This is a genomic window from Liquorilactobacillus sicerae (assembly GCF_029916425.1).
Classification (GTDB): domain Bacteria; phylum Bacillota; class Bacilli; order Lactobacillales; family Lactobacillaceae; genus Liquorilactobacillus; species Liquorilactobacillus sicerae.
The window spans coordinates 1-57,671 of record NZ_JAHAVQ010000010.1; the positions used below are offsets into that span (position 1 = coordinate 1).

The following is a 57,671-nucleotide window of genomic DNA, read 5'->3' on the forward strand; positions in this document are numbered from 1 at the left end:
GGTCATTTATAGTAAGATGTTGATAGTGGCTCATAATAGAAATCCTTCCTTTTTTAAGTTATAGACAAACTTATTATATTTGGATTTCCCTTGTGAGTCCTTTATTTTGTTTTAGCGTTGCACTTAAAGTGTAAATTCATCATATTTTAAACAATTTGAAAAAATCTTATAGATATAGACCCTTTTCAACACTTTTCTGTACAATGTCTTCAACTAGTTCCCACAGTTCTTTTGATTCGTTTTTGATAAACGACTTCTTTTTCAGTACCATTTCTGAGGTCATATTCTCAGGATTGTAATTTTTATCAGAAACCACTAAATGATTTATTAGTGGAACTAAAGCATCTATTATCCTAGCATATCGCGCTTCTGGACTATTCCCTTTTTCAAACTCTTGCCATAATTTTCGTAACTCTTCAGACTGATCTATAGGTAATAATTCTGTACTCCTATTAAACGAAAGCAATTCTTTCTCGTGGGAACTTTTTTCCCCTTTTCATCATATACCCATGTATCTCCAGCGTAGACTTCTCCTAAATCATGAATGAGCAACATTTGAATTACTTTTTCCATGTCCAATTTATCTGAATAATATTCCTTAAAAACAGAAGCCATAATTGCACCTTGCCACTGATGTTCTGCATCGTTTTCAAATCTTCCATCTAAAGTTCTGTTATGTCTTGTAACCGCCTTGGATTTCTCAATCTATTCATTTTTATACTCCTTTTATGAGTCAATCGATGTCTTTACCAGTTACACTATACGATCCCCTACTTATTTCTATGGGAGTAATCTTTACAACCTCATTAATCGAACAAAGTATAAATTCAACAGATGTTATCTTTACCCACTATGCAATTACTGTAAATAAAAAATAGCGTGTTTATGATCAGAAATTGCCTTGCTCATAATTAATTTTTCTACGAACTCTTTCTTAATGCGCCCGCATAAATTAACGATTCATTAATATTATCACTAGACAATTGCATAACATCCTTTTTTACTCCGTTAATGTTTGCTTTTTGTTAGCTCTTATTTCAAAAATAGCTTAGAAAGCAATTGCTAACTAAGCTAAATTATTTACTATTCCCACTCAATCATTTACTAGATAAATTATAATTGAAATACCGATATATCAACATTTAATCACGTAATAAAAGCTTAAAATACACCTTGTTTAATAGGGATTGTTTGCAAATTGTTAGCTCCTAAAAATTAATAATTTTTTTTGAAGCATATCCAAAAACTTTATTTCTTGAACCGAATATTCTTCATAAAAATCAAAAATTGAAAAACGTTCTGGCGAATTTATTAAATCAGCAATTATATCTTCAAAACAATGTTCGTGGTCAACTATACTCCCATCTTTATAATGATATAATAGCCCTATTGTATTCTTATGAACTTTTTTTATAGGACTATTTAAAAACTCTGTAGCGATATAATTAAGATTTCCCATTTCAACAGCCCAATCCGTTGAAACAATCCATAGGTCATAATCACTCAAATAAAAAGGTACCTTTTGACTAGAGAATTTCTTCTCCAGTCTTCTGTAAACTATCCTTTGCCACATTTCTTTTAAAATCATTTATATTACTTTTCCTATCTATCACTTAATAAAATGATATTTCCTGTTCTTCAATTTTTTCCAATACTTTATCAATACTTATTGGGGCAAATCCAATTCTATCCACACCAACATTCAATGCTCTTGGACCCAAAGTACTATCAAAGTATTCTATTCTTTTATCATGAACATGCCCATAAAGCAGAATAGAATTGTTATAATATTGATCCCACTCAAGAATTGGATAATGGAACAACACTATTTCCTTTCTTTTGTAATAAAAGCTATAGTAATCTTTAATCCATTCAAAATTATTTAAATCAAACATTGAATCATCTAGATAATCTTCATGGTTTCCCCTGACTAAATATTTTTTACCTCTTAACTTTTTTAATATTTCATTTGCTCTTTTTCCAGAGCCATTAAACATAAAATCCCCTAATATATAAACTTCATCTTCTGAAGATTGTACCGTCTCATTCCAAAGCTTAATCAGTTCATTATTCATCTCTAAAACATTCTTAAATGGACGGTTACTAAATGAAATAATATCCTCATGACCAAAGTGCATGTCTGCAATAAAATATTTCATTATAAATCACTTCCTTTTAGATATTCATTTCCGTTAAATGTTTTTCTTTTTACATTCTTATTAACCTTTACACCATCAAGTATTCCAACAATTCTATCAGCGACTTCACGATTTACATTAGGATATAGGTGACTGTACACCCCCAAAGTGGTCTTGATATCGGAATGTCCGAGCCGGCTCTGAACAACCAAAGCATTTTCGCCCATAGCAATCAACATTGAAGCATGTGAATGTCTCAAAGCATGAACCTTAATTCGATGTACACCAGCCATTTCAGCATGATGTTCTATCATATGCCTTGCTGTACTCCGATTAGTTGGACTTCCATTATAACTTAATACAAAATCAATACTACCAATATTCTTTTCTTGAACCATTTTCCAATCTGCCAACATTTTAGCAGTATCATGATCAATAGCTATTGTACGAATACTAGCACTTGTTTTTGGTTCTCCAATATAATATTCATCAGCATTTTTATAATACATTGACTTATTAACGTGAACAATACAATTTTGTATATCTACGTCTTGCCACGTTAAAGCTTGAGCCTCTCCAAATCTTAAGCCAGTCATATAGAGAAAATCTATCAATACTTTTGAAAAAAAATCATAATATTGATTATCGTCAAAAGTAGCAAAAACCTTTCTAAATTCTTCAATAGTCCAAAAATCTACTTTTCTTTTTATCTTTTTCACATTTCCTACTTGCCTTGCTGGATTCTTTTGCAACATACCAAGTCTTTTTGCCAAATCTAAAACCTGCTCTAACAATCCAAAAATCAATCTTATATATCCATTGCTAAATCCTTGCTCTGAAAGATTATTCTGCCATTTTTTCAAATAAGCCAAAGAAATATCTTTTAATTTTCTATTGTTAAAGTATCTAAACTGCTTATCCATTATTAATTTTCTATTATCAAAAGTACTTCTCCTAACTGAACGCTTATAATCCGACAAAAAATAGTCTTCATAAAATACTTCAAAGCTCATTGAACTATTTTTATTTATTCCACTTTCAGAACGATTATTCATAAATTCATCATAGGCTTGCTTTGCTTCTTTTTGTGTACTAAATCCTCGCTTAAAATGTTGAATTCTTTTTCCTTTTTCGTCAAATCCAAGGTTCGCGACAAAATAAAAATTACCTGTTTTCTTATTCAAATAGACATTACTTACTCGTGGCATCAAATAATTCTCCTTTTTCATCTGCTATACATATGCCTAAGACTTCTTCTACAGCCTTAACAGGTACTCTACCGAGTCTTTTGCTTGTGTAGTATCCGAATCCCTTAGATACCATTAATCGTTTAGAACGCCTTATAATATCAGCTGATTGACTTGGTCCAAATCCAATAGCAATTAATTCCTTTTTTGTTAGTGTCAACATTTACTATTTCGCCCACTTTCAACTATCAAATTCTTTTATTTCTGTAACTCTCGTTGTTTCACGAATTGTAAAATCACTTTTTCCCAAAGGTTCTAAAATAAAAAATGCTGGCAACCCTATTCTCACGTCAAAAAATAACACCCTTATGCATTGAGAATCTTTACGTAACTTATTTTGTTCATTTTTTCTAACCATAAAAATTTCTTCTTTATCAAATTGAATTAAATATTTACTTCCTGATTCAGTACCGACTAAATACCTCCCTGACTTTATTTGCTTATTCAATTCAAGTAGATTTTGACCTATTTTTATTTTTTTTAGTGTTTCTTTTTCTAAACTACCCAATGCATCAAGAAAAGTTTCAATACGTTTTTTCCAATAAATAAGCCTATCAGTTTTTTCTACCATTCTCACAATAAACTTTTCTTCAATATGTTTATACAAAATATGTTGTGTTAAAATATCATAGGTATTTGAAGAATAACCGACTGCTCCACCATAATCACTAACAACAATAGTTCCTATCAGCAAGTGAGTACTCGTTTTAAACTCTACAACATCTCCAACAACATATTCCATTGACTCAAACATCTTAATTTTCCTCTCTATTCTTTATTTTTCGATAATGCACAGGGTTATCAATAAACTCGTGATTCACATAAACCTTAGAAGTATATTTCTGTTCATCAAGAACCATTTCAGATTCAATAACTAAAGGTTTGAAATCAGTAAATTTTTCCTCAACTGGCATTTTCAAATTACGACTTCTTAAATAACTATTTTTTCCAAAACTTTCAAGTAGGTTTTCTCCTATCCCTTTCTCGAGGTACTTTGAAACATAACGCCCCACGTTGCTGGAATCGTCAAGATTTTCAAGATGATTAATTCGAACAGCTCCCCAACCCCACAATTCTAACAATTGTTTATGTGGAACAAACGGAATATTAAAAAGGATTAAGTGTATATGAAATGCTCCTCTCTTCTGACGTTCTAATGTCCCACAATAGGCAAGTTTGCTTTTCTTCGTATGGTGTTTGTGGCAGAATGAATATACACAAGATTGCACTGCAAAAGTACACAACTTAGAAATTGTACAGGAAAGGCTTAGAAAATAAAAAAAGCCATTGCTGGCGTCCTAGGTTTCCTCTAAAGTTATAGTTACCATACTTTAACTTGGAGGTAGAAAGGCTTGCTTACAATGACCGATATTAATACTATCAGAAATTTACGAAATAATCACGATAAATCAATTAATCGCATCAGAAAAGAATTAAATATTAATTGGCGCACGGCAAAACGCTATGCTGATACAGATCTTTTTCCTAAAGAAACTCATAAGAAAAAGAGTGGCATGATGTATGTTGAAAAATGGGGTTCCATTGTTGGCCATTGGCTTTCGGAGGACTCAAGGCTTCCCAGAAAAAAGCGGCGTACCAATCTTGCTTTGTTTCAAGAATTACAGAATCTTCAGTTTCCTGGATCTTATCGAACTCTCTGTGCCTTTATTCAAGAATGGAAAGCAACACACTACAATGAATTTAAAGAAGATCAAGGCTTTGAAAGATTGGAACATCCACCAGCTGAAGCTCAGTTGGATTTTGGAACAATGGAGGTGGTTTATCAGGGAGCTTTTAAGGATATTAAAATACTAGTTTTAACATTTCCTTTTAGTAATACCGGATTTGCAGTAGCTTTACCAGCTGAGAATCAAGAATGCCTTTTAGAAGGAATGAAGATGCTATTCAAACAAGCTGGTGGAGTTCCAAGAAAAATACGAATTGATAATATGTCCACTGCTGTGGTACAACGAAAATCAAAATTCAAACCTGCGGTTTTAACTGATGGTTTTCAACAATTTGTTAATCATTATGGTTTTGAAACTCAAATTTGTAATCCTCGAAGCGGTAATGAAAAAGGAAGTGTTGAAAATAAAGTTGGTTATATTCGCTATAATTTTTTGGTAACTAGTCCAATTATGAAGGACTTTGATACTTTAAATCATGACCTTGAGATTCAATTAATTCAAGATCGTAAACGCATGCATTATGAAAAAGGCAAGAGTATCGAAGAATTGTGGATTGAGGAAAAAGGAGAATTGCTTCAATTGCCAGATGTCGATTATCCCGTTTTTAAAGAAATTGAAGTCAGTGCCAATAAATACAACGAAATTCTTTTAGATAAGACTCGTATCCATGTTCCCCATTCTCGTAATTATTCTGTTATTTATGCTGTTCTTCGATCTGAATCTTATCAATTAGTTAGTAGTGATGGCGAAATTATAGCTGAAGGTCCAAGACCCTATATGAATAAAAAAAGAATAATTGATTGGAAAGTAATTTTATCAGATTGGCGTAATAAATTATCAACTATGCACTATTCTCGCTACTGGAAATATTTACCAGAACGAATAAAGCTTTACCTAAGCCACCCTGATTTGAAAGAACAGTTTAAAAGGCTTGATCAACTGCTCAACCTTTTAACGAGTCATAATTTGATAAGTATCGACCAACATTTTTATGAATTAATTACTAAAGACAGTAAAGGCGATGACTCCTACGGAGTTGATTGGGGAAACTACGATGCTTTTTTGAAACCAACTTCTAAAAAGGAGGATCACCACGAATGAAATCTGATCAGTTAAATGAACTCTGCAAGAAATTACATCTTTCCCATTTACCTGAATCAATAAATTCAATTACTGATGACTTTTATTCAAAAGAAGAATGGTTAATTTCATTGTTGGAGAGTGAAATAAATTGTCGAAGAGAACTTAAGAAGGCACGTCTTTATAAGCAGTCTAAAATTCCGACTAAAAAATCCTTGGAAGATTATGAGTGGCATAGTCAGATTATGTTACCCAATCCAAACACCAAAGAAGAATTGACAAGTCTTTCATTTATACGTCAAAAGGAAAATGCAGTATTTGTTGGAACACCAGGCACGGGGAAAACGCATCTTGCTTGTGCACTGGGCTACATGGCTACACAAGCAGAAATTGAAACAAGATTTTGGCGTGTACCTGAACTAGTTACTAATTTAGAATACCAATGGAGGAATAATACACTAGAGACCTTTAAAAAAAGTTTCACACGAGTGAAACTTATTATATTAGATGAAATGGGATATGTTCCATTTACTAAAGAAGGAGCTGAATTATTGTTTCAACTGATTAGTGACTGGTACGAAAATAAAAGCATCATTATTACCAGTAATCTTGAATTCAGTCAATGGAATAAAGTTTTCATTGATCCACGATTAACTGCGGCTTTGGTAGACAGATTAATTCATCACGCCCATATTTTAAGCTTTACAGGTGAAAGTTTTCGCTTAAAGAATTCGCTTTCTAAAACAAAATATCAAAAATAGAACTTAGACGCAAAGTTATGTACTTTTCTTTGCCCTCTTATGTACAAAGCTCTTGCAAAATACATATGGTAAACAGAATAATTAAATCTCTTCACAAATCTTTTAAACAACGCAGTAAATTCATCTCGGTCTTGAATATTCCTTTTTGTAGTCAACGTTAGAAAAAGATGTATGATTATCAAAATTGCTGTCTATAATCCGTTGTAATCTCCATTTGGCTTCTCTTCTCTTTTTCTGCATATTCCTCAAGCGTTCAGTTTGCTCTTCTTGACTAAGTTCTTCAAAATTTCTACGCTTTATACTTTCTTTTTTTGAATTATTTTCTTCAATAAGCTCCCCTTTAGTGGGTACCGGGAACTTATAATCCCAAATTTCAGTATAGCCTGGGGTTCTGATAATTTTTCGATTGTACATGACACCACCCAAAACTATATTTTTTTACCTTTGCTATTCTAGCTTTCGCCTTTATTAGTCCTAAGAACAAGTATAGTAGAAGGAAAGTGAAACTTTCCTTCTAAAACTACTAAACATGGTCGGTTTTTCGGGTCGGCTCCGCCTGTGCTCTTGCCTCCGGCAGGCACCCCCTTTTCAAAAACCAACCATGCTAAGTAGTTCAAAGCATTTTATTTTTTAATTTATTTTTTTACAGGCTTAATGTCAGTGCAATTAAACCAGAGATTTCCATTAAATTGCCCCATGTTTAGGTCCATTAACTCAACCGGAGTCGTCTTAGCATTTTTCAGTGACTCTACTGATAGTGTAGGATTTAAAGTCTTAACTTTGACAGAAATCATTTCAAAGTAAAACGGTGAATTGATATCCTGAATTGAGATATCTAAACGATAGGCAGTCAACTCGTCAGTTTTACGATCTCTAACTTCTTCATATCCCTTCACTGCTAAAAACTGATGCCCTAATTTTTCCTTGTCTAAAAAATCTTCTAAACGCATATTGATAACCTCTTTCAAATTTTATTTTATTTTAATAATCAGCAAAATACGCTGATTTGCAACAGTTTTAGAAAGTAAGATTAAAGAACAATCTTCCTTTCAAAACCGTTTATTCTGAAAAATACTTATCTGCTGTTTTATATTTCAACAGCTCTTCAATGAAATCAAACTTTGTAGTGTCAATGAAAGGGCTTTCCCAATATTTAGCTTGACTCTCTCCAGAACCCTCAACATATATCATTCCGGAGCCCTTGACGCTTACATCAGGAAATGAATCAGTAGGCGGTGTATGAGAATTAAAAATCATACGATAGCCATCAGGACTGTTCGCGCCCAGTGCAATACGAAGTCCGAGGTTGTCACGCAGATCTGAATTCAGTGTTTCAGCACGCATTTGCTGGGCTGCTACTAAAATGAAACACCCGGCTTGTCTTCCAAGTAAAATAATCTGTTTGATATTTGCCATTGTCTCATCTACAATCTTTTTTCCCTCTTTGTCTGTAGCACTAGCTTGGAATGCTCCCATTTCGTCGAAAATTAACCATAAAGGATTGAAGCCATGGTCGACAAAATTTGAACCATATTTGAAGTTCATAGAATCATTCATTATTGAATACCGCTTTTTCATTTCTTCAACTGCCAATCTAGTAACTCTAGCGATATTATTTGGTGTTACAGCCACATGGTCATCAAGGTAATGCGAAAGATTGCCTAAGTCTGAGTTTTTCGGATCACAGATGAAAGTGGTTGCATGCCTTTTCATAAGCTCAATTAAGAAAAAACTAATAAATATCGATTTTCCTGAACCAGTTCCACCACCTATTAATACGTGTGGCGATTTCACAGGATTGTAAACAACTCCATAGCCTAAATCAATATTCATATTATTAGTGAATTCAGGCTTTTCCGTAGCGGTTACAACCAATCTTTCAAGCTTTACAAGAGTGAATAAATAATCAACGCTTTGTGTATCAATTCTTTTTTCGGGCAAAATACCAAATACACTTGCTAAAGGTTTTTCTAAGTTTTCTAACTGATTGATTAACGTAGGGTTATTACTCTTCAAAAACCTAACTAGCAACTCACTAGAATTTTCTTCATAAACAATAACAGTGCTTTCATCTAAGTCCGCTTCTTGAATAAAATTTAAAAGTTTGTAATCAGTCTCATATTCATATCTGAAAAAATGGCGTAGATTTTTAAAATATTTATACTGTTTAAGCAAAATAGGAATTCCTGTTACACAAACAAAAATTTCTGCTAGCCAGTTATTGGAAACAAATCCACAGAAAAACCAAAATAGTAGAATTACTATTAACCATGTTTGGTCAAACTTTAAGATACGCCTGTAATTAATAAAATTATTGGGCAAATATAAAGAAACAAATTTCGTGTCTCCCCTAATCCTTGCTCGTCGTTCTTTCAATAATCCCCACATAACCATTACACCTACCTAAATAAATTTTTTTATATTAACAACCAAATTAGTAAACCGTCTCTTCACAGTGTAGAAACTGCTAACAAATAGTAATACAATACCGGGAACTAAGAATATTAAAACAATAATTTCATGTTTCCTTAAAATACCAGCAACTATCAACAATACTATTGAAACCACAAACGTAATACGCTCCTTAAACCTATTTGAAGTGTGCATTTAATACCCCTCTTTTACGATCACTAAATCAAGTTTATTTTTAAAATCATCTAAGTTTTCTAGAATCCCAAAATAATCCTCAATATCAAGCGTTTCAATAAAAAGTAAGTTATTCTTTTTAATATAATTAAAGATAAAGAATTCAAGAGTATTATATGGATTAGGAATCACTAATAAATCTCCATTTGTAAAAGAAAGATTATCGAAATAAAAGAAATTAAAGCCTTCATTCATTTCAGTTATTCTATCAAGAACTTGCAACTGTTTTTTTGACATTTCCTTAGACAAATAAAACAGCTTATCATTATAAAATCTTGTAAATAACGTATCTTTAAACCAACATAAGCATTGCTCTTCTAGCATGTTATTTCCCCCTATTCTTCTGTACAAACTCAAAAAGAATTTCTGGAAGTGCAACTACTATTAAGACTAACGATAATATAAAGAAAGCCTTTATTGAGACCATTGGATAGTACGTCGTCCACCTAAAATCTTTCGGAAATTTTCCTGCTATTCCCGCAACAAAAGAAATTATTATTAAAAGTAAATAAGTCGAATTACGATAGAAATTTTTCATCTTATTATTCCCCCTATAAACTAAAGCTACTAGGCCTTTTATTAACAAAGCCTGAATCACTAGCGAGTAAGAATTCATACATTGTTTGTCCATCTCTTAAATCTTCCGCAAAAAGAGCATAAACGAATCGATCATACAACTTCTCTTCAAAAGATTTATTTATCCGACCTTGATACTCATTAATTCCTAATTTAAACGCTTGTTTCTGTTCCACTGTCACTTGCAAATATTGAGGTGCTAACTTTATCTTATTCTCAATCGTAAGAGATAAATTTCTTATTTTTTCCAAAACATTATCTTTAATCATTTTTATTCCTCCTAATTTTTCAACAATTCTTTATTAAACGAAGATACAAACCTATCAATCTTTCTTTCCAATAAATGGTGAAATTCAATTTTCCTCTCCATTGATAAAATTTTAAATCTCTGAAGAGCATCATCTACAGAATAAGCGAGCGCTAATTGCTGATTTGGAACTTTCAACAATTCTTTTTGAGTACATTCAGTTAGCAAATGCTTAAATTCTTGAGCTTCTGTAGTTTGGAAAAAGTCATCAATCAATGGCAAGAGTACAAATGACACAGCACGCACTTCTTTAATGACACTACAATTCATAAATTAAACTCCTTACTAAAATTCCCAATTCTCTTTATTAATTTCTGCCCACTCCTTTGAATCCTCAATAGCCTGCCAAACTGCTTCTTTACCTTCCTCTCTTTCAATTTCTTCTAACTCTTCTAAACTCATTATTATCAAGCCTCCTTAATATATAATATATACTATACACTATATAGTTAATAGTCAATAGAAAAAATAACTTATTTTAAACAAAGTAACCCTTTTAAATAAAAAAGCCATCCTCTTGGATGACTACTACTTTACTTAATATGCAACAATTCACTTTTGTCATTAGTTATATATATATATGTTTTCTTATCTTCTTCCAACAAGTTTCTTTCTAAAAAGCCCTTATTATACATTGACAATAAAAGTCTTGCAACATTTGGTGACGCCCAACCTAAATATACGGCAATCTCTTTTGAAGTTCTTCCCTTTTTGTAACAAAAATAAACAACGTTCATTTCAGATTTACTAAGATTATTGTTTAATGCTAAACTCTCTAGTAATTTAAGTCTGTCCACAACCATTCCTCCTTAACTTTCATAACTTAACCTTCTCACAACCTTTTTTATTCCGCTGATGTTTGCTTTTTGTTAGCTCTTTCTTTAAAAATAGCTTAGAAAGCCTTATATAAGCTAACTAAGCTAGATAATTTACTATTCCCACTCAATTGTTGCCGGCGGCTTGGAAGTTATGTCATACACTACCCGATTAACATGAGCGACCTCATCAACGATTCTAACTGAGATCTCTTGCAAAACATCCCACGGAATCTTGGCAAAATCGGCAGTCATTCCATCAATTGAGGTGACGGCTCGAATTCCAACAGTGTAATCATAAGTTCGGCCATCACCCATCACCCCAACACTGCGGATGCCCGGCAAAACCGTAAAATACTGCCAAATCTCACGTTCTAAGCCATGCTTGGCAATTTCTTCCCGCAAAATATAATCACTATCACGAACAATTTGTAATTTTTCTTCAGTAATTTCACCAATCACACGAATCCCCAAACCAGGTCCTGGGAAAGGCTGACGCCAAACTAAATTTGATGGCATCCCTAAACGTTCACCTAACTCACGGACTTCATCTTTAAATAAGGTCCGCAGAGGCTCGATTAGTTTAAACTTAATATCTTTTGGCAAGCCGCCGACATTATGATGCGATTTGATCTTTTGCGCCGTATCAGTTCCTGATTCAATGACATCAGTATACAGCGTCCCTTGAGCCAGAAAATCAATACCATCTAATTTGGAAGCTTCATCATTGAAAACTTGGATAAACTCGTTGCCAATAATTTTTCGTTTCTGCTCTGGATCAGCCACGCCAACTAATTTTTTCATGAAACGCTCATGGGCATCGATTTGAATAATATTCAAGCCAAATTTTCCCTTCAAGCTGTCCATGACTTGTTTAACTTCACCTTTGCGTAACAAACCATGATCAACAAAAATACTGGTCAGTTGCTTGCCGATCGCCTTATGTAGCAAAACACCGACCACTGAGGAATCGACCCCGCCGGATAGTCCTAACAAAACTTTTTTATCACCGACTGTCTCCCGGATCTTGTGGATCTGCAAATCAATGAAATCATCCATTGACCAATTGTCGCGTGCTTGACAAATATCAAAAGCAAAATGTCGTAAAATATCATTGCCAAATTCGGTATTGCGAACTTCGGCATGGAACTGAATGCCATAAAATTTCCGCTGATCATCAACCATCGCTGAAATTGGACAATTTTCACTTGTTGCTAGGATCTTGAAGCCATCTGGAACTTGGGTCACCAAATCGCCATGACTCATCCAAACTGTTTGTTTTTTCGGTAAATCACGGAATAATTTAGCGTGTGCATCCTTGACTTGGATAACTGCTTTGCCATATTCCTTGTTAGTTGCATTTTCAACTTTTCCACCAGCCAAATCATGAGCCATCAACTGCATGCCATAGCAAATGCCCAAAATTGGAATCCCAAGTTTGAAGATCTCCGGATCGACCTGAAAAGCATTTTGATCATAAACACTGTTTGGACCACCAGAAAAAATAATTCCCTTGGGATTCATTTGCTTGATTTCAGTAGCTGTCAATTTATGCGACAGCAATTCTGAATAGATCCCAAATTCGCGGATCCGCCGTGTGATCAATTGATTGTACTGGCTACCAAAATCCAGAACGATGATCTTATCAAAGTCCTGTATATCCATTTTAGTCAAGTATGTTCACCTCATTAGTTTTTTAAATACCAACTTAATTCTAACGATTGAAATCGGGCTGGTCAAACAGATTCTGCCAATTTCAGTATTTTCGTAAAAATAATTCGTTTACTAAGTGATTTTCCGTTTTATGCAAAATTAAATCTGCCCGATTTCGCGTCGGCAAAATATAGTTATCCAAATTAGGATGATTGACGTCCTCCCAAACTTTTTTTGCTAATTCAATTGCTGCTTGGCGATTTCCCTGAGCATACGGATAATAATAGTTAGTTGGATCCTGAAAAGCCGTATCCAGCAACATCTCAAAGCGTTGCAAATACCATTTCTTGATCAGTTTTTCTTGAGCATCAACGTAAATCGAAAAATCAAAGAAATCACTGACATATAATTGCTGATTACTCGGCAGCTGCAAGACATTGATCCCTTCAACGATCAAAATATCTGGATCATCAACTAATTCATATTTTCCCGGGATGACATCATAGATCTTATGTGAATAAACTGGTGCTTTCGCGGGTAGGCCATTTTTAACATCATTCGTAAATGACAACAAATGCGCCATATCATAGCTCTCCGGGAAACCCTTGCGCTCTAATAAATGACGTCGCTGCAACTCATCATTTGAATATAAAAAACCATCCGTCGTTAACAACTGCACCCTTTTGTCTGGATAAATGTCCTGGAGCATCAATTGCAGCAAACGGGCAATGGTACTTTTTCCAACGGCGACACTGCCGGCAATCCCTAATAAAAATGGAACATGGGCTGGCTTGATTCCTAAAAAGCCTGCTTGTTTTGCTAGAAGCTGTTTTTGAGCCGCTAACCGCAGACCTAATAAATGAACCAGTGGTGTATAAATTTCTTGCACATCAGTCAATGAAATTTGATCATTAACTGATCTGATCTGCATTAATTCTTGATTGCTTAACGGAACAATATATTCTTGATAAAAATTTTTCCACTCATCGCGTGGAATCTGGTAATAATTTAACTGATCTTTCATACAGCTAAACCTCGAATTGGATTTTTAATTATTTTTCTAAATCATACAAGCTTTGATCAACACGATCAAATAAAGGTGATAATTTTTTTTGCGCAACAATGACTAGGCGATGCATTGCTCGCGAACAAATCGTATATAATAATTGGCGCTGCTCGTCAAACTGATAATTTGCCTGATTGGCATTCCAAACGATCACATCATCAAATTCCAAGCCCTTAGCTAAAAAGGCGGGAACGACCAAGACTCCTTGTACTAACCGTTGATTTTCTGTTTTGATCAAGGTAACTTGCTGACCAGTTGCTGTTAGTCGTTGTGCAACTTGCTGACACTCAGCCAGTGTTTTCCCAATAATTGCAGTCGTTTTCGACTTGCTTTGGTTTTTTTGCAGCTGTTTAAGTACATACGTTAGCATCTGCTTGCCACTGGCAGCCAGATAAATCTGCGGCTGTTCACCCTGGCGCTCGAAAGTCTCGATCTGAGCACCATTTTCCAAGATTTGCCGTGAAAATTCAGTGATCTGTTTGGTCGAACGATAAGATTTCGTCAACTGAACGACCTTGGTCTCAGCTGGCGAAAACAACTGTCCCAGTTGATCTAAAAGACCATAACTGGCCTTTTTGGTAAAGATTGCCTGATTTAAGTCACCCAGTAAAGTAAAGCGTGCCCGCGGATACTGACGCTGCAAAAATGCCAGCTGATAAGGCGTATAATCTTGCACCTCATCAATAAAAACCTGTTTAATCTCTAAGTTGCCGCGTTTACCGATGATTAGATCATATAATTGTAAATATGGCGAAGCGTCTTCTAAGAGGATCTGATGATTTAAAGTTCGCTGCTTGAATTCTGTGATTGCCTGCTGCCAATCGCTCAAGCTTAACTGAAATTGCTTTAAATCAAGTAATTGCGGCAACCGCTTTAAAAACTGCCAATACTGCAAAGTTATATTGACAAAACTATTGCGTTGAATCTTCTTTTGGAGCTGTCGGTATTCTTTGATGATCAATTGCCGCCCTAAGAATTTCATTTCCTGTTCTGCATTTTGAAAATTACGCGGGTGATTGCCGTAAAGTTCTGCCAGTTGTCCTGGAGTCACCGTCTGCAGCTGTTTTTGGACTTCATCGGAAACTGCTGCTTGGTCAACGCGACGATTCAGTCGGCGGATCAAGCGTTCCTTGGTTGCCTCCAAGCGATTGCGTAAATGGTAATTCTGATTGAAACTGTAGTAGATTTTTTGAATCTGTTCTTGACTGAAGAAAACTTTCCCGTGAAATTTCAGATCACGGAAACAGATCCCGCTTATTTCCAATTCTTGTGCATAGGCCAGAGTTGCTTGCTGAAAGGCTAAGCTGCTTTTTAGCCGATTAATCCGCAGCTGGATCGTGGTCATTTGCCGTTCAAATCGTTGCTGCAAAGTTTCGACCTTTAATCTAGGTAAACGATGCTGCGTATATTGATAATAGGTCACCTGAATCATATTTTGCTCACCTAAGTCCGGCAAGACCTGATCAATGTAATCATTGAACAACTGGTTAGGAGAAAACAGGATCAACTGACTCGAAGTCAAATTCCCGCGATAACGATACAGCAAATAAGCTGCCCGTTGCAAAACTGCCGAGGTTTTCCCTGAACCAGCCGCCCCTTGAACGAACAAGAGTTTAGCCTGCGTATCACGAATGATCTTGTTTTGCTCTTTTTGAATCGTTGTGACAATACTCTTCATTTTAGTATCGGAGTCTTCCCCCAAGGCTTCCAACAGCAACTGATCGCCCACAGTTTGATCCGTATCGAAAACCGTCAAAATCTGGCCATTTTCGACTAAAAATTGTCGTTTTAATTTGACATCGACAACTTGGGGGCCCGCTGGCGTTTGATAACTGACTTTTCCTAGCTGCCCATCATAATAAATGCTTGAAATTGGGGCCCGCCAATCATAAATCAAAAAATTGTCTGGCCGATCAGCAAATGAACCCAGGCCAATATAAATCGTTTCTGGTTGCTGATTAGCTGACTCTTGAAAGTCCAATCGAGCAAAATACGGCTTCCGTTCCATTTTTTTTAAAATATCAAGTCGCCGGACAGCATGTTGCCAATCATTCTGTCGCTCATTCAACAATTGCTGCTGCTGACGGACAGTTAAAGCTGTTTCAAACATTCCAGAATAGGTTTCGGTTTTAATCCGCAAGTTATTGGGAAAATCTGCCTGAAGTTGCTGCTCATCAGCTTTCGTTTGCTTAATTTTTGCTTGATTCTTGGCTTCTGCATTCTTGACTTTAGCAATTACTTGATCCATATGCTGTTGTTCAATTTGTTTGATCTTATCTGCTGTCACTGCTTGTCCTCACTTTCCTCTGCAATAACTGGATATATAATTTTAACACCAAACAGCGACCGCCTCAATTATTGTAAATTTTTGGCCCCAAGAACTTAAATTTAGTAAAAAATTGTTAAATAATCGGCTAAATACTGGAAGTCAGTTGAAATATCTTTTAAAATAATTGATAAACAAACAAAGGAAGTGACATCTTGATTAGTCAAATTTGGTTTTTTCTTTCACATATTTATCTCTACCTCAATCCACTGATCGGGATGTTTGGTAACTGGATTTATATTACCCTCTTCATTTTGATCTTTATGGAAACTGGTTTGGTCGTCTTTGCTTTTTTGCCGGGAGAGTCTTTGATCTTTTTCTCCAGCACTTTAGCAGCGATTACTGGTTCAGCTCTTGATATCCGAATCTTGATCCCAGTTTTTTTCTTTGCTGCTTTGATCGGTGATACAGTTAACTATGAAATTGGCCGAAATCTTCACCGTTTCAAGTTCTTCCAGCGTTTTATGCAGACTAAGCGCTTCAGTCAGGCGCATGTTTTTTTTGAAAAGCATGGTGGCAAAACTGTCACATTTGGTCGCTTTGTTCCGTTGATTAGAACTTTTATTCCGTTGATTTCTGGCAGTGCCGGCATGAAATATCAGCAATTTTGTTTTTATAACTTTCTTGGAGTCTTGCTTTGGGTGGCAGTTGGTTCATCACTGGGTTATTTCTTCGGCCAATTAGATTTTGTGCAAGAACACTTTTCACTAGTCTTTTTAGTTGTTTTGGGATTTGGCTTGATTTCAAGCATCTTGATGACAATTTACCGGTTGCTTCGTAAAAAAGCCTTTGCAAATTAAAATTTGATATTATCCGCTCTGTCAGCTAAGTGCCGCACAGGGCGTTTTATTTTGCTTAAAAATTGCGGCTGTTATAATGAAACTAATCAACCTTTACTGTAGGAATTTTAATAAGGAGCTTATCATGAACCTTTCATTGATTATCGTTATTTTTGCGGCCTTAGCCACCCCTTTATTGCTGGCTCGACTAAAAATTTCAACTCTACCGACTGCTGTAGCTGAGATCGCAGTTGGAATCATTTTGGGGAAGAGCTTGCTAAATGTCGTTAAAAGCGGCGTCTTTTTGAACTTTTTAGCTACTTTAGGCGTGATCCTCTTGATTTTTTTAAGTGGGATGGAAATTGACTTTAGTCTCTTTAAAAAAGGAAATCAGCCCCAAACTCCGCTGGCAAAAAAACAAGCATCCCAAACAAATAATTATTCACCATTAAAACTGGCAATCCAAGCTTATGGTGCCGTCATCATTTCCGCAATTGGTTTGGCGCTGCTTTTTAAATGGAGCGGCTTATATCAAAACTTTTGGTTGGCAGCGATCCTCTTTGCGACAATTGCTTTAGGCGTCGTCATTGCAGCCTTAAAAGAAAAAGAATTGCTCAATAATCGTTTTGGTCAAACATTATTATTGATTGCCGTCTTAGGTGAAGTTATTCCCATGCTGGCTTTAACGGCTTTTGCTTCGATCTATGCTGGACACGCTCAGCATCTTTGGCTGATTCTGTTGCTCTTTATCGCGGCAGCTTTTTTATTTCGCCGTTTTCGAGCATTTTTTGATTTCTTTCAGAAAATCAACAAAGCGACGACACAATTAGATATTCGGATGGCTTTTTTTATAATTCTGACTTTAGTTTTGCTAGCAGAAAAAGTTGGCGCCGAAAATATTCTCGGTGCTTTCGTAGCTGGAATCGTTATCAAGCTGCTTGAGCCGGAAGAATCTACGCGCGAAAAACTTGACGCGATCGGTTATGGCTTTTTGATCCCGATCTTCTTCATTATGACCGGTGTTGAGCTTGACTTGCCAGCTTTGTTGCATGATCGTCAAGTACTGATCTTGATCCCATTGTTTTTCTTAGCTTTTATCTTAAGCAAGTCGTTGATTTTCTTCGTGCTGCGGCGCTTTTTCAAGCAGCTAAACGCGTTGGCTGGCAGTTTGCTCTCAGCAACGACCATCACCTTAGTTTTAGCAGTTTTGCAAGTTGCCAAAGAAGTTCATGCCATTTCAACTCGTCAATCCGGTGCCTTCTTAATTGCTGCTATTTTGACTTGTTTAGTAGGTCCGTTAATTTTTAACAAGTTGTTCGTTGCCGAAGCTGAAGATACCAAAAAAATTCAAGCTCATTTTATTGGTGCTAATTTATTGACCGTTTCAGCGGCAAAACAGTTAGATCGCTGGTATGATGTTCATTTATATACTGATCGGGAAGATAATTATCAAACTTACAAATCTGAAATTAAGGTCACCTTGCTGTCACAGTTGACGGCTGATTTTTTGATCAAACATAATGTTTTTGATACCGACATTTTAGTTTTGGGCTACGCTGACTATCAGTTAAATTATCAGTTAGCTTTAGCAGCCAAAAAATACGGCGTGCAACGGGTGATTACGCGTTTTGAAAGCCGTGATATCATGAATGATCTGGATGCTAAAATGGCGGCAGCCAAAATTGAGTACTTCAATCCAACCGATGTCAATGTCAGCATTTTGCGCTCTTTGATCGAAAGCCCATCCACCTTAGAGATCCTAACTGCTAATAAGTCGCGGATCTTCGAAGTAATCGTTCATAATCGCCGTTTTGTCCGTAAACAAATCAAGGATCTGCCGTTTATTGATCGAGTTACGATCAGCCAGATTCTTCGCAATCATCAACCGATTTCACCGCACGGCAATACACGACTTGAATTAAACGACCATATTATCTTCATTGGCAAATCAGCTGATGTTCCGACGATTCGTGATGCAATTGAAAAAATGAATGAATAACCGCCTCTCATTTTTTTACAACGTATGGCAGACCATTTATCCTTTGACTCGACTCTACTTATGAGATGAATGATCTGCCATACGTTACGAGTGGTTAGTTTCGCGTTGATTTTTGTGCTTGATTTCCAATACTGATACAAATTTTGAACAATACTCTAATATTAATATGATTAATCTGGTAAGACATTAATTCTTGTTGACGCTAATTACACACATTTGCTCCAATTGCAGCAAAAAAATTATTAATTTGATAACTTAAGGCAAAATCAATGGTTAGGGGGCTAGCTTTATTAAAATAGACACGTTCTATGAGTTAGCTCTTTGGTATATCAAAATACCATGCTAAACGCTGCACGATGTTTTTATAAAACCACCAATTTTAGTCGATGCATAGTTCATTTCGGGTTATACTTATTTTAGAGAATTCTTTAGGAGGAAAATTATGTCATTTACTGTCTATTTCGTTCGTCATGGTCAAACACTGTTGAATAAATTTCGCCGAATGCAAGGTTGGTGTGATTCCCCACTAACTGAAAAAGGTATCAATGATGCGATTTCAGCTGGCAAGCATTTGCAAAATCTCAAATTTACAAACATTTACCGTAGTGATATGACGAGAACTGCCCGAACCTGCAAATATATCATTCAAGCCAGTCAACATCAGTTACCGCAGCCAAAAGTTTTGCAAAATTTTCGTGAACAAGGTTATGGTTACTTCGAAGGTAACGATTCTGGACAAACTTGGTTTATGGTCGGTGCCCCGTATAATTGTCAAAGTTATCGCCAATTAATCAGCAAATATTCGATTAAGGCTTCACGTGATTTGATGAAGGAAGCTGATCCATTTAAGGTTGCGGAAAATGATCAAGAATTCTGGCAACGAATCAATGGTGGCTTTGAAGCTTTGCGGCAAAACCAGCAAAATGGCGACCAAGTACTGGTCGTCAGCCATGGAACGACGATTCGCAGTTTAGTTGAACGATTTGCCCCCCAAATCAACGTAATTGATGAATCCCCGGAAAATGGCTCGGTGACGAAAATGATCATTGATGAGAATCAAGTTAACGTTGTTTATTATAATCACTATCTTGATGAACAAGAATATTAATTTTTAGAAGTTGATAATGTGATTGAAAATCTTTTGGCCAATTCTTTAAGCTCCAAACATGTTGACGTCACCGCTATTAAAGTCAAAGGTGCTGAACATGGCAGTTGGCAATGGTCGCAACCGATTATTGCTCAGCAAATTATTAAGTAGTTAAACAAATAAATTGATTAAAAATACCGACTACTCAATTAATTAGATTGAATAGTCGGTATTTTTTTTAACTAACAGAGCTTAATTAAGGGTAGTTAATAATTGTTAGCTCCTTGTTTTTGAGCTGCCAAAGCCCGTTGCCGGTACTTGGGGATCTCTGCTTCGGAACAACGGACAAATCTGCCAGGTACGATTTCTCGTAATTTGCGTGGCTGGTCAGGAAGATCCTTTTCCTGACTAGGATCATAGACGATTTGTTTCCGCTGACGCTCATATTCGGGATCAGGAACAGGCACGGCAGAAATCAAGCTCGCAGTATAATCATGCAGTGGATGTTCATAAACATCATCGGCTGGCCCAACTTCCAGCAATTTACCATAATGCATAACCCCGATTCGATCAGAAATATATTTGACCATTGATAAATCATGAGCAATAAACAAATAGGTCAGACCATGCTTTTCCTGCAATTCCTTTAATAAATTAACTACTTGAGCTTGAATTGAAACATCCAGCGCTGAAATTGGTTCGTCAGCAATGATAAATTTAGGCTGTACTGCCAAGGCGCGGGCAATCCCAATTCGCTGCCTTTGACCACCGGAAAATTCGTGCGGATAGCGGCTCGAATGGTCACGATTCAAACCAACTGTTTCCAAAAGATCTTCAACGATTTGACTACGTTCCTGATTATTTTTAGCTAAATGATGGATATCAAGCCCCTCAGCAACAATATCTTTGATTTTCATGCGCGGATTTAATGAGGCATATGGATCCTGAAAAATCATCTGCATTTTGCGTCGAAAAGCTAAAAATTCCTTACGCGTCTTTAACTTGCTGATATCTTGACCATCAAAAATGATTTTGCCAGCGGTCGGTTGATACAAATGAATAATACTGCGTCCAGTTGTTGTTTTACCTGAACCGGACTCACCAACTAATCCGAAAGTCTCACCTTCATAAATATCAAAACTGACATCATCGACCGCTCGGACTTCGTTAGCTTTTCCCACATTAAAATACTGTTTTAGATGCTTAACTTCTAAAAGCTTTTTACGATTCTCTGTCATGAATATTCCCCTCGGTCTTTATTTGGCTTTGTCTTTCATCATTTCAGCATAAATCTTCCAGCGTCGTTGGATTTCTTCTGGCGGAGTAATTTTGGGCGCATCAGGATGCAAAAGCCAAGTTGCCGCATAATGTGTATCAGTCAGCTTGAAAAATGGCGGCTTTTGTTCCGCATCAATTTTCATTGCATATGGATTACGCGCTGCAAATGGATCTCCCTTGGGTGGATCCAGCAGATCCGGCGGCGTGCCCGGAATAGCTTCCAGTTTTGTACTAGAAAGTGTCGGCATTGAATTCAATAGTCCCCAGGTATAAGGATGCTGGGGATCAAAGAAAATTTCATCAACCGTCCCATATTCAATAATTTCTCCAGCATACATGACCGCCACGCGATTCGCCATTCCCGCGACAACACCTAAGTCATGGGTAATAAAGATAATCGAAGTTTCAATTTTGGACTGCAATTCCTTCATCAAATCCAAGATCTGTGCTTGAATCGTTACATCTAAAGCCGTTGTTGGCTCATCAGCAATCAAAATTTCTGGATAACAAACCAACGCAATCGCAATCACGATTCGCTGACGCATCCCACCAGAAAACTGATGCGGATAATTATTGATCCGTTGCTCAGCATCTTGAATGCCAACCAGTTTCATGATTTCTAGCGCCTGTTGCCAAGCCTTCTTTTTATCCATATGCTTATGTTTGATCAACGGTTCAGCGATCTGTTGACCAATTTTCATCGTCGGATCCAGTGAAGTCATTGGATCCTGAAAAATCATCGCAATATCTTTACCGCGAATATTCTGCATTTCTTTTTCAGTCTTTTTCAGTAAGTCTTGCCCATGGTACATGATTGACCCGCCAATTACGCGCGCATTATTAGCCAATAAACCCATAATGCTCTTGGTAGTTACCGACTTGCCGGAACCAGACTCACCGACAATGGCTAAAGTTTCACCTTTATTCAAATGAAAACTAACATCACGAATTGCTTTGACTTCTCCGGCATAAGTATGAAAGTCAATTTTTAAATTTTTAACGTCTAGAATTCTCTCTACCATGCTGCCACCTACCTTCTCGTCTTCGGATCAAATGCATCACGCAGGCCATCGCCTAGCAGGTTAAAGGCAATCATCAAAACACATAAGACAATTGCTGGATACCACATTTGATATGGTAAAAACTGGAAGTTTTTTTGACCGTCGTTTAACAGCACACCTAAAGACGTCTGTGGTGAGCTGATCCCAATTCCAATGAAACTTAAGAAAGCCTCAAAGAAGATGGCAGTTGGGATCGTATACATCGTTTGAATAATAATGATGCTTGAGAGATTCGGGACCAAATGCTTTATCGCAATCTTGACCGGTGATTCACCTAACGTTCGCGCCGCCAAAACGTATTCTTGCGATTTTAGCGACAACGTTTCGGCTCGAATCATTCGCGCCATTGTTGTCCAACTGGAAATGGCAATCGCACAAATGATCGAGGTCATCCCAGGCTTGAGCACCAGCAGCATTAAAACAACAATTACCAAGTTAGGAACTGAAGAAATAATTTCAATGATCCGTTGCATGACATTATCGACTCGCCCGCCTTTCCAGCCGGATATAATGCCATAAGCGACCCCAATCGTCAAATCAAAGAAAGTCGCTACAAAAGCAACAATTAAGGAAATTTTGGTTCCATAAATAATTCGCTGAGCTAAGGAACGACCCAGATAATCAGTTCCTAGATAGAAATATTTATCACTTGGAACATGATTTTGTTTGTATTCATCGACCCATTGACCGCTAACCTTTAGCTTACCATTAAAACCGTTGATATTGACCCCCGGAATTTTAGCTGGTAAATTAGCATATTTGGGCGCTGACTTGACTAGCGAATCATGATCGATAAATGGTGTTGAGCCAAAGGCAATTACCACCATTACTATAACTATCCATAATGAAATTACTGCTCCTTTGTTCTTTTTGAGACGCAGCCAAGCATCTTGCAAAAAAGTCAATGATGGGGCAGCGATCTTTTCATTATCAAGCGACTCGCTTTTTGATAACGGCTGAAAACTATCTGCGCTTAATTTGATTTTTTCTTCCATGCTTAATCCCCATTTCCGCTTAATCGAATCCGTGGGTCAATGATCCCATAAACAATATCTGTTATTAAAATTACTGCAACTAATCCCGCTGAAAAGAGCATAGTCACACCCATGATCGTTGGATAGTCATTAACCAAAATTGATTTAACAAATTGTTCACCAATCCCAGGAATTGAAAAGATATTCTCAATCACCATTGAGCCGGTCATTAAAGCAACTGTATACGGTCCAATTAGCGTCACTAATGGGATCAAACTATTACGCAAGGCATGATGATAAACGATCCCAAACTTGCTCATACCTTTCGCCCGGGCCAATTCAATATAATCTGAGTTCAAAACATCGACCATCCCCGTGCGGACAAACCGGGCCGTTTCAGCCAGCGGACCAACACCCAGGGCAATTGTCGGCAAAACAGTATAACTGAAGCTGCCCCAATCAGCAATCGGAAACCAGCCAAGCTTTAAGGCAATGTAATATTGTAATAAGACTGCCAAAACAAAGTTAGGAACTGATTTGCCAATAATCGAAACGATCGTCGCTGTCGTATCGACCCAAGTATTACGATTGATAGCAGCAATTGAACCAATGATGATTCCAAAGAATACTCCAAAAATCATAGCTTGAGCACCTAATTGAGCTGAAGGCCCAATTCGACTAGCAATCAAATAGGATACTGGTTGATTACTGAATTGGAAAGATGTTCCCAAATCGCCATGCAACATTCCAAAAATATAAATCAAGTACTGTTGCCAAACTGGTTTATTCAAACCATACTGTTCGTTCATGATTTGAATCTGTTGTGGCGTCATTTTCTGCTGATTTGAATATGGTGTCCCCGGCATCAACTTCATTAAGAAAAAGGTGATTGTTGCTACCAGGAAGAGTGTCAAAATCATGTAGAAAACACGCTTGATAAGATACTTTCGCATATTTTCCCCTCACATTCTCTAATATGCATCTTCAAATAATTTATTTGACTGCTTAAATCTAAGAATTGGGGGACAACTATAGATTCAGTTGATCCCCCAATCATTGTATCATTATTTAAACAATTTATTTAGCAATATAGGCATCTTTAAAGTTATAGTTGACACCCGCTGGATTGTAAATTACACCTTTAACTTTTGACTTAACCAAAGTTGCATTAGCCTGCTGATAGATTGGAGAAATTCCTTGTTCTTTCATCAAAATCTTTTCAGCTTTGACCAAATCATTCCAACGTTTGTTAGCATTGCCAGCATCAGTTGTCTTGGAAGCTTGGATCAACTTATCATATTCAGTATTCTTCCATTTACCATTGTTATATGAGTTATCTGAGGTAAATAAGTCTAAGAAGCTGATTGGATCAGAGAAATCAGCACCCCAGCCAGAAACAACAACATCAAACTGTCCATTCTCTGACCGTGACAAACGAGTCTTGAAAGGTACATTTTCTACTGAAACTTTAGCGCCCTTCAAATTTTCTTCAATTGCACTTTGCAAGAACTGAGTAGTATTGTTGCCAGCATCAGTATCATCACTCAAAATTGAGAAGCTCAAGTTGCTAACGCCAAGTTCTTTCAAACCTTCAGCCCATAATTTCTTAGCTTTAGCAATATTGGACTCGGTTCCTGATTTGACATAAGCTGCTGTGGTAAAGTCAACACCATTGTGCTTAGCCAAGCCAGTTGAAACATAACCCTTAGCAACTGTTGAACCATCACCTAAAACTTTGTTAACAAATTGTTTCCGGTTGATGACCAGGGAAATTGCCTGACGGATCTTTTTATTCTGGAATTCCTTTTTAGTCTGATTGAATTCAAGATAGAAAGTTGAAGCTCCACGCCGAACAACGTAATTCTTGGATCCTTTCAGCTGTTTAGCTTGTTCAGCACCGAGGTTAGTTTCATCGAGCTTGCCTGATTGATACAAGTTGTAAGCAGTTGTATTACTCTTATTGACTTTGAAGTTGATTGCTGATAACTTAACATCCTTCTTATCCCAGTAATCGTTGTTCTTCTTCAAAGTCCAACTCAAGTTTGAACCGGTCCATTTTGTCATCTTGAATGGTCCATCATAAACCATGTACTTCGAAGCTGTTCCGTATTTGCTGCCATATTTCTTAACAACTTTTTGATTTTGTGGGAAGAAGACTGGAAAGCCCATCAATAGTTTGAAGTAAGGTAATTTCTTTTCTAAAGTAACCGTCAATTTATAATTGCCATCTGCTTTAATCCCCAAGGTTGAAACAGACTTTTTACCAGCCATAATTGCATCAGCATTTTTGATCCCACTAAATAAGTAAGCATACTGAGAAGCTGTTTTCGGATTAACTGTTCGCTGCCAAGAATAAACAAAATCCTTAGCAGTGACTTTATCACCATTGCTCCACTTAGCGTTCTTACGTAAAGTGAAAACATACTTCATGCCACCATTTGAAACCTGCGTTTTGGTTGCTAAGCCTGCTTCAATTTTACTGTCCTTACCTAAACGATAAATACCTTCCATTGAGTTATTCAACATATCGAAACTCACAACATCCGTCGCTTTGGAAAGATCCATTGTCGGCAATTCTGCATTTTCATTCCAATTTAAAACTTGGTTAGAAGATGTGCTGCTCGACTTTGAACCACAGGCGGCTAAAGCAACTGCTGAAAAAGCAACTACTGCTGCAAGCTTTGCCAACTTGTTCAATTTCATTTACAACTACCCCTTTTTTGTTTCAGCAGAGAAACATTATTTTGTAATGTCTCTGATTTTACTCGATATAAAGATTAAATTCAAGTAAAAAACTTATATTGTTCTTAATAAAAAATCATTCATTCAAATTTCTTTTAAATCCAAATCCCTTTAATCGCTATAAACAAAGCGATTTTAAATTATTTGAATTTTCATAAATCTTGAATTGAATTTAATTTTTTTAAGTTAGAACATAGTTTTATTACTAAAATCCGCCCTTTTTCTTTAAAAAAATAAGTTATTTCCTCATAAAAGTCAGCTTTCTTAATTAGGCTGGCTTTAAAACCTCAATTTTTAATAAAAGATGCTACAATTAAAATAATCAGGAGGAAATTATGACAAAAATTATCATTACCGGTTTAAATTTAACAAACGAAAATTTTGAATACTCGATGCAAGAATTCACCAATTTAGCGCAAGCTGCTGAAATGGATGTTTGCCAGCAATTGACCCAAGCAGCAGATCATCCTAATGCTGGAACTTATTTAGGTAGTGGTAAAGTTGTTGAATTAGCAACTGCTATTCAAGCCAATCAAGCTGAGGCATTATTAGTCAATGCTCAGCTATCACCAACCCAGTTAAGAAACATTGAATCCCTAGTCAAAGTCCCCGTTATTGATCGAACTGAATTGATTCTAGAAATTTTCTCTCGGCGAGCGCAAACCAAACGTGCTCAGTTGCAAGTCGAAATCGCTCGCTTAAAATATCAATTGCCGCGCTTGCGGGTCTCCGGTTTTAATAAACTTGATCAACAAAGTAGCGGAGGTCAAGGAGCTAACCGTGGAGCCGGTGAAACACAGCATGAGTTGACCAAGCGGATTCTGCAAAAAAGGATCACGCAATTGACTCATCAATTACAGGAACTTGCCACTGAGCAAACTACTCAAAGTCGAGCTCGCAAGCGATCTGGTTTGCCATTGGTTGCTTTGGTTGGTTACACTAATGCCGGTAAGTCGACTACCTTTAATGGCTTATTGAAACTTTTTGGTGAAAAAACTGCCCACCAAGTTTTGGTCAAAGATCAACTTTTTGCAACCTTAGACACCTCGATTAGAAGACTGACTTTCCCCGATCAAAAATCATTACTGCTCAGCGATACCGTCGGCTTCATCAGCCAATTACCAGCTGATCTGCTGGAAGCTTTTAAAACTACATTGGAAACCGTCTTAGAAGCTGATCTCTTAGTCCAAGTTGTTGATTGCAGCCATCCAGAACATGAAAAAATGATTGCTGCTACGAATGAAACACTTCATGAAATTGGAGCCGATACGATTCCAATGATTTACGCTTATAACCAAGCTGACAAATTAGAAATTGCTTATCCCGTCATTGAAGGGCAGCAAATTACTTACTCCGCAATTGATTCAAAATCTTTGAAGATGCTGGCTGATCTTTTAAAACAGCAATTGTTCAAGGGCTATCAAAAACTTGATTATTTGATACCTTACACTGCGGGAAGATATGTTGAAGAACTCAATCAGCAAGCTCATGTTTTAAATACCAGCTACACTGAAGAAGGAACTTTACTGCATGCTGAAGTCTCACCTGTTCAAGCTCAAAAATATGCTCGTTTCCAAAAACACTAATCAAAAAGACCTGATAATCAAAACAAGTTTGTTTTGATTATCAGGTCTTGGTTTTTATTTAGGCCGATACGCTAACTCAACCTTAAGTTTAAACATTTTTTCTTCTTTCATAACACTTGAACGTCCAGTAAACTTGATTGGACCGCCATAAATAGCTGCTGCAGCAACAAACAATTGATATTTTTCAGCTGCTTGTTCAGCCGGCATCAAACCAACTGTTTTAATTTGACCAAGTTCTTTTTTTTCAATTTGATTGACACCACCAACTAAAAATAACTTTTTACCTCGCTGTTGCAGTTCAAAATACGGCAGTGCAATTGGTTCTGGTAAAATTGCAACTGTCTCGCCCGGCTTTTTAGCTCGTAAAATATCACTATCACTTAAACCGCCATAATCTAATTGTAAGTAATTCTGCGCAGCTAACTGCTTAACAATTTGATTTAAGCTGTTCTTCTCCGCAACTGAGAACACTAATTCAGCTGGTAAGACCTGTTCATTAGTAAATAGGCCATTGGTTTGTACATAACCTGGCCGTAGACGACTAACCGTCTTAGGCTCTGATCGCGGCTGTAAATGTAATTTTGCTTCTATCCATGGGGTAAAGTCTAAACGTGAATTTTTTTTGGTAAGGTAGTAAATAACATTCAGATATGCTAAATATGCCAACCCCAAGAAGGCCAGAATAAATAACAGCCCACGAAACCAAAATCCATTGGCAAAGAAACGTGAGGCTACATATAGTAAATAAAAATCGCCAATTGATCCCAATGCCGTATAAACCTGATTTTTCAACCGGACATTCATATTGATATAGCCGAGATAACTGCTGATCATCCCAATAAAACTAAACACACTGCTTCCCTCCTATTACTGGTCTTGACTAGGTGTTTTAGCATTTGAAGAACTGGAAGTACTTGCCTGTTGCTGATCCGTCGGTTGACTGCTAGATGTTGACGAAGGCTGACTGCTGCTGGACTCTTCTTTTGGAGTTGAACTGCTTTGTTCATTTTGATTTTCGGTTTCATTTTGCTGACTTGACGATTCTTGAGCTGAGCTTTTAGCTGATGTTTGACTAGTCTCCTGACTTGATTGATCTCTAATAGAAGAAGTTTCTGATGTATCGCTTGAACTTGATTTGCTTCCGTCATCTTTGACTGAACTAGCTGAACTTGATGATTCAGGCGCACTACTGCTAGTAACTGAAGAAACTCGAGCAGATCGTCCTTCAGAAGTATGAGTAGCCGTATTAACTACAACGTTTGTTGCACCTAAAGCCAAAACAATCGACATAATAGCAAAAGGCGTAATAAATGGTGGCGTTGAACTAGCCATCTAAATCGCTCCATTTCTAATAAATTCCATTACTGAATAAATTAAGACATTTCTTTTGAGAATGCAAGGTTATTTTTTTGAATTTTTTGCTAAGTTTACACATTTGGCACATAAACCGTACAATTCAAAATGGTGACCATCAATTTGACAGCCTGGCAACTGTTCCGCGAAAAAATCCATTGGACACATTTTGAGTTCTTGAACTTGACCACATCGACGACAAATAAAATGATGATGATGCTGATGAACAAAATCACATTGATATTTAACCATCGTGCTGCCGTTTTTAGTCCGTTGTTCCACGATTCCCATTTCATCAAATTCTTTAAGGTTACGATAAATTGTATTGTGACTCATTCCAGGATACAGTTGGTGTAAATATTCATCAACCGTTGTAATATCAACATATTGGTTGCGAAATCCGCTTAAATATTTTAATAAGCTTTGACGCTGTTTAGTAATTCGATAACCATTTTTTTGCAGAATTTTTATTGCTACATCGACCAATGCTTTCATGCTCCTCTTTAAAAGATAACAATTACTATTAGCTTAAGTATACCACAGGCCAATTTAGTTGTCTGAATGCACGTTTGCTTGGGCTAACAGCTGTGTAATCAATTTGAGCGTTTTTTCCCACTTGTTATTTTCTAATAGCCAGCATTTACCTTGCAATCCCGCTGGCAATTTTGAGTCACGTTGCCCCTCGCGACTTAGCAAATGTGAACGGCCATCAACTCCACGTTGCAGCAATCGCTGATTTAACTGCCATGATGAACTAATTATATACCAGCAGATTGCTTGACGACCGAGCTTCTGTAAATAAGTTTCCGCTCCCTTGGTATCAAGGATGATCACTGCCTGATCAGCAGTCGCCCAAACAGCATTCAAGGCTTCCAGCGAGGAACCATACCAATGATGATCGTACTTAACGTATTCCAAGAGCTGATGAGTGAAAAATGATTTCTCGGTTTCAAAATAATAATCCCGCCCAGTCTGTTCGTTAGGACGAGGAACTCTAGTCGTGTGGGTAATGACCCGTTTAAAACCATAGGCTTGCACTAAATAGTTAGCAATTGTTGTTTTCCCGACTCCTGGTGGTCCACAAAGAATCAATATTTTTTTCATTAACCTGACTCCTATGCAAAAAATTTGAAAAAATCTCCACTCCGTCCTAAGTTGAAGTTGTGGTAGTCGATCCTTAAATAGATTGTACTACCATTATTAATATTTTTAGGAGGGAGTCCGATGAATTTTTGGAAAAAGAATCACAGATGGTATTCTTTAGCCTTAGATACCAAAAAACAAGTTTTTATTGCTCAAGCAAATGCTGACCCGCAGTTAAAAGTTGAAGCTTCAACAATTGAGAGCGCCTTAGATCAATTAAAGCAATTAACAAAAGATACTCATGAATAAATTCAAAGTTGCTTTGATCAGCGGTTTTTTGTTCAAGCCATCACCTTGATTTTACAATTAGGGGGTGGCTTTTTAATTGTTTTCTTAGCTAAACTTAACTTTAAAAATACATTTGACATTTTACTTTAATTATGGGTAATATCATTGAGTATAACATTTTATTCTTAATTAAAGAGGGGATTCTAGTTGAGTCTTAAGGAGCGGATTTTCAGAAAAGAAAGTTTGACTCGCTATCTGGATAAAGATGGGCGTTTAGCAAAATCAATGGGTGCTGGTGATTTAATCGCACTAGGGATCGGTGCAGTAATTGGTACCGGGATCTTCATTCTTCCGGGAACAGTAGCAGCTTTACATAGTGGCCCAGGAATTATTCTTTCCTTTGTAATTGCGGCGATTGTTTGTTCAACGGCTGCTATGTGCTATGCAGAATTTTCTTCGGCTTTGCCAATTGCGGGAAGTGCTTACTCATTTGGCAATGTAGTTTTTGGAGAAATTATCGGCTGGTTTTTAGGTTGGGCTTTGATTCTTGAATACATGCTGGCGGTCGCAGCTGTTTCTACTGGCTGGGCAGCTTATTTTAACTCATTTCTCGCTGGTTTTGGGATCAAGCTTCCCCAAGCTATCAGTGGTTATTTTGATCCGGCTCATGGGTCATATGTTAATTTAGTTGCCATTTTAATTGTCTTATTGATTTCATTTATTTTATCCCAAGGAGTCAAGACTTCAGTTCATATCAATAATTTAATTGTTTTGATCAAAATCGCAATTATTATCATTTTCTTGCTGGTTGGAATGTTTTATATTAAACCAGCTAACTGGCATCCTTTCTTGCCATTTGGAATCAACGGTGTCTTCACTGGTGCCAGCCTGGTTTTCTTTGCTTATTTAGGTTTTGATGCCGTTTCAGCCTCTGCTGCTGAAGTTAAAAATCCTAAGAGGAATATGCCAATTGGAATCTTGGGAACTTTGGTCATTTGTACAATTCTTTACATTTTGGTTTCGATCGTCTTAACTGGGATGGTCTCTTACAAGAAATTAAATGTTGCTAACCCCGTTTCTTTTGCTTTGCAATACGTCAATCAAAATTGGGCCGCTGGAATTATTTCCTTGGGTGCTTTAGCCGGAATGTTTACCATGATGGTCACCATGATTTTCAGCAGTTCTCGGTTGATTTATTCCATTGGTCGTGATGGCTTATTGCCAAAATTTCTTGGTGAAGTCAGCCCTAAACACCATATCCCTAGCAATGCGATGTTGATCGTTACGATTGTGATTAGCTTGATGGGCGGCTTTGTTTCTTTGGACCAACTAACTAATTTGGTTAATATTGGAACTTTAATTGCCTTCACTTTTGTTTCAATCGGCATCATTCCACTACGTAAACGTCAGGATATTCCTAACGAAGATGGTTTCAAAGTCCCACTTTATCCGATCTTACCAATTATTTCCGCTTTGTTATGTATCTTAATGATGACTAAATTATCAATTGAAACTTGGGTCGCTTCGATCATCTGGTTTATTATTGGCATGATTATTTACTTTAGCTATGGTATTCGCCACAGTCAATTAGCCAAAAAAGATTAATGCCAAATATTAGCTGTCGCTTAGTTTAAAACTAGGTGACAGTTTTTTTGCTATAATGATGCTAATAAATGGATTCCTTGGAGGCTTATTATGTACAATAATCAATTTGCTCGTTTAAAATTATCATTACTCGCTAAAATTGCTGAGCTGAAAAAAATTAACTTTTTAGATGATCAGCTGCTGACCTTGCATGATCCCACTGAACTTTGGCAACAATTCATTGGCAAAGCTTTCCCACAAGCAAAATCTTTAGCAGCTAAGCAAGCCAAGCTCGCCTCTTTAGCTGCTACTGCGGATGAGAACTTATTGACTTATTTAAAAAAAGGTCAACGCGTCACTGCCACTAGTTTTTATAATGTTGCTTTACAGTTGCTTGGGTTTTTGCCAGTAACCGATTTTGAACTTGATCAGCCGTTAAAAATGATGCGTCAAACCAATCTGCCCTATAGCGAAACGCTAAAAACGGTCCAAGATGTAATTGCTGCTTGGTATGATCTATTGACTACTTCAACTAAACTAGGCCAAACTTGGTTAGACAAACTAGCTGGCAGTGGTTATTTTGCTAAGTGGCAAAATGTCACCCAACCGCTTTTCTTCAACGGCAAAGCGCAGCCAATTTTTGCAACTTCAAAATTGCTTTACGAAACGGTGTATGTCGAAACTGATTTAGATACTGATGAAGATGGTCAGGCTGATTTAGTCAAAGTTGATCTGATCCGGCCCAGCGAAACGCAAACTGGTTTGCAGGTACCAGTCCTCTTCACAGCCAGTCCATACAATCAAGGGACCAATGATGAAGCTGCTGATAAATTGATGCATAAAATGAACGTTCCGCTGACCCATAAAAAGCCTGGCAGTGAAGACTTAACACCTCCAAAGTTCCCAGCAGCCGCTCCCACAAAGCGAACCGTCAGTGAGGTAACGCCAACTGCGCAAGAAACCTTTAGTGATGAGTTTGGCTACAGCTTAAATGACTATTTTTTAGCTCGTGGTTTTGCCGTTGTTTATTCGGCTGGCATCGGAACTAAAGATTCTGACGGTTTGCGAACTTGCGGTACAGCCGCTGAAACGCAAGCGGCCAAAGCCGTCGTCGAATGGCTGCATGGCGATCGTGTTGCTTTTGTCAGTCGCTCTTCTCAGCAAGCAATCAAAGCCTGGTGGTCAAATGGTCAAGTTGCGATGACCGGGAAATCATATTTGGGGACTTTGGCTACTGCAGTCGCTACGACCGGGGTTAAAGGATTGAAAACGGTAATTGCTGAAGCCGCTATTTCCAGCTGGTATGATTATTACCGTGATGGCGGCTTGGTTGTCGCTCCTGGTGGGTTTCCTGGTGAAGATGCTGATGTTTTAGCTTTAGAATGTCAAAGTCGCCAACAAGTTTATGGTGATTTTTTGCGTGTTAAACAAACAGCTGCCCAAAAGCTGAGTGCCATCTCCACTGGTCAAGATCGCTCTAGTGGCAATTACAACGCATTTTGGGATCAGCGCAATTACTTGAAGGACTTTTCAAAAATCAAAGCCGATGTCGTGTTAGTTCATGGTTTAAATGATTGGAATGTCAAGTTGCGTAATGCCTATCAAGCTTGGGAAGAACTGCAGAAATTACCGATCAGTCAAAAATTAATTTTGCATCAAGGCAAACATATCTATATCAATCATTTGCGGTCACTGGATTTTACCGATTTGATGAATCTTTGGCTGTCATACGAATTATATGGGGTCGCTAATCAGGCACCACAGATTATCCCCCAAGTTTTGGTTCAGGATAACACGCAAGTCGAAAAATGGCAAGCTTATGCGAACTGGTCCGCAGCTAAAACCACTAAGCTCTATTTGCAGCCAGCCCAATTAACTACTGACCGGGCTGCTCAACAAGTCGTCAGCTTCAAGGATCAATTACCAGCTGAAAAGTTTGCTTTTTATCAACAGCAGTCAACTGTCTGGAAACACGATCTGCTTGAACCTAAGTCAGCTTCGCCGTTGCAGAATCATAAGTTGATCTTTACCAGTCAGCCGTTACCGCAAGATGTTTTATTACGCGGGGTACCACACGTCAAACTGAAAGTCGCGGTCAATAGTGATCACGGCTTACTAAGCTTGATGCTGGTCGATTATGGTCAAGCTAAGCGACTCCGCTCAGAGACCAGTGTTCTGTCAATGGATCGATTACAACTGGGATACCATTGGCAAACCGCCAGCCCAGTTGATTTTCGGTTAGAAAAAAATCCCAGCCCTTGGAAAATGCTCACCAAGGGTCATCTAAATTTACAAAATCGCCAGCATCCTTGGCAAGTTGATGAATTAAAAGCCAATACTTTCTACTCACTTCAAGTCGATCTGCAACCAATGTTTTATCATTTGCCAGCTGGACGCCAATTAGGTTTGATTGTTTATGCGACCGACTTTGGCATGACAGTTTGCGGTAATCAAGAGCTGACATATTCATTACAACTGGCAGATTGTCAATTAGAACTGCCGGTAAGTAAACTTTGATCTTTGTTTGCAAATTAAAATCTATGCTATGATTGATTTAAACTTACTAGGAATCAGGTGGAAAAAATGAAACAGGGAACTACAATTTTAACTTTAAATAATGGCTACCATCTCTGGACTCATACTGAAGGCCAGGGCAAAATCAATTTACTTTGCCTGCATGGCGGCCCAGGTGGCAATCATGAATACTACGAGAACTTTGCTGACCAGCTGAAAGATCTCGGAGTTCAAGTAACCATGTATGATCAATTGGGATCATGGTATTCTGATCAACCAGATTTTTCCAAGCAGGAAAACGTTGATAAGTTTTTAAATATGGATTATTTCATCAATGAGGTCGAAGAGGTTCGTCAAAAACTCGGACTTGATCAATTTTATCTGATCGGCCAATCTTGGGGGGGAATTTTAACTCAAGAATATGCCTTGCGTTATCAAGAACACCTTAAAGGGATCATTATTTCCAGTATGACAGATAATATTGCTGAATATGTGACCAATATCAACGCAATCCGCGAAAAAGAATTTTCGACGGCCGATCTAGCTTTCATGAAGGAATGCGAAACAAAGAACAATTATGATAATCAGCGTTATCAAAACCTGATTGACGAGCTGAATCGTGGTTACGTTGATCGTAAACAACCGCCGGCCATTTCACATTTGACTAATACAATGGCAACCAAAGTCTACAATTACTTCCAAGGCGACAATGAGTTCGTCATTACTGGCAAATTAAAAGGCTGGGATCGGCGCAACGAGATCCATAACATCCAAGTTCCAACGTTATTAACCTTTGGTGAACATGAAACAATGCCGCTAGCAACCGCTCGACGAATGGCTCAAGCGTTGCCACACGCCCGCTTGGTAACAACTCCTAACGGCGGTCATCATCATATGATCGACAATGCACCAGTTTATTTTGATCATTTAAAGCAATTCTTACGTGATGTGGAAAGTGGAAATTTTACTGATTGATCATGAGGCATCGAGTTCAAATACTCGGTGCTTTTTGATTAGCTGGTTGGGTCTGATTAGCTCAATCAGCGGATTTTTGTTATAATAATTTTCAAAATGTGAAGACAAAATCGCCGGGTTTTGTAAAAAAATAACGTTGGCAGTTGACAGGCGATCCTCGGATAGAGACTGACAACAAATTGGGAGGTTATTTTTTTTGCAACAGCCATCATTATTGCGTGAGAGCACTGGATATATTTTACGAAATATTGCTGCTTCACTGGGAATTTCACTTTATGTGATTATTGATACTTTATTTATTGCGACTGTTGCCGGCTCAATGGGCTTGGCAGCCTTAAATATCGTTTTACCGGTGTTTAATTTTATTAGCTCAATTGGTTTGCTGTTAGGAATTGGCGGTTCAACGATCTATTCCATGAATAAACTACGCCAACCCCAAAAAGTTGCCAGTCTTTATGGTCAGTTACTGATCTTCGGCGTGATTTTGGGAATTGGTTTTACTTTGATTTGCAACCTAGCCACCCGGCCGTTATTATTGCTGTTAGGTGCTAACCAGCAAACCCTGCCACTGGCGAGCAGTTACTTGCGTATCATTTCATTAAGTGCCACTTTTTATATCATTAATTATCTTTCAGTTAATTTTGTCCGAAATGATGGCAATCCCCGGTTAACAATGCTGGCAACTTTATCAGAAGCCAGTCTAGTGATCATTTTGGATTATTTGTTTGTGTTTGTTTTTGGATGGGGAATGAATGGTGCTGCTTGGGCCACTTTATTTTCGCCAATGATCAGTTTATTGATTTTGACGCGCCACCGAAAATTTTCGAGCCGCCAGCTGCAACTCATTTTGACTTGGCCACGCTTAAATAATCTCTGGCGAACAGCTAAATTGGGCTTCCCTTCTTTTTTGACCGAAATGAGTACGGGAATCAGCATTTTAGTTTTTAATCTGGTACTAGGAAAATTAGCTGGCAATTATGCAATTGCAGCTTATGGAGTGATTGCCAATACTGCTTTAGTACTTTTAGCTTTCTTTAATGGAGTGGCCATGGGGATTCAGCCACTGATGGCGCGCGAATTTGGTCAAAGACATTGGCTACAGATCAAAGCGATCCTGAAAGAAGGAATTATAATTTGCCTTTTGATTGCTTGTTTAGGCTATTTAATTCTTTTAATATTTAAATATCCAATCATTGCTTTATTTGATCAAAGTCACCAGACTCGTTTGATCAGTTATGCTGCAGCTGGAATCCCGCTTTATTTTATCAGCACCTTCTTCACAGGAATCAATCTCTGCTTGATGATTTTCTTGATTGCGATCAATCAGCCAAAATATTCCTTTTTCTTATCGCTAAATCGTGGCTATTTGATTTTATTACCAATGATCCTGCTAGCGGGAAAGCTGGCTGGCTTGCAAGGGGTCTGGCTAAGTCTGCCACTCACAGAACTGATTGTCCTACTTCTTGGTAGCCTATTTGTCCGTAACTTTTTGAAAAATCCACCACTAAATTAAGGAGTTCTAACTAATGAAAATCAAACGTATTGATCATCTGGTTTTAACAGTTACTAACATTGCTAAAGCCATTCGTTTCTACCATGAAGTTTTTGATATGCCAATCATTAATTTTAACGGCCAAAGCGAGCCAAATTGCGTTCGTTGTGGTCATCAATTATTAGAGTTTCAAACCACTAACCAGTTGCAAAAATTAACTGCAGCTCAGCCAACCAGTAGCAGTGCCGCAATTTGCATTGTTAGCGGTGACAAGCTTGAGGACATTTGTAATCACCTTAAAAGCTACTACATTCCAATCATCGCTGGCCCAGTGGAACAAGTTGGCTCCGAAGGCAAAATGACTGCAATTTATATTCATGATTGTGATCAAAACTTGATTGAGATCGCCAGTTACAAAGATCGTTAATTAATCACCCTTCTGCAGATTTTAAAATCAACAAATAAAAAACCAGTCTCAGATTGACAAACTGGTCTTTTGCTAATTAAAATTATCTTTCAACATTCTGGTCACTTATTTTTCAAGCCAACCACCATCAATAGGCAAAACAACCCCATGAATATAATCAGCTGCTTGGCTGGCTAAAAAGAGCGTTGCCGCAGCAACTTCACTCGGCTGAGCCCAGCGTTGGGCCGGTGTTTGTCGCGCAACGGCTTTAGCCATGACTTGCTCACCAGCAAAATCAGCTTGATTCATTGGTGTTTGAATTGCTCCGGGAGCTAAACAGTTAGCTCGAATTCCAGCGGCCGCGTAATCATAGTCTAATTGCTTAGTATAACCAATGATTGCATGTTTAGCAGCTGTATAAGCTGCTCCCCCACCGCCAGCAACTAAGCCGGCGATCGAAGCCATGTTGATGATCACTCCCTGTTTTTGATCGAGCATTGCCGGTAAAAATTGATTGGTCAAGCGAAAAACGCTTTTCAGATCCGTGTCCAAGATCTGATCCCACAATTGTTCTGTTGTCTCCAACGTTGGCCGATAAGCATCCAAGATTCCTGCTGTATTCAGTAAAATTCTGACTGCTCCATCAGCAAGAATTTCTTTAGCCGCTGCTTTGATAGTGGTCGCTTGACTGACATCACAGTTTAGGAAATGGAATTGTTGCGGATAGTTTTTTTGAAACGCCTTAACCAAGGCACTTGATTTTTGATCTAAGCCCCAAACTATCGCTTGCCGCTTCAAGAATGCCTGGGTTTGAGCCGCCCCAATTCCAGAGGCGACGCCCGTGATGACGATCCTTTGACCTTTAAATTCCGAAAATTGACTCATTGTTCATCAACTTCGATCCAATCAGTTGCCAATAGATCACAAGTTGTCGGCTGAAACATTGACCAAGCCGGTTTTTCTGCCGTTTTGATCAAAAAGTACGGATTAACTGCCTGACTGGCAAATTTTGGCTGAGTTACTAACAATATATACTCTTCAGAACCTTGCCAATTTTGACGAACCAACTTCTTGCCTTGTCTTAAAAGCGGCAATGCCTGTTCAAATGTCATTTTTTCACCTACTTACTTGGTTAAATCGATTTTAGTACTGATGATTCCAATTAAAATTGCACCGAGGATCATTGACCCTAATTCACCAAGGGCAACGCTTAAATAAGTTACCCAAAATGGTGCTTGACTAACTAGATGTAGTTCTAAAGCCACACTCCAGACTGAAATTGTACAAATTATAACAGCAATTGCTAATTTTTGCCATTTCTTATCTACAAATTTACTTAGAAAGTAACTAATTGCTGTCATTACTAATGTTCCTAGTGAGCCGAAAATGACATCGACCGCCCCTAAACTCGACCAGAGATTAGCGATCACACAGCCCAAAGTCAAAGCCCAAATATAGCGTTTATTAAAGACAGCTAAGTTATTCAGCATTTCTGATAAACGAAATTGCACCGGACCGTAGCTGAACATAATTAAAGCGACAGTTAAAACAACGTAAATGGCAGCTACTAAAGCTGCTTTGATCAAACCAACCAATTTTTGATGTGAATTATCCAATTTGATTCCCCCTAGTTTTTTTTAATGGTGGGATGGTTTCGAACCACCAGGACGCTTAAGACGCCGATGAAAATTATACCAAAATAAGTTGAAAAGATAAAGTTGACCGCCAATCAATCGTTTTTAGCCTGCCAAATAATAAAAATCATGAAATCAGTGCTTGACTTTTTGATTCAAGCCTTGATTTCATGATTTTTAAAACAACGCAAATTAAATTTTCACAGGACAAATTTTTTAATTGCTTCCGCAACGGCCCCGTGATTATTATCAGCTTGAGTAATATATCCTGCGACTTGTTTAACAAACTTCTTGCCGTTAGCAACACAAACACCCAGACCGGCTTGTTCGATCATTGGCAGATCGTTGCCATTATCACCGATCGCCATGATTTCTTCCGGTTTAATTCCCAGCTTTCTTCCCAATTTGAGCACTGCTTGACCTTTATCAGCCGTAATTGAATTAAACTCAATATAACGATCCGATGAAAATGTAATATTCATTGGATAAGCAAAACTGGCTTGAACTTGTTGACGCATTCGTTTTCGTTGCTCTTCAGCAGGAAGCAAAAAAATTATTTTCATCAATTTAGCCGATTTCAAAAAATCCATTGTTGGCCGATGGCACTCGCTCCAAGTATTAACCCTGCCAGTAATGTATGAAATTTCAGCTGCGTTGATGTTCCAAATGTATAAACGATCTAACGTATAAACATGCACGCAGCACCCATAGCTGATCCCAAGCTCAAAAAGTTGCTTAACCACTTCAAAAGGCATTGGTTGCGTCTGCAAAATCTGATTTAGATAATTTTCAACGATTGCCCCACCATTATAGGAAATTACAAATTCATTTTTTTGCTGGAACAAACCTAATTGTTCCAAATTATGCTGCACCGTCAGGAAACTGCGCCCAGTGTTTGGCACAAAATGAACCCCCTGAGCAACTGCTGCTTTGATAGCCTGCTGATTATCAAACGTGATTTGTTTATTATCTGTCAGCAACGTCTCATCTAAATCACACGCAATTAATTTATACATTATAAAACTCTCCAATCCCGCTTATTGTCGTAAACGACTGATGATCACCGTAACAATAATTGCTCCAAAAACAATGGCCGCAAAAATTCCGGCTGGGATTTCAATATCGATCATTGGAATTGATAAAAACAACTTAACCGCAATCACGGCAATCAAACCGTATGCCATGACTTCGAGTTCTGGAATGACCTTCATTAGTTTGATGATCACCTCAGCAACTCCACGCATGCATAAAATCCCAATTATCCCGCCAATCAACACGATCACAGGGTTGCTCGAAATTGCCAACGATGCTAAAACAGAATCGATTGAAAAAACAATATCCATCATCTCAATTGAAATCACAACTGACCAAAAAAGTGATAAACCGCGCTTTTTGCTGGTTTTCTGTTCTTTTGATTGTGGTTGATGCGGATGAAAACGCCGATAAAAATGATTGAGTGATAAATACATTAAGTAGCCCGCACCTAAAATTTTTATTTCCCAGAAATTGATCAAATACGTTCCAATTCCGATAATCAAAAAACGGAAAAGATAAGCTCCCCATAGGCCATAAAACAATGACTTTTCCTGTTGAACTTTAGTTGGCAACACTTGGGTCTGAGCTGCCAAGACGATAGCATTATCAACTGACAGCAAACACTCGATCAAAACCAGCGATAAGATAATCAACCAATCTTCACCTGATTCGATCACTGTTGACCAATTCCCCAAATCAAAAAATGGCCCATAAAGTTTTGTAATAATTTCCAACAAAGGTCTCCTTCTCTATATCTAAGCTAATTAAGTGGCAAAGTCAAGTCACTCTGGTCGGCAGCTGCCTGTTTTTTGGTTTTGATCGGATGCCGTCCGCGCAAGTAACTTTTGATCAAGCCATAGACTTCTTGACGCTCCTTAGCTGATAATAAATTACCTTCTAATGTTAACTGCGTATTCATCGCAAAAATATCAGCCAAATCAAGTTCTTGATAAGCCCGACCAACTAAAAAATCAACTGACACGCTAAAAAAGCACGCCAATTTTAAGACCTCCAGATAAGATGGCGTATTGATCCCTCGCTCCCAGCTGCCAATTTGTGGCCCAGAATTTGGCTTGCTGCTGACTGAAAAATCCATTGCATTTAATTGCTTGGCCAGTTCATTCAAAGTCAAGCTGCGACCCCTCCGTAATGCTTTTAATCTCTCAGGAAACATGGCGTCACTCCTTTCTTTTAAGCATAACACCATCACGACAAAGCTGACCTGCAAATAGCTAACTAAAGTTCGACTAATTGATCGGCGGCCAGTAAATACAGATACTTATGATCGACTGATCGGTGCAAAATTTTTTCTAGCGCTTGGCTGTACAAATTCAGTTGTCCTCGATAACGCTCACAGATTTGCTGTTGCTTGGTTTGATCATGTGGCAAAACAAAATCTGTTTTATAATCAAACAGCAATACCTGGGCGGCTGTTGGCAAGAAGCCATCAATGATCCCGTGAACCAAGATATCAGCAGAATTTTTAGCAACTGGCAGCAATAACGAAAATGGAACTTCCCGTTCAACTTGTTGCGGATGAGCTAACAGCTGCCGTCCTAAAGAACTGGCAAAAAAATTCAAAATTTGCTGACGATCAATCTGAGCAGCAATCGGCGGCTCGATCAGCCCTTGATTGGTCAACTGCTGAATCAAGGTTTCAAGCGACTCTTTAGTTGGCAACTGACTTAAAGAAATTTTTTGCAAAACTAAATGAACTGCTGTCCCAATTTGTGTTGCCGCTGGCTGCTTGGCAGTCGCCATAAATTGTGGCAATCGCAAATCATTTGAAACCAGCCGACGAGCTTGCGCAGGTGGTGTCGGCCGATCGACCTCCATAAAATCTAATTCCTTTTCATCAGGATCATTAAATAATCGTTTAATTTCCGAAACCGACTGATAAGCTGTTGTTCGGGTCAGTTGCCAATCAGGATAAACGTAATTCAATTGTCGCTTAATTGTGCTTAATTGTTGCTGATCCGCTGGGGAAATAGGCGATGCTGATCGGTCGGGTCGCTGATCAGGCTCAATTGCTGCTTGATCTGAGTCGATCCATTTCAACAAAAAGCTAGTTTTAAATTCCGTTAATTGTGGCAGCTGCACGGTTAATGGCTGATCAGTCGTCAAGGTCTTAAAATCTGGATGGCGAATCAAACTGGCCCCGATCCAATCCATTAAGGAACTAGGTTTTTGCCTCATGCTATCTGGCAAAAGCAGCTTAGAACTGGCTTGAGCTGCGGTCCAATTACTGATTGCCTGTTGAGGATCAGCATAAGCACCAGTGATGATCAACTTTTGTTTGGCTCGCGTTAAGGCAACGTACAGCAGCCGCATCTGCTCGGCGGCTAGTTTAATTTGAGCTTGATCATCAAACAATAATTTTGGCAGTGTTGGAACCTTAACTCGCGTCTTGGGATCCAACCAAGTGATACCAATTCCACCAGTTTGATTGAGCTGATAGCTACGGCGCAAATCTTGCTGATTGATTTGATGAGTTGCATTGATCAAGAAAACGACCGGGAATTCCAAACCTTTGCTGCCATGGATCGTCATCACTTGAACCGCATCTAGGGTTGCTTGGGCTGGAGCAGCAGCTAAATCATGCTGTTGCTTTTGCATTCGTAAAATAAAGCGAATAAATTGAAATAATCCCTGATAACTCATTTTCTCATAGGCACTGGCCCGCTGATACAGCGCATGTAAATTGGCTTGGCGCTGGATTCCTCCTGGCATACCACCAACGTAATCCAAAAAGCCAGTTTTATCATAGATCCGCCAGATCAAAGCTGCCAATTCGTTACGCCGAGCAAAGGTCCGCAAGTCTTGTAATAACTTGATAAACCAGTCAACTTTTTGATACAAGCGCTGACTAAAACCATTGGCCTGCTCTGGATCAAAGCTTTTCCAAAAGTGCAAAACCGAAGTGTAATAATCATCGGTCCGATCATTGATTCGCAAATAAGCTAACTCATTTTCCTTCAAGCCAACGATCGGTGAACGTAAAACGCTGACGAGCGGAATGTCTTGGTATGGATTATCAATGATCTGCAAGAAAGAAACCATAATTTGGATTTCAATGGTCTGAAAGTAATTTTGAGCATCTTTGATTATAACGGGAATTCCTAATCGTTGAAATTCATCGAGAATCATTAAATTATTATTTCTAGTTGGCACCAACAGCGCAATGTCTTGATACTCAATTGGGCGAACAGTAGTTTTCCCTGCGACAACTGTCTTGATTTGCAAAGGTTGCTGCTTTAATTCCAAGATTCGTTTGCCAATGAGTTGGATCTCACCTTGAGTTAAACTCTTAGCCGAAAAATCTGACTGGTAAGGTTCCATAGTTGGTGCTGGTTGAGCTGACATTGCTCGCGTTTGATCAGTATACAACAATATCTCAACTGGATCTGCTGGCAGATCATCATAATACTTGGCTCCGTATTTCAGTTGCGCAGTTTGATAGTAATCGATCCCACCAATTTTTTCATCCATTAACTGTGAAAAAATCAAATTATTGAATTCGTCGATCGTTTCACTGGAACGGAAATTGTCCGGTAAAGTAATCAACTGACCCAAGGCTGGTGTTTGCTGATAACTGTGAAACTTGTGCAAGAACATGGTTGGGTCAGCCTGGCGGAACCCATAAATTGACTGCTTAGCATCACCGACCATAAAAAGATTGCCGGGCTGGCTTTGCGCAATGGCTTGCAGAATTGCTTCTTGCAGCTGATTAGTATCTTGATATTCATCGATCATAATTGCTTGATAATGCTGCTGCAAATCAGCTCTGACTTGCTGACCGATCGGCGTTGAAGTCGTTAGAATCTGATAAGCTAGATGCTCAATGTCACTAAAATCAAGGAGCTGACGCCGCTGCTTAGCTTGTCGAAACGCTGTCATAAAATCTAAGACCGTTTGACTTAGTTCAGCCACCAGTTGCTGAGCATGATGTGCAACTTGCTGTAATTGGGTTTCATTTTGGCTGAAAAAGCCAGTCTTTAATTCCTCAAACTCTTTTTTTAAAGCTTGCCGCTGTTTAGTCAATTGCATCTTTACCGGCTTTTGTTCATCAGTTAATTTTTGCGTTGCCAAGCGGGTCGGCTTGAAGGCCCAAACAGCCGCCTGCAGATTATCCCAGTTGGCCGTTGTCAGCTGCATTTTCAACTCCATTACTTGCTGCTGATCAGTCGTAACTGCGGCCCCAAATTTTTCTAAACCATTTTCAGTTGCCCGCTGTTTTAGTAAACCAAGCTGCGTTTCAATCATCGTTAGCTTAGTTTGTAGTAGTGGTGCTAATTGCTTTTGATAAAAACTGCTTTGTTTAAAATCGCCATTTTGCGGCCAAGCATAAGCTGCTGGCAATTTTTTGACCCAAGTAACTGGCTGGGGCTGGGCATTGGCATATTCAAAAACTTTCATCACAACTGCGCTCAAGCCATCATCGCTGCGATCATTCGAAAAGTTCTGCGTCAACTGTTCAAAAGCTGACCGTTGCTGACCATATTTTTTTTCGCGTACCTGTGCCCAAACGTCTTCTGCCAGCATCTGCCGTTCAGTTTCATCCGTTAACTGTCGAAAAACCGGGTCTAAATGGATCACGTAATAATATTGTTGGACTAAATGCAAACAAAAAGCATCAATCGTACTGATAGCGGCTGTTTTTAACTTTAAACGCTGCTGTAATAACCATTGTTTGCGTTGGGCATCTTTAGCTGTCAACTGAGCCAATTCCACCTGCAAGGCTTGTTCAATCCGTTCTTTCATTTCCGCAGCAGCCGCTTTCGTGAAAGTCACCACTAATAACTGATCGATTCCGACTTGCTGTTGAAGTAAATTTAAAACCCGCTCAACTAAGACTTTGGTTTTCCCCGAGCCAGCTGACGCGGCAACTAGAATGTTTTTCCCACCCGTTTTGATTGCTGCTTGCTGCTGGGGAGTATAATTGATTTTTTCAGGCAAAGATTATTTGCTCCTTTCAGCTTGAATTCTTTCTAAGACCTCGGCGGCTGACATTTTGTTGAGCTGATGATAATTATTTTCCGCCAGCATTGCATCAAATTGCATGATAGCTTTGAAAGGTGAATATTGCATAGCTGACCGCTTATCCGGCCATAAAACTGGATCGATCACTAAATCACCGCTAAAAATCTTAGCCGCTGCTTGTTGGATCAACAATTCATTATGCCACAGCAATAATTTCAGCTGCGATTTAGTAATCAGCTGCGGATCATTCTTGCCGGTTGCTGCGTAACTGCCGTCTTTTTTCCGGCGAAAAGGATAAACCAGCGAAGCCCCAGACTTATCTTGGGTCAACTCTTGATCTAACAGCTCGAGCAGTTTGGTTTCGGCCAATAAAAGCCCCTCATATTTATTTTTCTTCAACCAGGCCTGCTCAAAAGGCGTTTGCAAGACATCTTTTAAATCCAGTTTAGGATCTTGTAAATGTAAATAAACTGCCCCAGCCGGTTTTGGTTGAGTTTTTGGCAACAACAAATCAAAATTATTGATCAAAGCATCCAAATACGTCAACATCTGCAAAGAAACACCATAATACGCATCCCGAAAATTAAACTTATGCTGACTCGACTTATAATCCACGATCCCCAAATATGTCTGCTGTTCCTTTTGTAGCAGATCAATTCGATCAATCTTGCCGCGCACCTTGACTGCATGCTGCTGCGGAAGCTGGAACTCTAAAGGCCGCAAGCCTTCTTGACTGCCAACTTGACCGAATAAGACCTCGGTTTTAAAAGGCCGTAGTTGTGAACGTTGCAGTTGCTGGTGAATTGTCCAACTGACCTGCCGGATCGTTTTGGCTAGCTGCCGGCTTAGATACTGCATTCGATTGGAACTGTTCAAGATTTGAAACTGTGGCAGCTGCAACAACTCCTTGGTAATGGAGTAAATCTGCTGTTGTAACTGCTGAGAAGAGATTTCGGCAATACTCAAGTGCTCGGCTGCTAAATTACGATGCAAGCTGTCTAAGGCTGCATGGAAGAACTCACCCGTGTTGGCTGGCGAAAGTTCAAAGACGTCCCTTTCTTGCAATCGTAAACCATATTTTAAGAAATAAGCATACTGATTAGTATAAAATTCCTCCAGCTTAGAAATCGACGTATTGATCGTTTTTCCATATAAACCATCCACGATTTTTGGCTGGAGCTTTTCCGGGACATTGCGATAACTCAAGCTGGCAAAGACTTGCTCGGCCAACTTGCCGACTTGAGAATCTTGCCTCAACCACTTGGCTATCGGCTGAAAGTTGGCCGGCAGCTGCTTTTGATTTTTACGTGCCAAGCTTAGCAACTGACTAATCGTAATCCGGGGGTTGCCCACAAAAAAGCGACTAAAATCTGCTACCGAAATCTCAGCTGGTGGCTCAGTAGCAATCAAGGGGCAATCCAAAGCAAAGTGAGTCGCCAATTGTTTCAGATACGGCGATGCTTTTAATTCCTGACCATCACTTTCCTGTTGCGGATAAGATAAGATCAAACGCTTTTTAGGCAGCATAAATGCCAGGTAAGCCAGGTAGCTTTCACCAGCTAATTGGACATTGCTGGTTTGTGCTAAATCAGCTTGTTCAGCCGGCAAATAATCAGCCAGCTGTAGCCGATCATTGTCTGACAATAAAGCAGGCTGGGTTGTTTGATCCGGCATAACTGCACTCGTTGCTCCAATCAAAAAAACTGTCTCAGCATTTTGCAGCTGTGCCATCCCAGTTTCAGTGATCATAACCTGATCAAGCGTGGATGGTACTTGACTATACTGAGCACCAGCAAAGCCATTTAAGAGAAGTTCTTTAAATAATTCCAATTCAAACGGCCGATCGCCAAAAATTAGCACATATTCATCAAGCATTTGGACAAAGGTGTTCCAAACTTCTTCTGGACGGCTGGCCGCAGCCAAATTTCCCGCAGCAATCGCCTGATCACGCCAAGTCAGCAGTTGTCGGGCAACTCCAGTTTCAACTAGAAAGTTGACCAAAATCTTAGCTGCCTGGCGTCCAGTTTGAGCTTGCGTTAATTTTTTAAAAAATGGCGGCAGAATTGCTCGCACAAAATGGCGGATCAAATTGACTTGCTGAGTCTGTTTTTCTTGTTGGCTGGTCAAAACTTGGTCCGCATCGGTCGTTTCAAAACGAAAAACCTGCCAATCAGCTGAACGCAACCAAGCTGCTCCATTTAAACCGGTTTTTAAAATCAAATTTTCAGTCAGATCCAAGCAGTCCCGAAACTCTCCCAGATCGATCGGTTGCCCAGTCGCTGTTTGCGGCAATAACAGTTCGGTCTTTAATAAACGCATCACATCATCATATTGATAATGATTTTCTTGGACATCAAATAAAGCACTGATCAATTCAACTAGCGGATGCGAACTCATCTCATGCTGAAGATCAATAAAAAATGGGATTCCAGCTTGTTGGAAAATTGGTTCAATGATATTTCGATATAAATCCAAATGTCTGGTCATAACGACAAAATCACGGTAATGTCCCCGTTCTTGCTGCAAGAGTTGCCGCAGCTTAATTGCGACTTGACGCACTTCAGTTTGCCGATCAGCAGTTTTAAAAAGTTGCAGTGAATCAGTAGACTGGGCAGCTGCTGTTGGAACAAACTCCAAACGTGAATTACGAACCCAATAATCCTCCAGATCCAATAGTAAGGCTGACTTAGTTTTTAGAGTGTCGGTAATCGGTAACAGCTTAGCCGAGGCTTGGGAGCGAGTTAAAGCTTGATAAAGACAACTAGAACGATAAAATAGTGAATTTGGATCTTGCTTAGTCAAAAAGCTTTCTCGATCACCGACTAAAGTTAGATTGACTTCAGCGGCTTTTTTAATCAAGACTTCGACCAATTGTCTTTCCTGCTGGTTAAAATGTGAAAAACCGGCGATATAAAAATAATCATGACTTAAATCACGCTGTTGCAGATTTTCAGCCAATAAATTCAAAATTCCTTCATTCCCGATGAACTGCTGTCGACTTTCTTGCTGATACTCCTGATAAACCAGCGTTAGATCATGCAGCTTAGCCTGCAAATTAGCTGATAGCGGCGATTCAGCTAATTGGGCTAATTCCGCTGGCGTTACCAAATTTTGCTGTAGTTCATTTAACTGAGCGGCTAATTGACTGACAAAACCGATTTGCACTTGGTTAGCCTTAAAAATCGTCAGCTCAGCCTGTTTGTCTTGTAGGATCGCAGCTACCAGCATTTGATTCCCAGCTTTGGACAAGCGTGGAATCTTAAAAATCGGCGTGTCTTTTAAAAAGTACCAGGCTAAGCGAGTGAAGGAAAAGGTCTGGACATTTTTTTGCGCATAAAGCCCTTGGTCACCGAACGCTTGCCGCAATTGTTTCAAAACTTTAACTTCAGCGGCAAATTTAATATGGTTCGGTACTAGATAAAAGAAACGTCCTTGCGGATCGGCGCGGCTTTTTTGAGCTAAACGATCAATCAAAAAGCGATGATGATCACAGGAAGCTTTCCCAAAATAAAAATTTACGCTCATCTTGCATTCTCCTTTACTGTTTTTATTTTATCATCAATCAATTCTTTTCACTTGCTTGAACCTACAAAAAAAGCAGCTGAAATCATCAACTGCTCCACCGAACGCTTAAGCCAAAGAATCCCATGGTGCCAAATCAAGCGGTGTCTGTTGCCAGATTGCTAACTCTTTAGGCTGCAGAAATTCTTTTTTCACGATCACTTCATAAACAAAATCATCAAACCAGCGATCGCTCATTACAAAGTATCCTTGCTGACCGTTTTTTTCTCCCCAGTTGTTTTCTACCTTCCATTTAGTTGATCGACCAGCAACCAGATCAACGCCGACTAGAGTCATTGCATGTGAAACAGCGGCCTCGCGACTTCTCAGCCGGTCCGCTTTGGAGAGCTCTAAATCAGCTCCAAATAACGCACCACGCTGGTAAAACTCTGGTGCCAAGATCCCCTGCTGACGATCAGAAGCTTTTAAAACATCATTACCAAACCAAACCGTCAAACCAGCTTCTAATTGAGCAATTGCTGCTTGTTTCAAAGCCGTAATTTCAGTATTAACAAAAGCAATTTTTTGGCCGTTGAAAATATAATCCTCACTCGGCAGACCATAAACTTGGCCCAGCTGATGATCAGGTGCATTCGTCAAACAAACATAATCATCAAAGTCCCAAGTGAAATATTTTTGAAAGAACTGCTGGGGGGTCAGCTTTTGATCATGATGATATTCTTTTTGATCATTCCGGTATTCAAAATCAAATTCAGCGGGTGGCTCGCCAAAGGCAAACACCAGCATTCGATAAACAACACTCAAATATTCCATTTTTAACTGCCGGAGTTTTTCAGCAGTCTGACCACTCTTTTTGGCATCCCTTAAAGCTAGGCCATCTTTACGTAGCTTTAAATTCAAAACATCATTAATTTCAGCGGTATTGCTGCTATTGTAAGTTTCCGGCATAATATCTTGCGGTACCACTCCGTATTTGCTGATCAAAGCAGCCGCATTAGACCATTGACCACCATCACTATTTGGTCCGTCAAACAAGTCCATTACCCGTCGACTGCCTAAGGGCAATGCAGCTGTTTCAAGCACACTTTCGTAAAACTTGTTAGCTTTTTCCAAACGATCATAAAATGAATTGTAATTTTGGGACAATTGAAAATCCTTAACTTGGTATTTTTCAGCAAATTGATGTCGCAAAGTGTTGAGTGTTGAAAATAACCAGCAACGACCACTTTTTTTCTGATTGGTAACTTTACCAGTCTTGACTTCAACTGAAAAAACCGGGTTCAAGTCTTGACGAACAGCGTAATTCTCACTAGCAGCGGCAATCCCATTTTTTTGGCTTGTCCGCGCAAAAATCCGAGCTTGCTTTTGAGCTGCAAACTTCTTTTTCAGCTGTGCTAAATCGGTTGGTAGAATGTCTTTTCCCATTAAAATACCTTCATTCATCTTAGATTAGGTTCAGTATACAAAATAATTGGCCGCGACGATAGTGACTGAACTTGGCGAGCATTATCTTGCAAAAATTGCTGACGCAACTGCTGCAGCTGAAATTTAGCTGCCGACAATGGTTGTTGGAAGACCCACCACTCAACTCCACGTGTCAGTGGCGGAGTAGTTAACGATCCTAGATAATTAAAAACCGCTGCTGAATGTTGTTTTTGAATTTCAGGCAACATCAATTTTGCTGGCAGCAATCGTTTTTGTCCCTCACTAAAAGAAAACTGTTGATAAAAAGGGGCCATCGCTTGATCAATTGGACCTTCTTTGACCCAAAAAGCGACAACTGCCTGCTGTCCAAGCTCATTTTGATGAACAAAATGCCACTCTAATGGATAGCGCTTGCCGTTTAACAAATGTTCAGCCGGAAAATGGAAATGTAACTGTTGAAAGTCAAAAACTCGGTCATTTAGCTGAGCTTGCCCTTGACCGTTGAATTGTAAATTGTTTCCATGGTGTTCAACAGTAGTGAATTGATATGATGTTAAAAAAGAAACTGCCGAATGCTTCGGAGTTTCTTTTTTACTGACTGCTTGTTCAATATCAATTGGAGATTGCCATGGCTGCAGCTGGCTTTGCCAAGCTGATTGGTGCAGATAATCAAGCATGTTCTGATCTCCTTTTAATTTTTCATTAAAGATTTTGTTTAGTGAATAAAGAATCAACTGACTGATTATGGTAAATTAAATCAATGGCCTTAGCAAAGGTCTTTGAAACAGAAAGAATCTTTAACTTAGCAAATTGCTTTTCTTCAGGAATTTGAATCGTATCACTCACAACAACTTGCGTATATTCCGAATTTTGCAAGCGTTCAACTGCACCTTTTGAAAAAATTGGATGGGTTGCACAAGCATAAATGTCAGTTGCTCCAGCAGCTTTAAGTGACCGCGCAGCCAAGGTCATTTTGCGACCAGTATCGATCATATCATCAAACACGATACACCGGCGGCCCTTAACATCACCAATAATTGTGACTTGATCATCGAGAATTGACTGGTCTTCATCACCGCGTTTGTCAACGATGGCAATTGGCGCTTTTAACAGGGTCGCTAAGTTACGAGCAGCTTTGACACCATTATGATCGGGAGCAACGACCACCACATCATCCTTAATACCGGCTTGATTAAAGTAATTAACCTGAACAAAAATTCCTAACAAGTGATCGACCGGAATATTAAAGAAACCTTGCAGTTGACCAGCATGCAGATCCATTGTCACTACTCGATCGGCTCCCACCATTTGCAAGAAATTAGCGATTAATTTAGCAGTGATCGGCTCACGCGGTCGCGCCTTGCGATCAGCACGAGCATAACCATAATAAGGAATTACAATATTAATGGTTCCAGCACTTGATCTTCTTAAAGCATCGATCATGATCATTAATTCCATAAAGTTTTCATTGACTGGGTCGGAAATTGATTGAATCACAAAAACATCTGATCCGCGAATGCTTTCATTGATACTGATTTGAATCTCACCATCACTAAAATGCTTAACTGTTGCCTGACATAAAGCTACATGCAATTCATCGGCAATTTTTTGTGCCAATGGTAAATTTGAATTCAAAGCGAATAGTTTTAAGGCCGATCCCGCCTGTTTTCTGCTCATGACTGCCTCCAAAAAATAATTTATTTACTATAATTATAATCAAATCAAAAGGTAAATTCTATCTTTTTTATTGGTCTACTGACGAATCTGCCCCGCACCGCGAACTTGATACTTAGTCGTCGTTAATTCAACCAACCCCATTGGCCCTCGGGCATGCAGTTTTTGCGTTGAAATGCCAATTTCAGCTCCAAAGCCAAATTCAAAACCATCAGTAAAGCGTGTTGAGGCGTTGACGTAAACCACGGCCGCATCAACTTTAGCTAAAAATTCTTGACTTCTTTGATAATCATTAGTAATGATCGTCTCAGAATGTTTAGTTCCATGCTGATTGATATGATCAATTGCGGCTGTCAGCGACGGAACGATTTTGATTGCTAAGATCAAATCATTATATTCTGTATCCCAATCACTGGCAGTTGCTGGAATCACTTGTTGGCCCAAAAGTTGCTGTACTTGATCATCCCCGCGCAATTCAACTCCGGCAGCTGTCAATTTAGCAGCTATTTGTGGTAAAAACTCAGCCGCCACTTTTTCGTGAACCAGCAATTTTTCCATTGCATTGCAAACTGATGGGCGCTGACATTTGGCATTTAAAATAATTTTTTCAGCCATCGTAAAATCAGCAGTTTGATCAACAAACACATGACAATTGCCAGCACCCGTTTCAATTACTGGGACTTTCGCCTGTTGAACCACGGCTTGAATCAGCCGAGAACTGCCACGCGGAATTAAAACATCAATATACTTTGTTAATTGCATCAGCTGATTAGCTGTTTCATGCGAAGTATCTTCAATTACTTGAATAGCAGCCACTGGCAAAGCTAATTTTTGCAAAGCTGCTCGTAAGATTTTACCAATTTGCAGATTAGTCCGAATTGCTTCTTTGCCACCACGTAAAATAACTGCATTCCCTGACTTAAAACATAAAGCTGCAGCATCAGCAGTCACATTTGGCCGAGCTTCATAAATAATCCCCACAACGCCTAACGGGACCCGCTTTTGGACAATTTGCAAACCAGCATGATTTACCCATCCACGCGTAACTTCGCCAATTGGATCAGGCAATTGGGTAACTTGCTCGATTCCCACTGCCATTTGTTCAATTCGCTCGGGAGTTAAGCGTAAACGATCAAGAAACTTAGCTGGTAATTTTTGCACACTCTGCAGGTCAGTTTCATTGGCAGTTATAATTGATGCTACTTGTGCTCTTAACTCCTGCGCAAGTACTAACAAAGCTTGATTTTTCTGAACAGTCGTTAACTGACCCAAAATATAAGCTGCTCGTGCTGCTTGTGAACCAATTTTTTCTAAATCACAAACTACCATTGATTTCCTCCTTAACTAAGCCTGAAAAAGAGTCCCTAATTCTTGACCTGCAACTAATTTAAAAATAATCGATGGATTCGCACCACTCGCTAAAATTACTGCCCCTCCGGCAGCCATCATCAATTGAGCAGCCTTTAGCTTGGTGACCATGCCACCAGTTCCTAGTTTGGTTCCATGACCGCTTGCTTGAGCGAAAGTCGCCTCATTAATCTGACTAACTCGTTTGATCAATCTAGCATCAACATATTTACGTGGATTTTTATCAAAAAAGCCATCAATATCTGATAACATGATCAAAAGGTCAGCACCGATCATCTTGGCAACAATCGCTGAAAGCTGATCATTATCACCAAAACGGGTATGATGATCCAATTCATCGACCGCGACAGCATCATTTTCATTAACAATTGGAATAATTTTATTTTTTAATAAGTTTTCAAAGGTATTCAAGACATTTTGCCGACTTTTAGGATAATCGACGACATCATGCGTCAGTAAAACTTGTCCGATTTTTTGACCATAAACTGCAAAACGCTGTTGATAAACGGTCATCAGTTGCGTTTGCCCAACCGCAGCTACGGCCTGCTGCTCAGGGATCGCAACCGGACGTTTCTTTAGCCCTAATAATCCTAAACCCGCACCGATTGCGCCAGAAGAAACTAAAACTATTTGTTTATCCTCGTTGACCAAACCGCTTAAGGTATAGCATAATTGATCGATTGCTTTTAAGTTAAGTTTGCCATTTTGATGAATCAAGGTACTGGTCCCGATTTTAACAACGATTCGTTTGCCAACTAAATCTCGCATAGTCCTAACTACTCTCCTTTGAAACTTGATCATTATTTTGAGGTGTATCTTTATTTTCTTCAACATGCCGGCGAACTTCCAGCCAATCAATATAATTTCGGTTAAAATCAGTGATTTTTAAATCAAATTGACCCAGCGTGATCACCATGTCCTGCTTAACTTGGTAATTTTCTAATAGATAACCAGCAATTGTGACACTATCTGATTCATCAAAGCTACGATTTTTAGCACGGAAAAAGCGTTCAAAATCATATAAAGTGGTTTTACCAGAAACCTTATACGAACCATCTTGATTTTTAATAATATACTCACTCGAGACATCATCTATTTCGTCTTTAACGACCCCAAATAATTCTTCATAAATATCCTTGTCAGTGACAATTCCACTTGTCCCACCGTATTCATCTAAAACAACGACGATCGGTGTTTTTTTATTAATCATCTGCTGCAAAAGTTTTTGAATCGGCGTCACTTCGGGAACAGTAATAATCGTTCGCAACAACTTGCTGACACGAACATTAGCATCGACTTGTGCCTGACGAATTAAATCATAAATATAGACATAACCTAAGATCCGATCCTTGTCATTATTAGCAACCACTGGAAAACGACTAAAGCCCTTGCGCAAATAATAATTGATCACCGTTTTGACAGTATCAGTGATATCAACGACTTCCAAGCTAGTCCGGTCGACCATGATATCTTTAGCAACTTTATCATTAAAATCAAAGGCTCGTTGCATATAAAGCAAATCATTTTTGTCAAGCTGACCTCCACTAACCGCATTCCTGGATAACCGTAAAATTTCAGCTTGTGATAAAACATCATCACTTTCATCCGCCGGCTTGAGCCCCATCAAATGGATGATCACTCCAGCTGAGGCATTCAATAATCTAACAAACGGATAGAAAATAATATGGAAATAATGTAGTGGATTAACGACCCGCATCATCATTTTCATTGGCATATCAATGCTCAAATTTTTAGGAACGATTTCCGTCAAAACGACTTCTAAATAAGTCAGCAGCAAAACCCCTAAGACAGCCCCAATAATGCTTAGACCGCTACGTTGAACCGGCGTTACTTTTAATAAATTAACAATCAGTAATTCAATTGTTTCTTCACCGATCCAACCGAGAATGATTCCCGAAAGCGTCACTCCAACTTGAGTTGTTGACAAGTACTCATTTAAGTTCTGCACCATTTTTAATGCTCGCAAAAGTTTACGCCGGTTACCTTTACCAGCCTCCAAGACACTTTCCAATGCACTTTTTCTAGTTTGAACTAAAGCAAATTCCGCCGCCACAAAAAAAGCAGCAAAGATAAACACGATTAGGATAATAAGCAAGTTAATTGCCAGCTGACCATCCGTCAAATTTTCATTCCCCATTTCATCAAGATTACAATAATATCATAACATTTTTTCAACAATCTTTGATAGCTTTTAAAGCAAATTACGACGATCCTAAAAACTTTGTTGGTTTTGTTAAAAAAAGTAACGTTGTATTTCAAACAACGTTACTTTTTACTTTCTAATCAACTAATTTTCAGTTTCCAGACTGTTCTCAAGTATTTGCTGCAAATTTGTTTCCAAAGTCGCAGCAATTTTCTGAACTAATGATTGTTGATTTTGTTTAACTTCACTAACTAAGCCACAACTGTCGATTCTTAGACCTGAAGCATTAATTTTATCAGCAATAACAATCAAATTAATTATCACATCTGTTTGACTTTCCAGCTCAAAAAAGTTGTCAATGTGATTGACATTCGCAAATGGCAAATTAATGATTCCTGTTTCAAGCAGGATCGAAACTGTTTGTCCATTCAGATCCAGTGGCTGTTCAAGTCGGCTCAATCTTTGTTTCGCCAGCATTTTTTCAAATTGCTCGACTAGTTTTTGGGTGAGTTGTAAAACAACTGACCGCTCAGCTGTCTTCGTCATTTTTATTTGTGACAACACCTTTTCTTGGTAATCCTCATTTTCCACCTGATGGATAAAATCAGCGACCTTGATTTTCATATATTCACATCCAAACTGCTTTTATAATATCAACTTAGTCCTATTTATCTTAAAAGCTAGTTTACATATTGTCAAACCTTCTTGATAATTAGTCGGCTATCAAGTTGTCGCTTCTTTTTGCAAAAGCTGACTTCTGCCCCCTAATAGGACATTTTTGACTTCAAGGGCAAACTGCTGACGGGAAAGTGGCTGCCATTTTGTTAGGTGTCGGCCAATCAACGGCAAGTGCTGACCAAACAATAGCAGCTGAGCTAATATCCAGGTACTTTGGCGCTGAGGATGATAAATTAGGCTGGGGTAAAGAAAGACTGCCCTTGTTTTTAGTTGCGACCTCAACAACTTTTCTGTCTCACGTTTAGTAACTAAATAATTTTTTAGCAATCTTGGGGCAGTTTTAGCTGACACAAACAGCATTTTTACTGATTGATTTTCCTTAATCGCTGCTATTAATGGCAAAATTGGCTTGATTGTCAATTGCTGATACACCTGCTGATTTTTAGCGACCAGCACCCCTAACAAATCAACTACCCAATCTTGGTCAGCGATGATCTCAGCCCACTTGGGCGTTTTTTTTTGCAAATCAATTTTTAGCCAGTTGACTTGCGGAAATTTTTCTTTTAATTGTAAGCTTCCACCTGAACGAGAAATACTCGTGATTTTAAATTGTGGATCCTTAGCCAGCTGGTCCAATATTCCTTGTCCAACAAAGCCTGATCCTCCCAGTAAAACTATTTTAATTGTCATTTTCCCACCACCAATTTTAATTATCATACCAATTTTAAGACCTTGAATTGTCTAATTAAGTGTAAATGCATCACAAAAATAAAATAACAGATTCCGTCATAACGAAACCTGTTATTCCAACTAAGGTTTATTTTTAGAAGAATTGCCGCATAATATCTTTCAGCGGTGGCAATTCGGGAATCTTCCAATAATTTTCAAGATACTCCTGACCAAATTTCATGTAGCCTTTAGCCTCATCCATGACGATCTTGCCTGGCAATGGAGCATTATCTTGAACATAAGCATTGATCAAAACCGGCTTATCAGTCACTTTGTAGGCCTTATCAAGAGCCTGTTTAAATTCGGCATTGCTTTTGACGTTAAAACCAATGCCGCCACAAGCTTCAGCAAATTTAGCGTAATCCAGATCAGCCAAATCAATTTGGTAATTCAATTGGCCAGCTGACTGCTGTTCATATTCAATAAATGCTAATTTTTGATTATTCAAAACCACACAGATAATGGGCAGTTTGTATTTAACAGCCGTTACAAAGTCCTGCATCACCATTGCAAAAGCACCATCACCATTAAGAGTCAAGACTTGACGATCGGGATAAGCGACTTGAGCAGCAATTGCTCCTGGCAAGCCGCAGCCCATAGTACCAAGCCAAGCAGAGATTGCAAACTGCTGATCTTTTTTAACATGCAGATAACGAGCACTCCAAGATGTTGAAGTCCCGACATCAATTGAATAAACCATGTTATCAGGAGCTGTTTCATCAATATAAGCAACTAAACTTTCTGGTGAAGCCGGCGCTGTATCCATTTCACGTTTAGCCTGCATCCATTTGTTCCAGTTGCTCATATTCTTTTGACAAGCATCCAAGAACTTTTCATCTGAACGCAACTGGCCTTTTTGATTTAATTGGGTAATAACTTTAGTAACATCACCTTGAATCGCCACATCAACACTATAACGTTTACCAAGATTTTCCGCTTTGACATCAACTTGGATGCA

Annotated in this window: 55 protein-coding genes, 1 pseudogene and 1 riboswitch (1 of these 57 running past the window's edge); of the genes and pseudogenes, 13 read left to right on the top strand and 43 right to left on the bottom strand. The window is 38.6% G+C overall.

The features are described from left to right. Window positions 1-166: 166 nt before the first annotated feature. From KH893_RS07435 to KH893_RS07465, 7 genes and pseudogenes are all read right to left on the bottom strand, one after another. A pseudogene (locus KH893_RS07435) lies at window positions 167-705 on the bottom strand (HD domain-containing protein). A 496-nt stretch (window positions 706-1,201) separates the two neighbouring features. After that, on the bottom strand, window positions 1,202-1,588 hold the full coding sequence (locus KH893_RS07440; RefSeq protein ID WP_281165520.1) for a hypothetical protein: 387 nt from the start codon (window positions 1,586-1,588) through the stop codon (window positions 1,202-1,204). Window positions 1,589-1,613: 25 nt separating this feature from the next. Then, window positions 1,614-2,159 (bottom strand): metallophosphoesterase, encoded by a 546-nt coding sequence (locus KH893_RS07445; RefSeq protein ID WP_281165521.1) that lies wholly within the window; start codon window positions 2,157-2,159, stop codon window positions 1,614-1,616. Next, on the bottom strand, window positions 2,159-3,346 hold the full coding sequence (locus KH893_RS07450; RefSeq protein WP_281165522.1) for a site-specific integrase: 1,188 nt from the start codon (window positions 3,344-3,346) through the stop codon (window positions 2,159-2,161). Before KH893_RS07450 ends, KH893_RS07445 begins: the two co-directional genes overlap by 1 nt. Next, window positions 3,330-3,548 carry a DUF3173 domain-containing protein gene (locus KH893_RS07455; protein ID WP_281165523.1) on the bottom strand — a complete coding sequence of 73 codons (219 nt, stop codon included), beginning with the start codon at window positions 3,546-3,548 and terminating at the stop codon, window positions 3,330-3,332. The genes KH893_RS07450 and KH893_RS07455 overlap by 17 nt, the downstream gene beginning before the upstream one ends. A gap of 18 nt (window positions 3,549-3,566) precedes the next feature. Next, the gene (locus KH893_RS07460; protein ID WP_281165524.1) at window positions 3,567-4,139 is read right to left on the bottom strand and encodes a hypothetical protein; all 573 of its coding nucleotides are present in this window, start codon (window positions 4,137-4,139) and stop codon (window positions 3,567-3,569) included. A 1-nt stretch (window position 4,140) separates the two neighbouring features. Continuing rightward, window positions 4,141-4,614 (bottom strand): rolling circle replication-associated protein, encoded by a 474-nt coding sequence (locus KH893_RS07465; RefSeq protein WP_281165525.1) that lies wholly within the window; start codon window positions 4,612-4,614, stop codon window positions 4,141-4,143. A 132-nt stretch (window positions 4,615-4,746) separates the two neighbouring features. Here KH893_RS07465 and istA point away from each other — a divergent pair, with 132 nt between their 5' ends. Next, the gene (istA, locus tag KH893_RS07470) at window positions 4,747-6,174 is read left to right on the top strand and encodes an IS21 family transposase (protein ID WP_281165526.1); all 1,428 of its coding nucleotides are present in this window, start codon (window positions 4,747-4,749) and stop codon (window positions 6,172-6,174) included. Then, window positions 6,171-6,914 carry an IS21-like element helper ATPase IstB gene (istB, locus tag KH893_RS07475; RefSeq protein ID WP_281165527.1) on the top strand — a complete coding sequence of 248 codons (744 nt, stop codon included), beginning with the start codon at window positions 6,171-6,173 and terminating at the stop codon, window positions 6,912-6,914. The genes istA and istB overlap by 4 nt, the downstream gene beginning before the upstream one ends. A gap of 120 nt (window positions 6,915-7,034) precedes the next feature. Here istB and KH893_RS07480 read toward each other — a convergent pair whose 3' ends face one another. From KH893_RS07480 to helD, 10 genes are all read right to left on the bottom strand, one after another. Then, entirely contained in the window at window positions 7,035-7,328 is a 294-nt protein-coding gene (locus tag KH893_RS07480) for a hypothetical protein (RefSeq protein ID WP_281165528.1), read from the bottom strand. 221 nt (window positions 7,329-7,549) lie between these two features. Next, window positions 7,550-7,864 carry a hypothetical protein gene (locus KH893_RS07485; protein ID WP_281165529.1) on the bottom strand — a complete coding sequence of 105 codons (315 nt, stop codon included), beginning with the start codon at window positions 7,862-7,864 and terminating at the stop codon, window positions 7,550-7,552. Window positions 7,865-7,973: 109 nt separating this feature from the next. Further along, window positions 7,974-9,302: an FtsK/SpoIIIE domain-containing protein gene (locus tag KH893_RS07490; RefSeq protein ID WP_281165530.1), complete on the bottom strand. Its 1,329-nt coding sequence runs from the start codon at window positions 9,300-9,302 to the stop codon at window positions 7,974-7,976. Window positions 9,303-9,521: 219 nt separating this feature from the next. Then, complete coding sequence (locus KH893_RS07495) at window positions 9,522-9,884, bottom strand: hypothetical protein (protein ID WP_281165531.1); 363 nt, start codon at window positions 9,882-9,884, stop codon at window positions 9,522-9,524. Between the two features lie 227 nt (window positions 9,885-10,111). Further along, window positions 10,112-10,405, bottom strand: coding sequence for a hypothetical protein (locus KH893_RS07500; protein WP_281165532.1), 294 nt, complete (start codon window positions 10,403-10,405; stop codon window positions 10,112-10,114). 11 nt (window positions 10,406-10,416) lie between these two features. Next, on the bottom strand, window positions 10,417-10,713 hold the full coding sequence (locus KH893_RS07505) for a hypothetical protein (protein ID WP_281165533.1): 297 nt from the start codon (window positions 10,711-10,713) through the stop codon (window positions 10,417-10,419). A gap of 263 nt (window positions 10,714-10,976) precedes the next feature. Then, entirely contained in the window at window positions 10,977-11,240 is a 264-nt protein-coding gene (locus KH893_RS07510) for a MarR family transcriptional regulator (RefSeq protein ID WP_281165534.1), read from the bottom strand. A gap of 135 nt (window positions 11,241-11,375) precedes the next feature. Then, window positions 11,376-12,923: a glutamine-hydrolyzing GMP synthase gene (guaA, locus tag KH893_RS07515; protein WP_281165600.1), complete on the bottom strand. Its 1,548-nt coding sequence runs from the start codon at window positions 12,921-12,923 to the stop codon at window positions 11,376-11,378. A gap of 91 nt (window positions 12,924-13,014) precedes the next feature. Beyond that, entirely contained in the window at window positions 13,015-13,935 is a 921-nt protein-coding gene (gene coaA / locus KH893_RS07520; protein ID WP_281165535.1) for a type I pantothenate kinase, read from the bottom strand. A gap of 28 nt (window positions 13,936-13,963) precedes the next feature. Continuing rightward, window positions 13,964-16,264 (bottom strand): RNA polymerase recycling motor HelD, encoded by a 2,301-nt coding sequence (helD, locus tag KH893_RS07525; protein WP_281165536.1) that lies wholly within the window; start codon window positions 16,262-16,264, stop codon window positions 13,964-13,966. 194 nt (window positions 16,265-16,458) lie between these two features. Between helD and KH893_RS07530 the strand changes: the two genes are divergently transcribed. The 4 genes from KH893_RS07530 to KH893_RS07545 all read left to right on the top strand — a co-directional run bounded on the left by KH893_RS07530 (window position 16,459) and on the right by KH893_RS07545 (window position 20,339). Further along, window positions 16,459-17,103, top strand: coding sequence for a VTT domain-containing protein (locus tag KH893_RS07530; protein WP_281165537.1), 645 nt, complete (start codon window positions 16,459-16,461; stop codon window positions 17,101-17,103). A gap of 124 nt (window positions 17,104-17,227) precedes the next feature. Further along, window positions 17,228-19,081 (top strand): cation:proton antiporter domain-containing protein, encoded by a 1,854-nt coding sequence (locus KH893_RS07535; protein WP_281165538.1) that lies wholly within the window; start codon window positions 17,228-17,230, stop codon window positions 19,079-19,081. A 442-nt stretch (window positions 19,082-19,523) separates the two neighbouring features. Beyond that, the gene (locus KH893_RS07540) at window positions 19,524-20,189 is read left to right on the top strand and encodes a histidine phosphatase family protein (protein ID WP_281165539.1); all 666 of its coding nucleotides are present in this window, start codon (window positions 19,524-19,526) and stop codon (window positions 20,187-20,189) included. 18 nt (window positions 20,190-20,207) lie between these two features. After that, a complete protein-coding gene (locus KH893_RS07545; RefSeq protein ID WP_281165540.1) occupies window positions 20,208-20,339 on the top strand; it encodes a hypothetical protein in 132 nt (43 codons plus the stop codon). Window positions 20,340-20,434: 95 nt separating this feature from the next. Here the strand turns inward: KH893_RS07545 and KH893_RS07550 are convergent, their stop codons facing one another. The 5 genes from KH893_RS07550 to KH893_RS07570 all read right to left on the bottom strand — a co-directional run bounded on the left by KH893_RS07550 (window position 20,435) and on the right by KH893_RS07570 (window position 26,184). Next, the gene (locus KH893_RS07550) at window positions 20,435-21,406 is read right to left on the bottom strand and encodes an ABC transporter ATP-binding protein (RefSeq protein ID WP_281165541.1); all 972 of its coding nucleotides are present in this window, start codon (window positions 21,404-21,406) and stop codon (window positions 20,435-20,437) included. Between the two features lie 18 nt (window positions 21,407-21,424). Continuing rightward, complete coding sequence (locus KH893_RS07555; RefSeq protein WP_281165542.1) at window positions 21,425-22,468, bottom strand: ABC transporter ATP-binding protein; 1,044 nt, start codon at window positions 22,466-22,468, stop codon at window positions 21,425-21,427. Between the two features lie 8 nt (window positions 22,469-22,476). Beyond that, entirely contained in the window at window positions 22,477-23,502 is a 1,026-nt protein-coding gene (locus KH893_RS07560; RefSeq protein ID WP_281165543.1) for an ABC transporter permease, read from the bottom strand. 2 nt (window positions 23,503-23,504) lie between these two features. Further along, the gene (gene opp3b, locus KH893_RS07565; protein ID WP_281165544.1) at window positions 23,505-24,434 is read right to left on the bottom strand and encodes an oligopeptide ABC transporter permease; all 930 of its coding nucleotides are present in this window, start codon (window positions 24,432-24,434) and stop codon (window positions 23,505-23,507) included. Window positions 24,435-24,558: 124 nt separating this feature from the next. Further along, entirely contained in the window at window positions 24,559-26,184 is a 1,626-nt protein-coding gene (locus KH893_RS07570; protein ID WP_281165545.1) for a peptide ABC transporter substrate-binding protein, read from the bottom strand. 374 nt (window positions 26,185-26,558) lie between these two features. Between KH893_RS07570 and hflX the strand changes: the two genes are divergently transcribed. After that, window positions 26,559-27,809, top strand: a complete 1,251-nt coding sequence (gene hflX / locus KH893_RS07575) for a GTPase HflX (RefSeq protein WP_281165546.1) — start codon at window positions 26,559-26,561, stop codon at window positions 27,807-27,809. 54 nt (window positions 27,810-27,863) lie between these two features. On the opposite strand, the gene KH893_RS07580 is transcribed toward hflX, so the two are convergent. The 4 genes from KH893_RS07580 to KH893_RS07595 all read right to left on the bottom strand — a co-directional run bounded on the left by KH893_RS07580 (window position 27,864) and on the right by KH893_RS07595 (window position 30,266). Further along, window positions 27,864-28,661, bottom strand: coding sequence for a DUF6681 family protein (locus KH893_RS07580; protein WP_281165547.1), 798 nt, complete (start codon window positions 28,659-28,661; stop codon window positions 27,864-27,866). 15 nt (window positions 28,662-28,676) lie between these two features. Beyond that, complete coding sequence (locus KH893_RS07585) at window positions 28,677-29,141, bottom strand: hypothetical protein (protein WP_281165548.1); 465 nt, start codon at window positions 29,139-29,141, stop codon at window positions 28,677-28,679. 69 nt (window positions 29,142-29,210) lie between these two features. Beyond that, window positions 29,211-29,648 (bottom strand): Fur family transcriptional regulator, encoded by a 438-nt coding sequence (locus KH893_RS07590; RefSeq protein WP_281165601.1) that lies wholly within the window; start codon window positions 29,646-29,648, stop codon window positions 29,211-29,213. 63 nt (window positions 29,649-29,711) lie between these two features. Further along, window positions 29,712-30,266, bottom strand: a complete 555-nt coding sequence (locus tag KH893_RS07595; protein ID WP_281165549.1) for a guanylate kinase — start codon at window positions 30,264-30,266, stop codon at window positions 29,712-29,714. Window positions 30,267-30,386: 120 nt separating this feature from the next. Here KH893_RS07595 and KH893_RS07600 point away from each other — a divergent pair, with 120 nt between their 5' ends. From KH893_RS07600 to KH893_RS07625, 6 genes are all read left to right on the top strand, one after another. Then, a complete protein-coding gene (locus KH893_RS07600; RefSeq protein ID WP_281165550.1) occupies window positions 30,387-30,554 on the top strand; it encodes a hypothetical protein in 168 nt (55 codons plus the stop codon). A gap of 186 nt (window positions 30,555-30,740) precedes the next feature. After that, entirely contained in the window at window positions 30,741-32,138 is a 1,398-nt protein-coding gene (locus KH893_RS07605; RefSeq protein WP_281165551.1) for an APC family permease, read from the top strand. Window positions 32,139-32,228: 90 nt separating this feature from the next. After that, on the top strand, window positions 32,229-34,634 hold the full coding sequence (locus tag KH893_RS07610; RefSeq protein WP_281165552.1) for a Xaa-Pro dipeptidyl-peptidase: 2,406 nt from the start codon (window positions 32,229-32,231) through the stop codon (window positions 34,632-34,634). A 66-nt stretch (window positions 34,635-34,700) separates the two neighbouring features. Then, on the top strand, window positions 34,701-35,606 hold the full coding sequence (locus KH893_RS07615) for a proline-specific peptidase family protein (RefSeq protein ID WP_281165553.1): 906 nt from the start codon (window positions 34,701-34,703) through the stop codon (window positions 35,604-35,606). A 196-nt stretch (window positions 35,607-35,802) separates the two neighbouring features. Beyond that, a complete protein-coding gene (locus KH893_RS07620; RefSeq protein ID WP_281165554.1) occupies window positions 35,803-37,119 on the top strand; it encodes an MATE family efflux transporter in 1,317 nt (438 codons plus the stop codon). A 13-nt stretch (window positions 37,120-37,132) separates the two neighbouring features. Continuing rightward, window positions 37,133-37,525, top strand: a complete 393-nt coding sequence (locus KH893_RS07625; protein WP_281165555.1) for a VOC family protein — start codon at window positions 37,133-37,135, stop codon at window positions 37,523-37,525. 105 nt (window positions 37,526-37,630) lie between these two features. On the opposite strand, the gene KH893_RS07630 is transcribed toward KH893_RS07625, so the two are convergent. The 17 genes from KH893_RS07630 to KH893_RS07710 form a co-directional block, all read right to left on the bottom strand. Next, window positions 37,631-38,389, bottom strand: coding sequence for a 3-oxoacyl-ACP reductase (locus KH893_RS07630; protein WP_281165556.1), 759 nt, complete (start codon window positions 38,387-38,389; stop codon window positions 37,631-37,633). Continuing rightward, complete coding sequence (locus KH893_RS07635) at window positions 38,386-38,616, bottom strand: DUF2829 domain-containing protein (protein WP_281165557.1); 231 nt, start codon at window positions 38,614-38,616, stop codon at window positions 38,386-38,388. Before KH893_RS07635 ends, KH893_RS07630 begins: the two co-directional genes overlap by 4 nt. Window positions 38,617-38,628: 12 nt before the next feature. After that, window positions 38,629-39,120, bottom strand: a complete 492-nt coding sequence (locus KH893_RS07640) for a QueT transporter family protein (RefSeq protein ID WP_281165558.1) — start codon at window positions 39,118-39,120, stop codon at window positions 38,629-38,631. 5 nt (window positions 39,121-39,125) lie between these two features. Beyond that, a riboswitch (PreQ1 riboswitch) is annotated at window positions 39,126-39,173 on the bottom strand. A gap of 165 nt (window positions 39,174-39,338) precedes the next feature. After that, complete coding sequence (locus KH893_RS07645; RefSeq protein ID WP_281165559.1) at window positions 39,339-40,154, bottom strand: Cof-type HAD-IIB family hydrolase; 816 nt, start codon at window positions 40,152-40,154, stop codon at window positions 39,339-39,341. Window positions 40,155-40,175: 21 nt separating this feature from the next. Beyond that, entirely contained in the window at window positions 40,176-40,907 is a 732-nt protein-coding gene (locus KH893_RS07650; RefSeq protein WP_281165560.1) for a TerC family protein, read from the bottom strand. 26 nt (window positions 40,908-40,933) lie between these two features. Continuing rightward, window positions 40,934-41,305, bottom strand: a complete 372-nt coding sequence (locus tag KH893_RS07655; RefSeq protein WP_345803729.1) for a helix-turn-helix domain-containing protein — start codon at window positions 41,303-41,305, stop codon at window positions 40,934-40,936. A gap of 104 nt (window positions 41,306-41,409) precedes the next feature. Next, window positions 41,410-45,129 (bottom strand): helicase-exonuclease AddAB subunit AddA, encoded by a 3,720-nt coding sequence (gene addA / locus KH893_RS07660; RefSeq protein ID WP_281165562.1) that lies wholly within the window; start codon window positions 45,127-45,129, stop codon window positions 41,410-41,412. A gap of 3 nt (window positions 45,130-45,132) precedes the next feature. Then, on the bottom strand, window positions 45,133-48,678 hold the full coding sequence (locus tag KH893_RS07665) for a PD-(D/E)XK nuclease family protein (protein WP_281165563.1): 3,546 nt from the start codon (window positions 48,676-48,678) through the stop codon (window positions 45,133-45,135). Between the two features lie 105 nt (window positions 48,679-48,783). After that, window positions 48,784-50,100 (bottom strand): C1 family peptidase, encoded by a 1,317-nt coding sequence (locus KH893_RS07670; protein WP_281165564.1) that lies wholly within the window; start codon window positions 50,098-50,100, stop codon window positions 48,784-48,786. A 14-nt stretch (window positions 50,101-50,114) separates the two neighbouring features. Next, window positions 50,115-50,777, bottom strand: a complete 663-nt coding sequence (locus KH893_RS07675; protein ID WP_281165565.1) for a carbonic anhydrase family protein — start codon at window positions 50,775-50,777, stop codon at window positions 50,115-50,117. Between the two features lie 25 nt (window positions 50,778-50,802). Next, complete coding sequence (locus tag KH893_RS07680; RefSeq protein WP_281165566.1) at window positions 50,803-51,777, bottom strand: ribose-phosphate diphosphokinase; 975 nt, start codon at window positions 51,775-51,777, stop codon at window positions 50,803-50,805. Window positions 51,778-51,852: 75 nt separating this feature from the next. Then, window positions 51,853-53,103, bottom strand: coding sequence for a glutamate-5-semialdehyde dehydrogenase (locus tag KH893_RS07685; protein WP_281165567.1), 1,251 nt, complete (start codon window positions 53,101-53,103; stop codon window positions 51,853-51,855). A gap of 15 nt (window positions 53,104-53,118) precedes the next feature. Beyond that, a complete protein-coding gene (proB, locus tag KH893_RS07690; protein ID WP_281165568.1) occupies window positions 53,119-53,910 on the bottom strand; it encodes a glutamate 5-kinase in 792 nt (263 codons plus the stop codon). A 4-nt stretch (window positions 53,911-53,914) separates the two neighbouring features. After that, a complete protein-coding gene (locus KH893_RS07695) occupies window positions 53,915-55,285 on the bottom strand; it encodes a hemolysin family protein (RefSeq protein ID WP_281165569.1) in 1,371 nt (456 codons plus the stop codon). A gap of 165 nt (window positions 55,286-55,450) precedes the next feature. Continuing rightward, the gene (locus tag KH893_RS07700; protein WP_281165570.1) at window positions 55,451-55,930 is read right to left on the bottom strand and encodes a hypothetical protein; all 480 of its coding nucleotides are present in this window, start codon (window positions 55,928-55,930) and stop codon (window positions 55,451-55,453) included. Between the two features lie 99 nt (window positions 55,931-56,029). Continuing rightward, window positions 56,030-56,674 (bottom strand): NAD(P)H-binding protein, encoded by a 645-nt coding sequence (locus KH893_RS07705; RefSeq protein WP_281165571.1) that lies wholly within the window; start codon window positions 56,672-56,674, stop codon window positions 56,030-56,032. 133 nt (window positions 56,675-56,807) lie between these two features. Continuing rightward, window positions 56,808-57,671 carry the final stretch of a pyruvate oxidase gene (locus tag KH893_RS07710; RefSeq protein WP_281165572.1) on the bottom strand. It continues 879 nt past the right edge of the window, so only the last 864 of its 1,743 coding nucleotides appear in the window; the start codon falls outside the window, past its right edge; its stop codon occupies window positions 56,808-56,810.

Coding starts and splice junctions, on each gene's coding strand:
- KH893_RS07440 (WP_281165520.1), bottom strand. CDS start 1,588: ATGATTTTAAAAGAAATGTGGCAAAGGATAGTTTACAGAAGACTGGAG.
- KH893_RS07445 (WP_281165521.1), bottom strand. CDS start 2,159: ATGAAATATTTTATTGCAGACATGCACTTTGGTCATGAGGATATTATT.
- KH893_RS07450 (WP_281165522.1), bottom strand. CDS start 3,346: ATGCCACGAGTAAGTAATGTCTATTTGAATAAGAAAACAGGTAATTTT.
- KH893_RS07455 (WP_281165523.1), bottom strand. CDS start 3,548: ATGTTGACACTAACAAAAAAGGAATTAATTGCTATTGGATTTGGACCA.
- KH893_RS07460 (WP_281165524.1), bottom strand. CDS start 4,139: ATGTTTGAGTCAATGGAATATGTTGTTGGAGATGTTGTAGAGTTTAAA.
- istA (WP_281165526.1), top strand. CDS start 4,747: ATGACCGATATTAATACTATCAGAAATTTACGAAATAATCACGATAAA.
- istB (WP_281165527.1), top strand. CDS start 6,171: ATGAAATCTGATCAGTTAAATGAACTCTGCAAGAAATTACATCTTTCC.
- KH893_RS07480 (WP_281165528.1), bottom strand. CDS start 7,328: ATGTACAATCGAAAAATTATCAGAACCCCAGGCTATACTGAAATTTGG.
- KH893_RS07485 (WP_281165529.1), bottom strand. CDS start 7,864: ATGCGTTTAGAAGATTTTTTAGACAAGGAAAAATTAGGGCATCAGTTT.
- KH893_RS07490 (WP_281165530.1), bottom strand. CDS start 9,302: ATGTGGGGATTATTGAAAGAACGACGAGCAAGGATTAGGGGAGACACG.
- KH893_RS07495 (WP_281165531.1), bottom strand. CDS start 9,884: ATGCTAGAAGAGCAATGCTTATGTTGGTTTAAAGATACGTTATTTACA.
- KH893_RS07500 (WP_281165532.1), bottom strand. CDS start 10,405: ATGATTAAAGATAATGTTTTGGAAAAAATAAGAAATTTATCTCTTACG.
- KH893_RS07505 (WP_281165533.1), bottom strand. CDS start 10,713: ATGAATTGTAGTGTCATTAAAGAAGTGCGTGCTGTGTCATTTGTACTC.
- guaA (WP_281165600.1), bottom strand. CDS start 12,923: ATGGATATACAGGACTTTGATAAGATCATCGTTCTGGATTTTGGTAGC.
- coaA (WP_281165535.1), bottom strand. CDS start 13,935: ATGAAAGATCAGTTAAATTATTACCAGATTCCACGCGATGAGTGGAAA.
- KH893_RS07535 (WP_281165538.1), top strand. CDS start 17,228: ATGAACCTTTCATTGATTATCGTTATTTTTGCGGCCTTAGCCACCCCT.
- KH893_RS07540 (WP_281165539.1), top strand. CDS start 19,524: ATGTCATTTACTGTCTATTTCGTTCGTCATGGTCAAACACTGTTGAAT.
- KH893_RS07550 (WP_281165541.1), bottom strand. CDS start 21,406: ATGACAGAGAATCGTAAAAAGCTTTTAGAAGTTAAGCATCTAAAACAG.
- KH893_RS07555 (WP_281165542.1), bottom strand. CDS start 22,468: ATGGTAGAGAGAATTCTAGACGTTAAAAATTTAAAAATTGACTTTCAT.
- KH893_RS07560 (WP_281165543.1), bottom strand. CDS start 23,502: ATGGAAGAAAAAATCAAATTAAGCGCAGATAGTTTTCAGCCGTTATCA.
- opp3b (WP_281165544.1), bottom strand. CDS start 24,434: ATGCGAAAGTATCTTATCAAGCGTGTTTTCTACATGATTTTGACACTC.
- KH893_RS07570 (WP_281165545.1), bottom strand. CDS start 26,184: ATGAAATTGAACAAGTTGGCAAAGCTTGCAGCAGTAGTTGCTTTTTCA.
- hflX (WP_281165546.1), top strand. CDS start 26,559: ATGACAAAAATTATCATTACCGGTTTAAATTTAACAAACGAAAATTTT.
- KH893_RS07585 (WP_281165548.1), bottom strand. CDS start 29,141: ATGGCTAGTTCAACGCCACCATTTATTACGCCTTTTGCTATTATGTCG.
- KH893_RS07595 (WP_281165549.1), bottom strand. CDS start 30,266: ATGAAAAAAATATTGATTCTTTGTGGACCACCAGGAGTCGGGAAAACA.
- KH893_RS07600 (WP_281165550.1), top strand. CDS start 30,387: ATGAATTTTTGGAAAAAGAATCACAGATGGTATTCTTTAGCCTTAGAT.
- KH893_RS07610 (WP_281165552.1), top strand. CDS start 32,229: ATGTACAATAATCAATTTGCTCGTTTAAAATTATCATTACTCGCTAAA.
- KH893_RS07615 (WP_281165553.1), top strand. CDS start 34,701: ATGAAACAGGGAACTACAATTTTAACTTTAAATAATGGCTACCATCTC.
- KH893_RS07625 (WP_281165555.1), top strand. CDS start 37,133: ATGAAAATCAAACGTATTGATCATCTGGTTTTAACAGTTACTAACATT.
- KH893_RS07630 (WP_281165556.1), bottom strand. CDS start 38,389: ATGAGTCAATTTTCGGAATTTAAAGGTCAAAGGATCGTCATCACGGGC.
- KH893_RS07635 (WP_281165557.1), bottom strand. CDS start 38,616: ATGACATTTGAACAGGCATTGCCGCTTTTAAGACAAGGCAAGAAGTTG.
- KH893_RS07645 (WP_281165559.1), bottom strand. CDS start 40,154: ATGTATAAATTAATTGCGTGTGATTTAGATGAGACGTTGCTGACAGAT.
- KH893_RS07665 (WP_281165563.1), bottom strand. CDS start 48,678: ATGAGCGTAAATTTTTATTTTGGGAAAGCTTCCTGTGATCATCATCGC.
- KH893_RS07670 (WP_281165564.1), bottom strand. CDS start 50,100: ATGGGAAAAGACATTCTACCAACCGATTTAGCACAGCTGAAAAAGAAG.
- KH893_RS07675 (WP_281165565.1), bottom strand. CDS start 50,777: ATGCTTGATTATCTGCACCAATCAGCTTGGCAAAGCCAGCTGCAGCCA.
- KH893_RS07680 (WP_281165566.1), bottom strand. CDS start 51,777: ATGAGCAGAAAACAGGCGGGATCGGCCTTAAAACTATTCGCTTTGAAT.
- KH893_RS07685 (WP_281165567.1), bottom strand. CDS start 53,103: ATGGTAGTTTGTGATTTAGAAAAAATTGGTTCACAAGCAGCACGAGCA.
- proB (WP_281165568.1), bottom strand. CDS start 53,910: ATGCGAGATTTAGTTGGCAAACGAATCGTTGTTAAAATCGGGACCAGT.
- KH893_RS07700 (WP_281165570.1), bottom strand. CDS start 55,930: ATGAAAATCAAGGTCGCTGATTTTATCCATCAGGTGGAAAATGAGGAT.
- KH893_RS07705 (WP_281165571.1), bottom strand. CDS start 56,674: ATGACAATTAAAATAGTTTTACTGGGAGGATCAGGCTTTGTTGGACAA.